The sequence below is a fragment of the Aeromicrobium sp. CF3.5 genome (genome assembly GCF_051262695.1).
Classification (GTDB): domain Bacteria; phylum Actinomycetota; class Actinomycetes; order Propionibacteriales; family Nocardioidaceae; genus Aeromicrobium.
Map to the genome: position 1 here is coordinate 1 of NZ_JBIMEZ010000004.1, position 55,308 is coordinate 55,308.

At 67.2% G+C, this 55,308-nt stretch carries 54 protein-coding genes (1 of these 54 only partly in view); 23 read left to right on the plus strand and 31 right to left on the minus strand.

The genetic code is table 11. The features are described from left to right. Positions 1–261 precede the first annotated feature (261 nt). On the minus strand, positions 262–1,362 hold the full coding sequence (locus tag ACHAA3_RS08915) for a PQQ-dependent sugar dehydrogenase (protein WP_435708642.1): 1,101 nt from the start codon (positions 1,360–1,362) through the stop codon (positions 262–264). Between the two features lie 286 nt (positions 1,363–1,648). Then, complete coding sequence (locus tag ACHAA3_RS08920) at positions 1,649–3,634, minus strand: DUF7669 domain-containing protein (protein WP_435708643.1); 1,986 nt, start codon at positions 3,632–3,634, stop codon at positions 1,649–1,651. Positions 3,635–3,822: 188 nt separating this feature from the next. On the opposite strand from ACHAA3_RS08920, the gene trxA reads away from it, so the two are divergent. Next, the gene (trxA, locus tag ACHAA3_RS08925; protein ID WP_435708644.1) at positions 3,823–4,212 is read left to right on the plus strand and encodes a thioredoxin; all 390 of its coding nucleotides are present in this window, start codon (positions 3,823–3,825) and stop codon (positions 4,210–4,212) included. Positions 4,213–4,244: 32 nt separating this feature from the next. On the opposite strand, the gene ACHAA3_RS08930 is transcribed toward trxA, so the two are convergent. From ACHAA3_RS08930 to ACHAA3_RS08940, 3 genes are read right to left on the minus strand one after another with little or no spacing between them, the layout of a single operon-like run. After that, positions 4,245–5,063, minus strand: a complete 819-nt coding sequence (locus ACHAA3_RS08930; protein WP_435708645.1) for a dioxygenase family protein — start codon at positions 5,061–5,063, stop codon at positions 4,245–4,247. A gap of 42 nt (positions 5,064–5,105) precedes the next feature. Continuing rightward, entirely contained in the window at positions 5,106–5,519 is a 414-nt protein-coding gene (locus ACHAA3_RS08935) for a hypothetical protein (protein WP_435708646.1), read from the minus strand. Positions 5,520–5,559: 40 nt separating this feature from the next. After that, positions 5,560–6,723 (minus strand): serine hydrolase domain-containing protein, encoded by a 1,164-nt coding sequence (locus ACHAA3_RS08940; RefSeq protein ID WP_435708647.1) that lies wholly within the window; start codon positions 6,721–6,723, stop codon positions 5,560–5,562. 143 nt (positions 6,724–6,866) lie between these two features. Between ACHAA3_RS08940 and ACHAA3_RS08945 the strand changes: the two genes are divergently transcribed. Both ACHAA3_RS08945 and ACHAA3_RS08950 read left to right on the plus strand, forming a co-directional pair. Further along, positions 6,867–9,467 (plus strand): DEAD/DEAH box helicase, encoded by a 2,601-nt coding sequence (locus tag ACHAA3_RS08945; RefSeq protein ID WP_435708648.1) that lies wholly within the window; start codon positions 6,867–6,869, stop codon positions 9,465–9,467. 22 nt (positions 9,468–9,489) lie between these two features. Next, entirely contained in the window at positions 9,490–10,173 is a 684-nt protein-coding gene (locus tag ACHAA3_RS08950) for a DedA family protein (RefSeq protein WP_435708649.1), read from the plus strand. A 6-nt stretch (positions 10,174–10,179) separates the two neighbouring features. Here ACHAA3_RS08950 and ACHAA3_RS08955 read toward each other — a convergent pair whose 3' ends face one another. Then, positions 10,180–11,076, minus strand: a complete 897-nt coding sequence (locus ACHAA3_RS08955) for an alpha/beta hydrolase (protein ID WP_435708650.1) — start codon at positions 11,074–11,076, stop codon at positions 10,180–10,182. A gap of 198 nt (positions 11,077–11,274) precedes the next feature. Between ACHAA3_RS08955 and ACHAA3_RS08960 the strand changes: the two genes are divergently transcribed. The 4 genes from ACHAA3_RS08960 (at position 11,275) to ACHAA3_RS08975 (ending at position 13,774) form a co-directional block, all read left to right on the plus strand. Further along, on the plus strand, positions 11,275–11,886 hold the full coding sequence (locus ACHAA3_RS08960; protein ID WP_435708651.1) for a DUF2510 domain-containing protein: 612 nt from the start codon (positions 11,275–11,277) through the stop codon (positions 11,884–11,886). A gap of 63 nt (positions 11,887–11,949) precedes the next feature. Next, positions 11,950–12,645: a 5,6-dimethylbenzimidazole synthase gene (gene bluB, locus ACHAA3_RS08965; RefSeq protein WP_435708652.1), complete on the plus strand. Its 696-nt coding sequence runs from the start codon at positions 11,950–11,952 to the stop codon at positions 12,643–12,645. A gap of 52 nt (positions 12,646–12,697) precedes the next feature. Continuing rightward, the gene (locus ACHAA3_RS08970) at positions 12,698–13,225 is read left to right on the plus strand and encodes a hypothetical protein (protein WP_435708654.1); all 528 of its coding nucleotides are present in this window, start codon (positions 12,698–12,700) and stop codon (positions 13,223–13,225) included. A gap of 90 nt (positions 13,226–13,315) precedes the next feature. After that, on the plus strand, positions 13,316–13,774 hold the full coding sequence (locus ACHAA3_RS08975; protein WP_435708655.1) for a hypothetical protein: 459 nt from the start codon (positions 13,316–13,318) through the stop codon (positions 13,772–13,774). A 6-nt stretch (positions 13,775–13,780) separates the two neighbouring features. Here ACHAA3_RS08975 and ACHAA3_RS08980 read toward each other — a convergent pair whose 3' ends face one another. Continuing rightward, positions 13,781–14,428, minus strand: coding sequence for a hypothetical protein (locus ACHAA3_RS08980; protein WP_435708656.1), 648 nt, complete (start codon positions 14,426–14,428; stop codon positions 13,781–13,783). Between the two features lie 127 nt (positions 14,429–14,555). On the opposite strand from ACHAA3_RS08980, the gene ACHAA3_RS08985 reads away from it, so the two are divergent. After that, positions 14,556–15,137, plus strand: a complete 582-nt coding sequence (locus ACHAA3_RS08985; protein ID WP_435708657.1) for a hypothetical protein — start codon at positions 14,556–14,558, stop codon at positions 15,135–15,137. Positions 15,138–15,152: 15 nt separating this feature from the next. Here ACHAA3_RS08985 and ACHAA3_RS08990 read toward each other — a convergent pair whose 3' ends face one another. Beyond that, complete coding sequence (locus ACHAA3_RS08990; protein WP_435708658.1) at positions 15,153–16,472, minus strand: dicarboxylate/amino acid:cation symporter; 1,320 nt, start codon at positions 16,470–16,472, stop codon at positions 15,153–15,155. A 129-nt stretch (positions 16,473–16,601) separates the two neighbouring features. Between ACHAA3_RS08990 and ACHAA3_RS08995 the strand changes: the two genes are divergently transcribed. After that, the gene (locus ACHAA3_RS08995; RefSeq protein ID WP_435708659.1) at positions 16,602–16,943 is read left to right on the plus strand and encodes a nucleotide pyrophosphohydrolase; all 342 of its coding nucleotides are present in this window, start codon (positions 16,602–16,604) and stop codon (positions 16,941–16,943) included. Further along, positions 16,930–18,795: a DNA/RNA helicase domain-containing protein gene (locus tag ACHAA3_RS09000; RefSeq protein WP_435708911.1), complete on the plus strand. Its 1,866-nt coding sequence runs from the start codon at positions 16,930–16,932 to the stop codon at positions 18,793–18,795. Before ACHAA3_RS08995 ends, ACHAA3_RS09000 begins: the two co-directional genes overlap by 14 nt. A 67-nt stretch (positions 18,796–18,862) precedes the next feature. Here ACHAA3_RS09000 and ACHAA3_RS09005 read toward each other — a convergent pair whose 3' ends face one another. Beyond that, positions 18,863–19,285 (minus strand): (deoxy)nucleoside triphosphate pyrophosphohydrolase, encoded by a 423-nt coding sequence (locus ACHAA3_RS09005; protein WP_435708660.1) that lies wholly within the window; start codon positions 19,283–19,285, stop codon positions 18,863–18,865. A gap of 66 nt (positions 19,286–19,351) precedes the next feature. Between ACHAA3_RS09005 and ACHAA3_RS09010 the strand changes: the two genes are divergently transcribed. Next, positions 19,352–22,438 (plus strand): DUF3427 domain-containing protein, encoded by a 3,087-nt coding sequence (locus tag ACHAA3_RS09010; protein ID WP_435708661.1) that lies wholly within the window; start codon positions 19,352–19,354, stop codon positions 22,436–22,438. Here the strand turns inward: ACHAA3_RS09010 and ACHAA3_RS09015 are convergent. The 4 genes from ACHAA3_RS09015 to ACHAA3_RS09030 form a co-directional block, all read right to left on the minus strand. Next, on the minus strand, positions 22,411–23,223 hold the full coding sequence (locus ACHAA3_RS09015; RefSeq protein ID WP_435708662.1) for a nuclease-related domain-containing protein: 813 nt from the start codon (positions 23,221–23,223) through the stop codon (positions 22,411–22,413). The two genes, ACHAA3_RS09010 and ACHAA3_RS09015, sit on opposite strands and share 28 nt — an antisense overlap. Positions 23,224–23,338: 115 nt before the next feature. Then, a complete protein-coding gene (locus ACHAA3_RS09020; protein WP_435708663.1) occupies positions 23,339–26,236 on the minus strand; it encodes a vitamin B12-dependent ribonucleotide reductase in 2,898 nt (965 codons plus the stop codon). Then, entirely contained in the window at positions 26,233–26,772 is a 540-nt protein-coding gene (gene nrdR / locus ACHAA3_RS09025) for a transcriptional regulator NrdR (protein ID WP_435708664.1), read from the minus strand. The genes ACHAA3_RS09020 and nrdR overlap by 4 nt, the downstream gene beginning before the upstream one ends. 320 nt (positions 26,773–27,092) lie before the next feature. After that, complete coding sequence (locus tag ACHAA3_RS09030; protein ID WP_435708665.1) at positions 27,093–27,356, minus strand: GlsB/YeaQ/YmgE family stress response membrane protein; 264 nt, start codon at positions 27,354–27,356, stop codon at positions 27,093–27,095. 173 nt (positions 27,357–27,529) lie between these two features. On the opposite strand from ACHAA3_RS09030, the gene ACHAA3_RS09035 reads away from it, so the two are divergent. Further along, the gene (locus tag ACHAA3_RS09035; RefSeq protein ID WP_435708666.1) at positions 27,530–28,102 is read left to right on the plus strand and encodes a Dps family protein; all 573 of its coding nucleotides are present in this window, start codon (positions 27,530–27,532) and stop codon (positions 28,100–28,102) included. Between the two features lie 121 nt (positions 28,103–28,223). Here the strand turns inward: ACHAA3_RS09035 and ACHAA3_RS09040 are convergent, their stop codons facing one another. The 3 genes from ACHAA3_RS09040 to ACHAA3_RS09050 all read right to left on the minus strand — a co-directional run bounded on the left by ACHAA3_RS09040 (position 28,224) and on the right by ACHAA3_RS09050 (position 31,045). Then, a complete protein-coding gene (locus tag ACHAA3_RS09040) occupies positions 28,224–28,910 on the minus strand; it encodes a type 1 glutamine amidotransferase (RefSeq protein WP_435708667.1) in 687 nt (228 codons plus the stop codon). Between the two features lie 38 nt (positions 28,911–28,948). Beyond that, the gene (locus tag ACHAA3_RS09045; RefSeq protein WP_435708668.1) at positions 28,949–30,574 is read right to left on the minus strand and encodes a hypothetical protein; all 1,626 of its coding nucleotides are present in this window, start codon (positions 30,572–30,574) and stop codon (positions 28,949–28,951) included. Positions 30,575–30,700: 126 nt separating this feature from the next. Next, positions 30,701–31,045 (minus strand): LysM peptidoglycan-binding domain-containing protein, encoded by a 345-nt coding sequence (locus ACHAA3_RS09050; protein ID WP_435708669.1) that lies wholly within the window; start codon positions 31,043–31,045, stop codon positions 30,701–30,703. 270 nt (positions 31,046–31,315) lie between these two features. On the opposite strand from ACHAA3_RS09050, the gene ACHAA3_RS09055 reads away from it, so the two are divergent. Beyond that, positions 31,316–32,170, plus strand: coding sequence for a YihY/virulence factor BrkB family protein (locus ACHAA3_RS09055; protein ID WP_435708670.1), 855 nt, complete (start codon positions 31,316–31,318; stop codon positions 32,168–32,170). Positions 32,171–32,172: 2 nt separating this feature from the next. Here the strand turns inward: ACHAA3_RS09055 and ACHAA3_RS09060 are convergent, their stop codons facing one another. After that, the gene (locus tag ACHAA3_RS09060) at positions 32,173–32,478 is read right to left on the minus strand and encodes a hypothetical protein (RefSeq protein WP_435708671.1); all 306 of its coding nucleotides are present in this window, start codon (positions 32,476–32,478) and stop codon (positions 32,173–32,175) included. 94 nt (positions 32,479–32,572) lie between these two features. On the opposite strand from ACHAA3_RS09060, the gene lexA reads away from it, so the two are divergent. Then, entirely contained in the window at positions 32,573–33,325 is a 753-nt protein-coding gene (gene lexA, locus ACHAA3_RS09065; protein WP_435708672.1) for a transcriptional repressor LexA, read from the plus strand. A gap of 28 nt (positions 33,326–33,353) precedes the next feature. Then, the gene (gene galE / locus ACHAA3_RS09070) at positions 33,354–34,316 is read left to right on the plus strand and encodes a UDP-glucose 4-epimerase GalE (RefSeq protein WP_435708673.1); all 963 of its coding nucleotides are present in this window, start codon (positions 33,354–33,356) and stop codon (positions 34,314–34,316) included. Between the two features lie 15 nt (positions 34,317–34,331). Here the strand turns inward: galE and ACHAA3_RS09075 are convergent, their stop codons facing one another. The 4 genes from ACHAA3_RS09075 to miaA all read right to left on the minus strand — a co-directional run bounded on the left by ACHAA3_RS09075 (position 34,332) and on the right by miaA (position 39,526). After that, a complete protein-coding gene (locus ACHAA3_RS09075) occupies positions 34,332–36,278 on the minus strand; it encodes an ATP-dependent DNA helicase (protein ID WP_435708674.1) in 1,947 nt (648 codons plus the stop codon). Positions 36,279–36,360: 82 nt separating this feature from the next. Further along, positions 36,361–37,734, minus strand: coding sequence for a GTPase HflX (gene hflX, locus ACHAA3_RS09080; RefSeq protein WP_435708675.1), 1,374 nt, complete (start codon positions 37,732–37,734; stop codon positions 36,361–36,363). Then, positions 37,731–38,549 (minus strand): diaminopimelate epimerase, encoded by an 819-nt coding sequence (gene dapF / locus ACHAA3_RS09085; RefSeq protein ID WP_435708676.1) that lies wholly within the window; start codon positions 38,547–38,549, stop codon positions 37,731–37,733. The genes hflX and dapF overlap by 4 nt, the downstream gene beginning before the upstream one ends. Before the next feature lie 104 nt (positions 38,550–38,653). Next, a complete protein-coding gene (gene miaA / locus ACHAA3_RS09090) occupies positions 38,654–39,526 on the minus strand; it encodes a tRNA (adenosine(37)-N6)-dimethylallyltransferase MiaA (protein ID WP_435708677.1) in 873 nt (290 codons plus the stop codon). Positions 39,527–39,601: 75 nt separating this feature from the next. On the opposite strand from miaA, the gene ACHAA3_RS09095 reads away from it, so the two are divergent. Beyond that, positions 39,602–40,177, plus strand: a complete 576-nt coding sequence (locus ACHAA3_RS09095) for a hypothetical protein (protein WP_435708678.1) — start codon at positions 39,602–39,604, stop codon at positions 40,175–40,177. Between the two features lie 67 nt (positions 40,178–40,244). After that, complete coding sequence (locus ACHAA3_RS09100; RefSeq protein ID WP_435708679.1) at positions 40,245–40,568, plus strand: putative quinol monooxygenase; 324 nt, start codon at positions 40,245–40,247, stop codon at positions 40,566–40,568. Between the two features lie 6 nt (positions 40,569–40,574). On the opposite strand, the gene ACHAA3_RS09105 is transcribed toward ACHAA3_RS09100, so the two are convergent. From ACHAA3_RS09105 to miaB, 3 genes are read right to left on the minus strand one after another with little or no spacing between them, the layout of a single operon-like run. Beyond that, positions 40,575–41,147, minus strand: a complete 573-nt coding sequence (locus ACHAA3_RS09105) for an HhH-GPD-type base excision DNA repair protein (RefSeq protein WP_435708680.1) — start codon at positions 41,145–41,147, stop codon at positions 40,575–40,577. A 42-nt stretch (positions 41,148–41,189) separates the two neighbouring features. Then, positions 41,190–41,633, minus strand: a complete 444-nt coding sequence (locus ACHAA3_RS09110) for a hypothetical protein (protein ID WP_435708681.1) — start codon at positions 41,631–41,633, stop codon at positions 41,190–41,192. Positions 41,634–41,681: 48 nt separating this feature from the next. After that, on the minus strand, positions 41,682–43,157 hold the full coding sequence (miaB, locus tag ACHAA3_RS09115; RefSeq protein ID WP_435708682.1) for a tRNA (N6-isopentenyl adenosine(37)-C2)-methylthiotransferase MiaB: 1,476 nt from the start codon (positions 43,155–43,157) through the stop codon (positions 41,682–41,684). Between the two features lie 83 nt (positions 43,158–43,240). Here miaB and ACHAA3_RS09120 point away from each other — a divergent pair, with 83 nt between their 5' ends. Further along, entirely contained in the window at positions 43,241–44,290 is a 1,050-nt protein-coding gene (locus tag ACHAA3_RS09120) for a zinc-dependent alcohol dehydrogenase (protein WP_435708683.1), read from the plus strand. A gap of 44 nt (positions 44,291–44,334) precedes the next feature. Further along, positions 44,335–45,930, plus strand: coding sequence for a protein kinase domain-containing protein (locus tag ACHAA3_RS09125; RefSeq protein WP_435708684.1), 1,596 nt, complete (start codon positions 44,335–44,337; stop codon positions 45,928–45,930). Here ACHAA3_RS09125 and ACHAA3_RS09130 read toward each other — a convergent pair whose 3' ends face one another. Next, the gene (locus ACHAA3_RS09130; RefSeq protein ID WP_435708685.1) at positions 45,931–46,131 is read right to left on the minus strand and encodes a DUF6458 family protein; all 201 of its coding nucleotides are present in this window, start codon (positions 46,129–46,131) and stop codon (positions 45,931–45,933) included. 178 nt (positions 46,132–46,309) lie between these two features. Between ACHAA3_RS09130 and ACHAA3_RS09135 the strand changes: the two genes are divergently transcribed. The 4 genes from ACHAA3_RS09135 to ACHAA3_RS09150 all read left to right on the plus strand — a co-directional run bounded on the left by ACHAA3_RS09135 (position 46,310) and on the right by ACHAA3_RS09150 (position 49,528). Beyond that, complete coding sequence (locus ACHAA3_RS09135) at positions 46,310–47,038, plus strand: amino acid ABC transporter ATP-binding protein (RefSeq protein WP_435708912.1); 729 nt, start codon at positions 46,310–46,312, stop codon at positions 47,036–47,038. A 46-nt stretch (positions 47,039–47,084) separates the two neighbouring features. Further along, positions 47,085–47,963: a glutamate ABC transporter substrate-binding protein gene (locus ACHAA3_RS09140; RefSeq protein WP_435708686.1), complete on the plus strand. Its 879-nt coding sequence runs from the start codon at positions 47,085–47,087 to the stop codon at positions 47,961–47,963. 78 nt (positions 47,964–48,041) lie between these two features. Continuing rightward, complete coding sequence (locus ACHAA3_RS09145) at positions 48,042–48,686, plus strand: amino acid ABC transporter permease (protein ID WP_435708687.1); 645 nt, start codon at positions 48,042–48,044, stop codon at positions 48,684–48,686. After that, complete coding sequence (locus ACHAA3_RS09150; RefSeq protein ID WP_435708688.1) at positions 48,686–49,528, plus strand: amino acid ABC transporter permease; 843 nt, start codon at positions 48,686–48,688, stop codon at positions 49,526–49,528. The genes ACHAA3_RS09145 and ACHAA3_RS09150 overlap by 1 nt, the downstream gene beginning before the upstream one ends. Positions 49,529–49,531: 3 nt before the next feature. On the opposite strand, the gene ACHAA3_RS09155 is transcribed toward ACHAA3_RS09150, so the two are convergent. The 6 genes from ACHAA3_RS09155 to recA all read right to left on the minus strand — a co-directional run. After that, the gene (locus ACHAA3_RS09155) at positions 49,532–49,990 is read right to left on the minus strand and encodes a hotdog fold domain-containing protein (protein WP_435708689.1); all 459 of its coding nucleotides are present in this window, start codon (positions 49,988–49,990) and stop codon (positions 49,532–49,534) included. A 9-nt stretch (positions 49,991–49,999) separates the two neighbouring features. After that, positions 50,000–51,421 carry an FGGY-family carbohydrate kinase gene (locus ACHAA3_RS09160; protein WP_435708690.1) on the minus strand — a complete coding sequence of 474 codons (1,422 nt, stop codon included), beginning with the start codon at positions 51,419–51,421 and terminating at the stop codon, positions 50,000–50,002. Further along, entirely contained in the window at positions 51,418–52,908 is a 1,491-nt protein-coding gene (locus tag ACHAA3_RS09165) for an FAD-binding oxidoreductase (RefSeq protein ID WP_435708691.1), read from the minus strand. Before ACHAA3_RS09165 ends, ACHAA3_RS09160 begins: the two co-directional genes overlap by 4 nt. A gap of 33 nt (positions 52,909–52,941) precedes the next feature. Further along, the gene (locus ACHAA3_RS09170) at positions 52,942–53,718 is read right to left on the minus strand and encodes an SDR family oxidoreductase (protein WP_435708692.1); all 777 of its coding nucleotides are present in this window, start codon (positions 53,716–53,718) and stop codon (positions 52,942–52,944) included. A gap of 193 nt (positions 53,719–53,911) precedes the next feature. After that, the gene (locus ACHAA3_RS09175) at positions 53,912–54,439 is read right to left on the minus strand and encodes a regulatory protein RecX (protein WP_435708693.1); all 528 of its coding nucleotides are present in this window, start codon (positions 54,437–54,439) and stop codon (positions 53,912–53,914) included. A gap of 12 nt (positions 54,440–54,451) precedes the next feature. Continuing rightward, a protein-coding gene (recA, locus tag ACHAA3_RS09180; protein ID WP_435708694.1) for a recombinase RecA crosses the window boundary here: on the minus strand, positions 54,452–55,308 show its 3' portion. It continues 283 nt past the right edge of the window; the window shows 857 of its 1,140 coding nt (coding positions 284–1,140); the start codon falls outside the window, past its right edge — the gene reads right to left on this strand; its stop codon occupies positions 54,452–54,454.

Sequence of the window (55,308 nt, forward strand, 5' to 3'; positions counted from 1 at the left end):
TGGCCGGCTTCGTCCCAGGCATGGCGGCCGAACTCGGCCGACGGTGCGGCCAGACAACTGAGGTCGGCACGTGGTCGTGGCGCGCGACGGGTGGGCCGCCTGAGGGGAAATCGGTGCGAGGCCTCGCCCAGCTGGGCCGGGTCGACGTTGAACGCGTTCTCGTCCATGGGGTCCTCCTGAGTCGCCTGCAGCGCGAAACTGCCGATGACATGAGGATATCCTCACGTTTGCCAGGAGTGAAGGTCTACCGATCGGTAGTCTTCACACGGTGACGCGCAGGATGCGGTCGTCGTCCTCGGCCGGGTCGTTGCGTCCATCGGTGTTGCTGGTGGTGACCCACAGCGACCCGTCGGGTGCCGCGAACACGTTGCGGATCCGGCCGTACTCCCCCGCGAAGTACTCGATCGGGTCACCTGCACTCTCCCCGTCCAGGGGAACAGCGAACACCGACTGACCCTGCAGGGCCGCGACGAACGCCGTCGACTGCGCGATCGCGACACCCGCCGGAGAGCACTCGTCGGTGCCCCACGTGACCAGGGGATCGATCTCACCCTCGCCCCCGCCCGTGCCCTCGACCTGGGGCCATCCGTAGTTGCCGCCGCGCTCGATCAGGTTCAGCTCGTCGGCCTCCTTCTCGCCGAACTCGGTGGCCCACAACCGGCCGTCTGCGTCGAACGCGAGGCCCTCGATGTTGCGGTGTCCGTAGGACCACGTGCGGTTGCCGAAGGGGTTGTCAGGCGCGGCATCGCCATCGGTGGTGATGCGCAGAATCTTGCCGTTCAGCGCATCGCGATCCTGGGCCGTCTCGCCGCGCCCTGCATCGCCCGTGGAGACGAACAGCATGCCGTCGGCATCGAAGAGAAGTCGGCCACCGTGGTGTCGCGAACCGATCGGGATGCCGGTCAGGATCGCGGTGACATCGCTGATGGAGTCGTCTGCAATCGACATGCGCAGCACACGGTCATCTGATGCCGTGGTGGTGAAGGCGAACAGGACGCTCGGGTCGTCGGGGTCGAGCGCGATGCCCAGCAGCCCGGCCTCGCCGCCCGGCGTCACGTCTGGGACGGAGCCGAGCTCGGTCACCTCGCCGGACGTGCTGATCCGGACGATGGTCGCGTCATCGCGCTGGGAGACCAAGGCGTCACCCTCGGGCAGGAAGGCCAGACCCCACGGAACGTTCAGTCCGGTCGCGATGGTGCCGGCCACCGCAAGGTCGACCGCCTCCGGGCCGGGAGTGGTCGTCGGGGTCGTGGGGGTGGGGGGCGTGGCGTCGGGTGTGGTCGGCGTGTCGTCTCTGCTGCACCCGACGAGCGCGGTCGCTCCCACACCAGCGAGGCCGATCAGCAAGGTTCTACGGTCCATAGGTCGATTCTGCCGCCTGGTGCATGACGGCGCGCATCGATCTCGACTGCAGATCACGATCCTGCTCCACCAGTGCGCGTCCAGCGGCGCTCGTCCTCGCGATCGAGCGCCACCGGCACAGCACCACCACCGATCCCTCGGAGATCGAACGTGCCCACGGGGCACCGGTTCGATCCTCGGGGCTCCCTCCCCGGGACCAGTGTCTGCCCATGATGCGCCACGGACAGTCCGTCACGCACCGGTACGCAGGCATTCTCCCGGTATGTTCTGGCCAGGTCGTTCTCGATCAGCTGCGGCGTGCGCTCAGCTCGGCCAGCCGGCGGCGATACTCCCGCGCGCCGACGTGATCGAGATTCAGGGGCGGACGCAGGACACCGATGACCGAGCTGGTCAGCTCGGTGAGCTCGTCGACGTCCTCGGTCGGCCAGACCGTGACGCTCAGGTGCTGCAGCATCCACTGCAGGAGATCGGGATCATCCATGGAGCGCAGCGCCAGAGGCGCGGCGAGCGTCGTGGCCAGGGTCATCTTGAAGGTCGAGGATCGCGCCCGCCCGTGCAGCTGCACGCGGACGAGCTGGTCGCCGAGGCTGAAGCCGGCTTCGCCTGCACCGACGCGGCCCACGAAGATCACCCCGGCGCGCACCGGCAGCATCAGGGCTCGATTGAGGACACGTGCTCCGTCGTGGTCCACCGACCACGCGTAGAGGCCGGGCCGATCCGGGAGGGTGGCGGCGTCGGACGCATGGTGCACGTCACCCAGGTACTCAGCGACCGACCGGGCCGCGGCGAACCGATGATCCGGACCCGGGCCCGTCGCATCGGGAGCGGCGCTCGCGTCCTCCACCGCGCTGCCGAAAGCACTCGAGACGGCGGGCGCAAGGGCGCGCACGGGCCCCGTGGTGGCGGCTGCACCCGCATCGAGCAGGGCGCTGATGACCGGCAGACCCATCTCGTCGGGAGCCTCGACCTGGATGACGAGGTCCTCGAGCGTGCCGACCAGCGCCTCGAGCCGGGCGACCACCCACGTGGCCCACGCGGCTCGATGGCGAGGCTGCGACGACACGTCGAAGGTGTCCTCCGGAGACATCCAGTCGGTCGGTTCGAGGAGACCGTGATCGGCGGAGAGCACGAACCAGCGGGCGCCACTGACCTCGGCGGCGCGTCGAGAGCGCCTGAAATCCAGGTCCCGGAACGCGTCCCGAGCAGGCGCCGGCACACCGAGACGATCGTCCAGAATTCCCAGACTGCCCAGCACGATCGCATCGGCAGCCTCCGCTTCGCCGAGGTCGCGCCCGCGCGACCACGTGGTCGATCCCGCGTCACGTTCTTCGGATGCATCGGCGGGGGTCGCACGCGGGCCGTCGGCACGCTGCGGGGCGCGGACGATCACAATTCCGCCCGGGCTGTCGGGGGGGTCCGGCTGCTCGTCCTCACCGGTCTCGTGATCGGGGGCGACGCGCTCCTGCCCGCGTGGGGCGTCCCACAGGGGATGCAGCGTCCTGCGCAGCTGCCGCTCCTCACGTTCGAGCTGCTCTCGTTCCGCATCATCGCGCTCACGGTGCTGCTGCGCAGTCGCCTCGAAGGCCAAGCGGTTGCGCTCTGCCCGGTCGAACTCTTGCCGGTCAGGGTCGATCTCGGTCGGTTGCTCCGGCGAGGGGAGGTCGCCCTCGCTCTCGCTCTCGGCGGGCGCATCTCGACCGTGGGCCGATGGCAACGAGCGTGCCGGTGGCTCATCGCTCAGGCGCTCAGGGTCTCGGTCACCGTCGACCGTCTCCGTGGCGCCGAGGGGGTACGGCCAGAAGTCCGCCGCCGCGCGCGGGCCCGCCAGCGGTTCGCCGCGCTCTCGGGCCGAGTCTGCGGTGACGTTGGCCTCGGTGGCCCGCCCCTTGCTCGTGCGTGCCGGACCCGTCGCGGGAGGCTCGGCCGGTTCGACGGCAGTCCCGGTCGGGGTGCTGCCTGCAGCCTGGAACCGCACCGCGGACGGAGCCGGAGGATCATCGTCGTCGTCATCGGGTGACTCGCCACGCTCGGCGAGTGGGATGGGCGCATACTCGCCGCGCGCGACGCGGCGGAAGATCGGTGAACGTCGACGGAACTGCGAGTGCTTGGTGCCGCCCTCCGTTAGCCCGACCACGTGGGCACGCAGGGTCGCATCGCCCACCTCGGGAAAGTTTCGGGCGAACCACGCCCTCACGTCGTCATAGCGAAAGACCTCGGGCATCGCATCCGCGCAGGCGTGCATCAGCTGCCACACCGGTCGGTCGTACTTCACCGCTCTGATCTCCCATCAGCCCCGCGTGGTGCCCCGACAGCGGGACACCAGCTCCTCACCGAGGATGAGCATTCACTGCGCGGTTCATGACGGGACTGCCCGAATGTGATGCGACTGACGCTGCCCGCAGCACGTCGACTCGGGACCAGAGCTGGAATGGATCGGGCAGGCGGACCGTTGACACCACCATGAGCACAGTTGAACTCACAGCCCAGACTCTCGACGACACCCTCGACGGCACCGGAATCACGCTGATCGACTGGTGGGCGGAATGGTGCGGACCCTGCAAGCAGTTCGCCCCCGTCTACGAGGAGGCCAGCGAGCGCTACGACGACATCACGTTCGCCAAGATCGACACCGAGGCCGAGCAGCAGCTCTCCGCAGCGGTCGGCATCTCCTCGATCCCCACCCTGATGGCGTTCCGTGACGGCGTCATGGTCTTCCAGCAGGCCGGCGCACTGCCCGGCAAGGCACTCGACGAGCTGATCACCGCAGTGCGGGACCTGGACATGGACGAGGTCCACGCCAAGGTCGCCGCCCAGCAGGCCGCCGAGGCCGACACCTCCGCGCCTGAGTGACGCCGCAGCCGATGGTCTTCATCACCGCCTGATCAGGCGGTGATGAAGGACCTCATGCCGATCGACCCCATGTCGATCGCCTCGTTGAAGAACGACAGCTCCTCGCCCGGTGAGAGCAGCCCCAGCGCCGCGACCATCGGACGGTAGTGATCGTCGGTCGGGACGGCCAGTGCTGCGTGCGACCACGTCTCGAACGGCCGCACCAGCTGGTCGACCCGGCCTTCGATGAGTGCCGCGGCGGTGTCGTGGTCGAACTGCTCGGCCCACTCGTAGGCTCCTCCGCCGTCCCAGCGGGCCCGCCCCAGCGCGTGCACGATGTTGCCGCTGCCGATGAACAGCACGCCCCGACGTCGCAGTGCGTGCAACCGCGTGTAGAGCTCGTGAAGTGCTGGTAGCGGCATGGTCTCGTCGAGACTGATCTGCAGCACCGGAACTGTGGGGTGGGGCTGCAGATGACGCAGCACGCTCCACGTGCCGTGATCGAGCCCCCACTGGGAGTCCAGACTGGCCTCGTACTCAGCCAGATGATGCGCCAGCAGCGCCGCGATGCGCGGATCGCCCGTGGTCTCGTACTGCACGCGGTACAGCTCGTCGGGGAATCCGCCGAAGTCGTGGATGACCCGGTTGGTGGGCGCATCGGTGATGTGGGTCTGTCCCGGCGTGAGCCAGTGGGCGCTGATGACCACCACGGCTTGCGCCGCGGGCAGTCCTGCGCCGACGCGTCCCCACGTGCGGGTGAACTCGTTGTCGTCGATGGCGTGCATGGGGTTGCCGTGACCGACGAACAGCACCGGCATCAGGTCACTGGGACGTAGCCGGTTCTCGAGGTCCGCGATGGAGTAGCTGGTCATGCCCTCCATGGTAGTTGATGCTTCAACCTTCTTGGGTCGGTATCAATGATCGTGGAGGAGACGGCGTGGGATGCGACGTGCCCACGGGTCGTCGGGACGCTGCTCGGCGCGGGCCTGCACACCTGCCCGGGCTGCCAGCACCTCCTGCCGAGCGTGCTCCAGCACATCCGGCCCTCCGCCCGCGGCTGCAGCGACCTCGACCAGCCGTGCCACCGTGCCGACGTGCGCCCGAGCGGCCGAGGTCGACCGCGGCAGGTTGGCCTCGAGGACCAGCATGGACGCGCAGTCGATGAACAGGTCGGGCGTCAGCGTGGCGCCCGGCTGGTCGTCCTCGATCAACGCCGCCAATCGCAGACGCGTGGATCCGAGCCTGCGGCGCAGCGCCGCTGACCTCTCGTGCGACCACTGCTCGAAGGCGGCGTCGAACCAGGGTGCGATCGGCTCGTCGGGATCCATGCTGTCGACCCTGCCAGCGGCCTCCGACAGAACTGGCAGGTCAGGTTGGTTCGAGCGCCTGCAGGACTCCGGCGCTGAAGGTGTCGAAGGTGACCTGGTCGGGCGTTGCCGGGCGCCGTCCGAGCCGTACCGCGACGAGATTCTCGCTGGGTACGACGGCGATGTACTGGTTGCCGTAGCCGAACGCCCAGAAGGCGTCCGCCGGCACGTTCGGCGCCAGGCGGCCCTCGTAGGGCGCCGCGTCGGTGTCGAATCCAGCCTGCCGGCGTGCCTCGACGATGCGACCCGCCGCATTGGTCCACCACAGCAACCCGTAGGCCGCGTTGGACTCGGTGGCTGGCGTGGTGGCCTCGGTGACCATCGGCGACGACACCAGCTGGCCCCCGTCCCACTGCCCGTCCGAGGCCATCAGGTGTCCGACCCGCGCGAGGTCGCGGCAGGTCGAGGTGACACCGGAGTAGGTCGTCGCGTGGCCGGCGCCGTCACGCGCCCAGCTCGTGTCGTCCATGCCCAACGGGTCCAGGAGCCGCTCTTGGGCGAGGTCGACGACGTCGCCGCCCGGGGTCATGGACTCGGCCAGCACGCGCTCCAGCACCTGGGAGCCGGCGTTGTCGTAGACCCACTCCCCCGGTTCGCGGGCCTGCGCGAGGCCCACGGCGAACCCGGTCTGGTCCGTGACGTCGCGGATCAGCTGCCGATCGATCGCCTCGTTCCACTGCCGCCCCGACACCTGGGCGAGCAGGTCACGCACCGTGACATCGGCCGACGGGCCACCTCGCCACTGATCGACCTGTTCGGACGCCGGGTCGTCGAGCGCGATCGCCCCCTCATCGACACCCATCGCGACCAGGAGCGAGGTCAGCGACTTGGTGATCGAGTAGGTGCGCACCGGCACGTCGGGTCCACCACCGTTCCAGTAGTTCTCGTGCACCAGCTCACCGTCCTGGACGACCGCGACGCAGGAGGAGCCGGCTGCGGCGAGGTCGGCGTCGAGACCGCCCCAGTCGCCACGCGGCGACTCCGTCCACTCCGTGCCGGGAAAGACGACTGCCGGTTCTTCTGACGTGGCAGGTGCGGTCGGGGTCGACCGAGGAGTGGCCGGCGGGGACGGAGTCGGCACTGGATCCTCGTCCGAGCAGCCGGTGAGCCCGAGAGCCAGCACGGCCATGACCGCAGCGGCTCGCCGCACTCGAGACGCGTCCATCACCCGATCATGACATCTGACCCGGCCCACCACCTCGCTGCGCGATGAATAACCCCTGCAATGGCAGCAGGCGAGCGGATGATGTGCATCACCCGCAGGGGACCTCCCGTGCGCCGAGAGCTCTGATGCGAGAGAATACGATGATGCCCTCTTCCCTCGACCTGCGTGCACTCCTGCGCCATCGGGTCACCTTCGAGGTCGGCCCCACGCCGGCGGAGTCGCGGTTCGTGTTCCACGGCCCGGACGGGGACGAGCGAGCCACGGCGAACGAGTCGATCGGCGCCCTCAGCCAGGGCATCCGGGTCATGTACGCGGACTCGACCGCGCGGGCGTGGGCCAATCCCGCGATCCTCGCGCTGCGCCTGATGGCACGCGGCGGCCTCGGCTCCCCCACCGACGGCGAGCTCGCCCAGCTGCAGACCGCGTCACAGACCATTCCCACGGTCGACGGCAAGTCCGGTCTGGCGCAGGTGCAGGGATTCCTGGCCTCATTGGCCGTCGACGCGCCGGCCGCCGCGTCCACGCCCCAGCGCGGCGCACCACAGGGGTCGACCCATGGATCCGGCCAAGCCGCGCCCGGCCGTGACCAGACACCCCGCCAACCCGTCACGTACTCGTTCACGTTCGTCATCTCGTTCCTGAGCGAACCGACCGAGGCCGAGGCGGCCGTGGTCCGCATCCGGGTCCGGCCCCAACCGGGCGCCACGTTCGAGATGACCGACCTGCTCGACAACGACCGCCATCCGCGGGTCACGGCCCGCGAGCCGGTGCGCGATATGTTGCAGCAGCTGCAGGAACGGTGGGAACCCGCCGAACGGCTGGGCCGTCCCCACGCTCGCGGCGCGACCACGGTCAGCACCGAGGAGCTCGCGCAGCTCGGATCGGGCCGACTCACCACCGTGCTGATGGCGCGGCGAGTCGACGTGAGCTGGCCGCCCGAGCTGGTGCGCGAGCTCGACACGTCGGTGGTCGTGCAGCGCGACGAGCGACTGCCCGCTGACCGGCCGTCCTCGTTCACCCAGGCCCAGCTGTTCCGCTTCGACTGGCAGATCGCCGTCGGGGGCCAGACCCTCAGCGCTGCCGAGGTCGAGGAGCTCGCCGCGTCGCACCACGGCCTGCTGCGGGTGCGTGATCAGTGGATCTTCGTGGAGAAGAGCCGCATCGAGCGAGCCCTGCACCGCACATCGGGCCAGATCAGTGCGATCGAGGCCCTGCGCGCCGCCGTCACCGGCGAGATGCACATCGACGGCGAGGTCACCGAGGTCGACACGGTCGGGTGGCTCGACGACGTGCGCCGACGACTCGCGACCCGCGACCCTGACCTGGCCCCCGCCGAGCAGCCGGCCGCTCTCGCGGGCCACCTGCGCGAGTACCAGCTGCAGGGGCTCCGGTGGATGTCGCAGCTGACCGATCTGGGTCTCGGCGGCATCCTCGCCGACGACATGGGCCTGGGCAAGACCGTCATGCTGATCGCGCTGCACCTGGCACGTGATCACGACGCACCCACGCTGGTCGTCTGCCCGGCGTCGGTCCTGGGCAACTGGGAGCGCGAGATCAAGCGATTCGCACCCGGCATCCCGGTGCACCGCTACCACGGGCCGCGCCGCTGGATCGAAGACGCCGAGTCCGGGTTCGTGGTCACGACCTATGCCACGATGCGCGCCGACTCCGACCTGCTGGCCAAGCACGCGCCCGGATGGGGCCTGGTCGTGGCCGACGAGGCCCAGAACGTCAAGAATCCGCACTCGCGCGGCGCGCAGGCGCTGCGCGACATCCCGTCGGACGCCCGCATCGCCATGACCGGCACACCGGTCGAGAACAACTTGTCCGAGCTCTGGGCGATCCTGGACTGGAGCACGCCGGGCCTGCTCGGCACCCACGACCAGTTCCGCGCCCAGTGGTCCCGCAAGATCGAGTCGGGCCGCGACGACGACGCCGCTGGCGGCCTGTCGACGCTGATCCGCCCCTTCGTGCTGCGCCGCCGCAAGAGCGACCCGGGCATCGCACCGGAGCTGCCTCCCAAGATCGAGACCGACCACACCACCAACCTGACCCGCGAGCAGGTCGGGCTCTACGAGGCCGTCGTGCGTCAGACGATGAGCCAGATCGAGCAGTCGTCGGGCATCCAGCGTCGCGGCCTGGTGGTCAAGCTGCTCACCCAGCTCAAGCAGATCTGCAATCACCCGGCCCAGTTCCTGCGCGAGACCGAGGGACGCCTCGGCGGACGGTCGGGCAAGCTGGGGGTCTTCGACGACCTGGTCAGCGAGATCGTGGCCGAGGACGGCGGCGTGCTGGTCTTCACGCAGTACGCCCAGATGGGCCGTCTGCTCACTCGTCACCTGACCCACAAGCGCGTCGGCCACCAGTTCCTGCACGGCGGAACAGCGGTATCGGCCCGTGAACAGATGGTGCGCCGGTTCCAGGACGGCGAGGTGCCGGTGTTCGTGCTGTCGCTGAAGGCTGCCGGCACCGGCCTGAACCTGACCCGCGCCGACCACGTGCTGCACTACGACCGGTGGTGGAATCCTGCGGTCGAGGACCAGGCCACCGACCGGGCGCACCGCATCGGGCAGACCCGGTCGGTGCAGGTGCACCGCCTGATCAGCGAGGGCACCATCGAGGAGTCGATCAGCGAGCTGATCGCAAGCAAGCGGTCGCTGGCCGATGCGGTCGTCAACGGCGGCGAGGGTGCTCTGACCGAGTTGTCCGACGCCGAACTGGCGCGGCTGGTGACGTTGCGATAGGTCTGCCCGGTAGCGTGATCTCGTGCTCCTGCCGATCGTCCAGCCCGTCACCCTCGGTCCCAGCTTCATGGACCCCAACTGGTTGCTCGACCAGTTCGGCGGATCACTGATCTGGATCAGCCTGATCATCATCTTCATCGAGTGCGGGCTGTTCTTTCCGTTCTTGCCCGGCGACTCGCTGCTGTTCGCCCTGGGCCTGTTCATCGCAGGCTCGCAGATCGAGGTGCTCGGCATCGGCACCCAGGGGGTCGAGCTGGTGGTCGCCATGATCATGCTGGGCATCGCGGGGTTCGCTGGCAACGTGGTCGGCTACGAGATAGGCCGCAAGATCGGCCCTCCGTTGTACGAGCGCGAGGGCCGGATCCTCAAGCGCAAGTACTTCGACAGCACCACCGTCTTCTTCGACAAGCACGGCAACAAGGCGCTGGTGCTCGGGCGGTTCGTGCCCTTCGTGCGCACCTACATCACCGTGGTCGCCGGCGTCACGCAGATGGAGCGGGCCCGGTTCTTCCGCTGGAGTGCGATCGGTGCGGTGCTCTGGGTCGCCAGCATCACGATGCTCGGATACTTCCTCGGGCAGGCCTTCCCCGCGCTGGGCGAGAACATCGACCTGGCCATCATCGTGATCATCGTGTTCACGCTTCTGCCGCTGGTCTACGAGGCGGTCAAGCACCGTCGCAAGCCGAGCGCGGCCCCCGAGGCCTGACCGGCCTCAGAGAGTTCGGATGAACTCGACCTGGGCGTCGCTGGACCGGTCGAAGACCTCGCCGGTGTAGATGTCGAAGTGACCGACGTCGAACCGCTCGACCTGCACGCGTCCGCGCACCTGCTTGGCGACCTTCTCGACCGCTTGCACCGGCGCGATGCTGTCGTGCGCCGCGACTACCAGCATCACGGGCATCTTGAGCTTCTTGGCGCTGGTGACGGGTCGATTCACCATGATGGGCAGGATGCCGCGTGCGCGCATCTCGTTGCGGAACGTCGGCCCCATGATGGTCTGGTAGCCCGCCTCGCCGTCGGGTGAGCTGATCGTCGCGGTGGAGCCGGGAGGGCCCACGATGGGGATCATGTGGGGGCTCTGGCGGGTCACCATCCGACCGACGTCGCGCAGGGCGTGACCGGTGAGCTTGAGCAGCTGCCCGGGTCCGCCGTACCCGAGGATCAGCAGCACGGCGCGCAGGCCGTCCATCGCGGCTCCCTGGGAGATGACGCCGGCGATGCGTGGGTCGTCGCCGGCCACGGCGATCACGTGACCGCCGGAGTACGAGCTGCCCCACAGGATGATCCGGTCCGGGTCGACGCCGTCGAGCTGACGGGCGAACTCGACGGCCGAGACGTAGTCGGCGCGGTGCGCTCGGTGGTCGACGCTCTGGCGCTTGGGGCCCGTCGAGGTGCCGAAGCCGCGGTAGTCGAAGATCAGCACCTCGGCTCCGGCGGCCGCGAACTTTTCCGCGAACGGGGACAGGCCCGCGTCACGGGTGGCGCCGAACCCGTGACCCATGACGATGCAGGGTCTTCCGGCCGGGCCGGCGAGATCGTCGCTCTCGGCGGCGTAGTGCCAGGCGCCGAGGCGCTCGCCATGACTGGGGATCTCGACATCGGTCTGCATGACCTGATCGTGCCATCGGCGATCTTGGCACGCTGAGTGGGGCGGCAGGACACAGCGCTGGACGGGGGCGACCGCTCGGACGGATGGGCCCGATGGTTCGTCCGAACCAGTGCTCCCCGTTTGGGCCCGCTCAGAGGCTCAATCGTGAGAGCGTCTTGGCGCGGGCGACAGGCAGTCGCCCACGACGAGGGGAAACGCATGTCCGACCAGCACCAGCCCACCGGTCCCACGACTCCCGCCGGGTTCTATCCCGACAACACAGGAGCGATGCGCTTCTGGGACGGCGCCCAGTGGACCGAGCACCTCCAGAGCGGCGGCGCTCCGCCTGCTGCGGCAGCCGCGCCCGCCAAGAAGAGCCACACGCTGCGCAACATCATCCTGGTCCTGATCGCGGTGTTCGTGCTGTTCATCGGCGGCTGCATCGCCCTGATCGGCGGCGCCGCCAACGAGATCGACAACGCGATCGACGAGTCCGAGTCCGCCGATGCCGAGCCCGGCGGACCCGACAACCCGCTGGAGATCACCGAGGGCGAGGCCTTCAGCGTGTCCGGCTTCGACTACGCAGCGGGCTGGTCCATCGGTTCAGAGTTCGAACTCGTGACCCTCAGCGATCTGAAGGTCACGAACAATCGTGACGAAGCCGACTCGGCCTTGATCGATGTCCGGCTCATGCAAGGCACCGAAGTGCTTGCCGTGGTCAACTGCACCACCGAGGAGATCCCCGCAGGCCAGACCACGACGCTCGACTGCTTCAGCGGCGATGAGCTCCCGTCCGACTACGACACTCTGACGATCCGCGACACGTTCTGATCCTCCGCGCAGAGGCACTCGGCTCTGCTGCGAGGTCGCCGAGTGGCGTACAGTCCCCGTCTCGTGAGCACGGAACAGGCATCGACCAACTTCAGATACACAGACCCCGAGCGTGACGCGGTCTACCGCGCCATCGGTGAACGCCGCGACATGCGGCACTTCACGTCGGATCCGGTGGCGCCGGAGGTTCTGCAGCGACTGCTGATCGCGGCGCACCAGGCACCCAGCGTCGGGTACATGCAGCCGTGGCGGTTCATCCGGGCCATCGATCCTGAGTTGCGGCAACGCATCCACGCCACCGTCGACGACGAACGACGACGGACCGGCGAGGCTCTGGGCGAGCGGCACGAGGAGTTCATGCGACTCAAGGTCGAGGGCATTCGAGAGTGTGGCGAGCTGCTGGTCGTGTGCCTCACGCAGGGTCGGGAGGAGTACGTGTTCGGCCGGCGAACCATGCCCGAGATGGACCTGGCCTCGGCCGCCTGCGCGATCCAGAACATGTGGTTGGCGGCGAGGGCCGAGGGTCTCGGCATGGGGTGGGTCTCGATGTTCGACCCCGACGAGCTGGCTGGCGTGCTCGGCCTGCCGGCGGGAGCGCTACCGGTGGCCGTGCTGTGCCTGGGGCACGTCCCCGCGTTCTACGACGAGCCCATGCTGGCGCAGGAGGGCTGGGCCGAGCGGCTCGACCTCGACTCGCTGGTCGGCGTCGACCGCTGGCCCGAGGGCGCCGAGAGCTCCCCCGGAGCGGGGACATCCTGATGCGTCAGTCGACGATTCGTTGCCTGCGACGGCGTGGCCGTAACCTTCAGAGGTGACCACCAAAACAGAACAGCTGATGAAGACCTGGACTCCCCTCGCCTACGACCTGCTGCGCGACACTGCCGGCACCTACGGCGGTGTGGTCACCTATCTCGAGCTCAGTGAGCACGTGCAGTCGGCTTCCGGCCAGCGCACCACCATGTTGCTGATGAACTGGGTCGGCCCGGTGCTGGACATGATCGCCAAGCAGGCGCATCGCGCCGAGGATCCCCCGCTCGCCGCGCTGTGCGTCAAGTCCGACGGCGCTGTCGGTGACGGCTACCTCAAGTCCATCGAGGCGACCACTGGCGGCCCGGTCGAGGACCTGCAGCAGCGTGCCGCTGAGGACCGCCTCACCTGCTACCAGAAGTTCGCCAGCGACCTGCCGGCCGACGGCGGCACCGCGATGCTCACCAAGCAGGCGCGCGCCAAGAAGGAACGCGTCGTCCGCAAGCCGGTGGCCGAAAAGCTGCAGGGCGACATCTGCCCGACCTGCTTCATGCAGAAGTCGTTGACCGGGCTGTGCAACAACTGCGACTGACGCAGCCTTCCGGAAGGTGTCGGTCTGTCGCTATAGCCTTCAGACCCCTTAGGCTCGCAGCACCGCCCACTCGATCGTAGGGACATCAGCATGCGCGCAGCTCGCCAGGAAACCACCTCCCTCTCGGCTTCACCCGACGCGGTTTTCGATGCCGTGCTCGGCGTGACACAGCACAACAAGAACGCGAAGATCCTCGCCGTCCACAACGAAGGGCGAAAGCTCGTGGCGCGCGAGAAGGCGAAGCTGTCCAACCCGAAGTTCCACCAGATCGTGGTGGAGGGTGCCGGCGAGCAGTCCCAGCTGGTCGTCGTGGTCGGCTCGGACCCGCGCTCACAGAAGGCGCTGATGGACGGCAAGGCCAACGACAAGTCGCTGAAGAAGCTCGTCGAGAGTGTTCAGGCGGCTCTCGACGGCAGCGAGCCGGCTCCGTCGACTCCCGTCGCCAATCACTACCTGCAGAAGAAGACCGAGGTTCCGTGGACGGACCCGGCTCAGGATCCGGAGATCGACCTCGACGGCAACTTCGTCGCCGTCATGTTCAACCTGTAGGAGCGTTCAGCGGTACAGCCAGAGGTCTCCACGTTCCGGGTCGACCCACGCCTCGATGGCCGCATCCAGGCTGGCGTGCCGCCCCTCCTCGACGCTGTCGAGCATCCGGTCCAGGGTCACTCGGGTGACCTGGAAGGTCGAGGCGACGGTGAGGACGTCGCCGGTGTCTGCCATGTCCTCGCTGTAATGGCCGTAGTCGCGCGACCGTGCCGTGCGCACCGCGCGTCGCACCCGGCGCAGGTCGTCGCGCACGGGGCCGACATCCCCGAGATGTCGGCGCAGGTGGGTCACGAGCTGGTCGACGACGGTGCGGTGGGAGCGGCGTTGGCCTCCAGCCGGTGGCAGCCACGGGTCGTCCAGGAAGTCCGGCAGGAGTCGGATCATCGAGACGACACCGAGCGTGGGCAGGAAGGCGCCGGGGCCGAGGCGGGCTCGTGCCGTCTCGAGGTGACGGGCGATCTCCGTGCCGAGGCGCGGCTCCACGTCCACGGTGTCGAGGAACTCGAACAGCGCATTCACCACCACGGCGTACCGCTCGACGGTCGCCATGGACAGGGCGACCGACTGCTCGGCGACGAAGGCGCGGATCGACGCCTCGCTCACGACGACTGTGACGGGCTGGGCCGGGATCGGGGTCAGGTTCGTGTGGGTCATCTCCAGGACGCTAGGGACTCCGAGCGGTGTCGTGAAGCGTCGGTCGCGCGCCTGTGGAGATCGATGGGCCCACCCGTCGATGGGGACAACCCGTAGAACCCCCAGATCGCTTTGAAACACTCACCCCATGGACTTTGACGAGGCATGCGACGACATCGACCGCATCATCGAGACGGACGAGGTGAATGAGCGCATCGAGCAGTTCCGGCGCCGCAGCGAGGCGTTGCGCGTCGGCGAGGACGGTCGCGCCGAGTACCTGACCTCGTTGGCCAGCGAGCTGCAGCTGATCGGCGACCTCGACGGGGCGCGCACCACGTACGAGTGGGCGATCGCGGACGGCGGCCGGACGGTCCTGGAGCCGCGCTGCGGGTTGCTCGGCGTCGAGATCGAGGCCGGTCAGGAGGACCGGGTCACCGAGATGCTCAAGGACTTCCTGCTGCGGGCGCGGGCCGGCGACCTGACGATCACCGAGTGCGAGTGGATCGGTGACACGCTCGAGGACGCCAAGCGGTACCGCGAGGCCCACCGGTGGTTCACGATCCCGCTGCGCGACATCGACCCCTTGGACATCGACGACCTCCCGCGCGGCGCTCTGCACGGCCGCTGGCGAGTGCGACGCGAGCTCGAGCTGCCGAACGACGCCTATGACGACGCCGCGCAGCTGTTGCAGCGCACTGGTGCAGGACTCGGGGAGCCGCCGACGCCGTGAGTGCGCCGGCGCGGCTCAGACCTTGGCGAGATCCCCGATCGGGTCGGCCGCCCGCTCGCCGTCGTAGGCGTCGCGGTCCAGCAGGCCCTCGCGCTTGGCCACGATGGTCGGCACCAGCGCCTGGCCAGCGACGTTCGTCATGGTGCGCATCATGTCGAGGATCGGGTCGATGGCCAGCAGCAGTCCGACGCCCTCGAGCGGCAGGCCGAGCGTCGTGAGGGTCAGCGTCAGCATGACCACCGCGCCGGTGAGACCGGCGGTGGCCGCCGATCCGACGACGGAGACGAACGCGATCAGCAGGTAGTCGGTCAGGCCGAGCTCGATGCCGAAGAACTGCGCGACGAAGATCGCCGACAGCGCCGGGTAGATGGCGGCGCACCCGTCCATCTTGGTGGTGGCGCCGAGCGGCACCGCGAACGACGCGTAGTCGCGCGAGACTCCGAGGTTGCGGATGGTGACGTACTGCGTGACCGGCATTGTGCCGACCGAGCTGCGCGACACGAACGCCAGCTGGAGGGCGGGCCAGGCGCCCGAGAAGAACTTGACCGGGCTCAGGCCGTGCAGTCGCAGGATGACCGGGTAGACCACCAGCATCACCAGTGCGCAGCCCACGTAGACGTCGACGGTGAACACAGCCAGCGGACCGACGAGGTCCCAGCCGTAGTTGGCGACCGCGGCCCCGATGAGGCCAAGCGTGCCGATGGGCGACAGGCGGATGATCCACCAGAGCACGGTCTGGATCACGGCGAGGAACGACTCCGCGAAGGCCAGGAAGGGTGCGGCCTTGTCGCCGGTCTTGAGCACGGCAGCGCCGACGAGCAGCGCGATGACCACGATCTGCAGCACGTTGAAATCGATACCGATCGTGCCGTCGCCGTTGTCGCTGCCGGACAGGCCGAGGATGTTGCTGGGCACGATGCCCTGCAGGAAGTCGGTCCACGAGGCGGACGCCCCGACGTCGCTGGCGGCACTTGCATCGACGCTGGTGCGCAGACCCGGATCGGTCAGCAGACCGATGGAGATGCCGATGGCGACCGAGATCGCCGCCGTGATCGCGAACCACAGCAGCGTCTGCACCGCCAAGCGGGCCGCGTTGGTGACCTCGCGCAGGCGGGCGATGCTGACGACGATCGCCAGGAAAACCAGCGGCACCACGATCGTGCGCAGCAGCGAGACGAAGCTGGTGCCGATGATGTCGAGCGTCTCGTTCAACCAGCCAACGTCGTACTGGCGCGCCACCCACCCCAGTAGCACGCCGAGACCGAGGCCGGCGAAGATCTGGGCCCAGAACGGGAACCGCTGAGAAAAGGTCTTGGACTTGGTTGCATCACTCACCCATGCACCCCATCACCCGGCGATCAAGCCGAAGCGTTTGTCTCACCTGGTGAGATTCCGCGTTCGGTTCAACGTCCTGGGCCCGGGAGTTGCTCAAAGCGAAGGCTCGAAAGTTAGCCTGAGCAGATCATGATGAAACCGGAAGACAACCCAACTTCTTCACGCGTCATTCCTGCCCTGCGTGCATTCGTCGCTGAGCGCGAATGGGCTCAGTTCCATTCCCCCGAGAATCTCGCCAAGAGCATCGCCATCGAGGCCGGCGAGCTGCTCGAGCGGTTCCAGTGGGGCGGTAATTACGACACGTACGGCGTTCAGGAAGAGCTCGCCGATGTCTTGACCTACTGCCACTTGATGGCCGACAGGCTGGGGCTCGACGCCGATCAGATTGTGCTCGACAAGCTCGCCGTTACTCAGACCAAGTACCCAGCGGAGAAGGCGCGAGGCCGAAGTGACAGGTATGACCAGCTCTAGGATCCACCGCGTCCCATTCGAGCGAGGTGCTCTTGCTTCGTGGGCGGCGACCGACCCACGCAGCGCCAACTGGCCCGTCGTCTACACGATCGATGGCGCCAAGCACGTCTATGTCGGGGAGACCATCCATGCGCTCAGTCGGATGCGCCAACATCTGGCCCGAGCCGATCGCGCACACCTCACCTCGGTACGGATCCTGGTCGACGAGATGTTCAACAAGTCTGTGTGCCTGGATTTGGAGTCCTTCCTGATCAAACGATTCTCCGGAGACGGTAAGTACGAGGTCGTCAATGCCAACGCAGGCATGACCGGCTCGGACTACTACCAGCGAGAGACGTACCGCGAGCAGTTCGAGCAGGTCTTCGAGCAACTGCGCGCCGAGGGCTTGTTCGACCAATCCGCGATCGACATCGAGAACAGTGACATGTTCAAGCTTTCGCCCTACAAGGAGCTGAACTACGACCAGCGCACGGCCATCCTCGCGATTCTGGAGCAGCTGTTTGACGATCTTCGCGGGGGTGAACCGAGCACTGCCGTCGTCGAGGGCCAGCCCGGAACCGGCAAGACAATTGTCGGCATCTATCTGATCAAGCTCCTGAGCGACATCAAGCTGAACACGTCGCTGATCGATGCCGACTCGGATGCCATCTTCGCGGGATTCTTTACACAGGAGAACGCCGATCTGCTCGCGGGATTCAAGATGGCGCTGGTCATTCCGCAGCAGTCCTTGCGCAAGACGGTCGAGAAGGTCTTCACCAAGACGTCCGGCCTCACGAAGGAGATGGTGCTCTCGCCATTCCAGGTCGGCAACCTCGGCGAGGAGTACGACCTGCTCATCGTCGACGAGGCTCACCGTCTGCAGCAGCTGTCCGCGACGATGCCAACGCTAATCACCAAGTTCAAAGCGACCAACCGTCGCCTGTTCGACGGCGATGAGGCCGGAGGCAACCAGTTGGACTGGGTCCGGCGGATGAGCCAGCACCGCATCTTTCTCCTCGATCCCGAGCAGAGCATCCGCCCGGCCTCCGACCTCCCACCCCATGTTGTGCGCACTCTTGCCGAGGAAGCCAGCACTACTGGTCGCTCCTTCGCGCTGACGTCCCAGATGAGGGTACGAGCGGGACAGGACTACGTCGCCTACGTGCGATCCATGTTGTCGGCGACACCGCCCACCCCTACGACATTCGGCGACTACGAGTTGGCGCTCTTCGACGATCTCGGCGACATGCGAGACGCCATCTTGGCGCGTGAGAGGCAGGTTGGACTGTCGCGCTTGGTAGCCGGCTACGCCTGGAAGTGGCGCAGTAAGACGGACAAGGGTCTGTCGGACATCGAGATCGACGGCCTGGAGCTGCAGTGGAACAACACGGCGACTGACTGGATCAGCTCACCGACATCGATTAACGAGGTCGGCTCGGTACACACCACCCAGGGCTACGACCTGAACTACGCCGGCGTGATCATCGGCCCCGACTTGAGGTACGACCCCGTCGCCAAGCGACTCCGTATCGACCGGGATTCGTATTACGACGGCAAGGGCAAGGCGAACAACAAAATGTTGGGGTTCGATTACACCGACGATGACTTGCTGGTCTATATCCGCAACATCTACGCGGTGCTGCTGACGCGCGGCATCCGCGGTACTTACGTGTACGTGTGCGACCCGGACCTGCGCGAGTATCTCTCGTTGTTCCTCGAAGCAGACCTTCCCAGCAACGACGATTTAGCGCCCGGGGTCCCAAGTTTCCCCGTTCCTGACATCTTGCACGATACGACCCGCGCATCGCCGAGTGAGGCTGCCTTCGATGTCGAGCTTGGAACGAGAGCATCGACCACTGATCAACCACGGTGAGTCTCGGCACCCTCCTTAGGCGTCGTCACCGGCAGCGGAACTCGCTGGCGGCGAAAGTGTCCATCATTCAAATCGTCAATAAGCTCTCCGAAATCTTCCCGAGCGCCGCTCGGTCTGATGGGAGCCAGTCCATCGAAGCGAGTAATTCGGCCTCCACCCATCGGAGGTCATCATGGGCCTGACCCAGTCGTGGCTTACCCTCGACCACTCCGGCAAAATAGAGCCGCATTGCATAGCGGTCCGAGATCGGCCAGGTCCCACCGTCTGGCGGCGAAAGCTCAGCGCCTACAACGATTCTTGCGGAAAGCTCTTCGCGAATCTCGCGAACAAGACCGGCTTCGGGCGTTTCACCGTCCTCCACCTTGCCGCCTGGAAACTCCCACATGCCGGCCAACTCAGGTGGGCTGGTCCGGCGGGCGGCGAGCACCTTGGTGGGGGCTTCGAGTGAGTCCACGATAATCGCGCCTACGACGAGGCGAGGGGAGGTCATGCACCTCAGAGTGCCAGCCGCTCAATTCGGCCGTCGGGCGACACCCGGCTGTGAAAAGCTGGCCATATGCCAGACCCGCTCCCCGAAGGCCTGTACGAACTCGCTGCCACCGCGGAGCTCGCCCAGCGAATCGCAGACGAGGGCGACGCCATCGCGGAGTTCGCGGAGTTAACCGAATCGTCCATTGATTCGGCACTCACTACGCACGTCGCAGCGTCGTTTCAAGCTCAGCTCGCCACACTCAGCGACTCTGATGACAAGGTCCGCCTCGCTAATCAGGTCCTCGGTGAACTTAGCTCCTCCGGCATACTGCTGAGTTCGCAGGGCCGTGAGCTTCGATCGATTCACCGCAGTCCCGATCGCATCAGCGGACTCCCCCGGCCGACTGGCCGCATCTCTGAAACGGCCTTGCTCACCAATGCACGCGGTGATGCGTCCATTGGCGCCGAAGTCGGTGCCGAACTACGCACGGCAGATTCAGTCGATCTCATCTGCGCCTTCATTCGCTGGACGGGACTCCGGACCATCGCCGATGCCCTCACAGAAGCCAAGCGTCGAGGGACGCCACTGCGGGTCCTGACCACGACCTACATGGGTGCGACCGAGCGCAAAGCGATCGACCGCCTTGTGCGCGACTACGGAGCAGAGGTCCGCATTAGCTACGAGACCCAGTCGACCAGGCTGCACGCCAAGGCCTGGCTCTTTCACAGACACACAGGATTTGGCACTGCGTACATCGGGAGTTCTAACCTCTCGCAAGCCGCCATGCTCGACGGCCTTGAGTGGAACGTCCGCGTCTCGAATCACCGTGATCCCCACGTGATCCAGAAGTTCGCCACGACGTACGAGAGCTACTGGGAATCCGGTGCGTTCTTGCCGTATGACCCAGACTCGGATGCCGAGGCACTCGATGAAGCGCTGCGACTCGCGGGCGCGTCAGCCAACAGTTCCGCTAGCGCCCAGCTTCTGAGTGGACTCGAAGTGACACCCCGGCCCCACCAGGTCCGAATCCTCGACGCGCTGACTCGCGAACGAGTCGTCAATAACCACCATCGAAACCTAGTTGTTGCAGCGACCGGTACTGGCAAGACGATCGTCGCTGGCCTTGATTACCAGCGTCTTCGGGCAACCCTGCCGTCCTCGACTCTGCTTTTCGTGGCCCACCGCAAAGAGATCTTGGAACAGGCGCGCCGTAGCTTCCGTGAGATCCTCGGTGATCCCGCTTTCGGCGAGCTCTACGTCGACGGATCACGCCCCCGGAAGTGGCAGCGCGTCTTCGCCAGTATCCAAGGCCTCAACTCCTTCGGTATCGATTCCCTGGCTCCTGAGCAGTTTGACGTCGTTGTGATCGATGAGTTCCATCACGCTGAAGCTGCCTCGTATCAGCGAGTACTGACTCACTTCAAGCCGCGAGAACTTGTTGGCTTAACCGCCACTCCGGAGCGCGCAGACGGTGTCAACGTCAGCAAGTTCTTCGACGGACGAGTCGCGGCCGAGCTGCGGCTCTGGGACGCACTCGACGAAGACCTCCTCGTCCCCTTTCACTACTTCGGCGTCTCAGATGGAACTGACCTCTCGGGCATCGAATGGAAGCGCGGCGGCTACGACCTTGAAGGACTCGCTGCGGTCTACACCGGCAATGACGCACGCGCTAACGCCGTTCTTCGCGAACTGCGAGACAAAGTCGTCGACATCGACCGTATGCGGGCGTTGGGTTTCTGCGTTTCGGTAGCCCACGCCGAGTACATGGCGCGCTACTTCACAGACAAAGGCATTGCGTCGGTGGCCCTCCATGCCAGTTCTGCTCGCGCAGACAGGGACGCGGCAGGGCGACAACTCATCGATCGCGAGGTCGCGTGCATCTTCACCGTCGACCTATTCAACGAGGGTGTCGACATCCCCGAGGTCGATACCGTACTTTTCCTACGGCCAACCGAGAGCTCTACGGTCTTCCTTCAACAGCTCGGGCGAGGGTTGCGCCGGTGTGAAGGCAAGTCCGTGCTGACTGTTCTGGACTACGTCGGTCAGCAAAACGCAAAATTCCGCTTCGACCTGAAACTCCGAGCGCTGACGCACGCATCCCGCCGCGAACTCGAGAAGCAGATCGAGAACGGCTTCCCGTTCCTTCCGTCCGGCTGCCGCATCTCACTTGATCGCGTCGCCCAGAAGATCATCTTGGACAACGTCAAGTCTCAGATCTCATTCTCCAAGAAGCAGCTAATCGCCGATATCGCGTCCCACCGAGAGCGCCGACTCGCCGAGTACCTGTCGAGTTCAGGACGAGAGCTCGTGGACATCTACCGGTCGTCATCCTGGACTGATCTTGTCTACGCATCCGGACTGACGGTCGAGTACACGGGCGAAGGCGAGACCGGTCTCCTCAAGCGAGCGCGAGCCTTCGTGCACGTCAATGACCCTGAACGCGCGTCTACATACCGAAGACTGCTCCAAAGCAATAGCCCGACTTACGACGATCTGTCGACGCGCGACCAGACCTACGCCCGGATGATGACGTTCACGGTCTGGTCTGACCTTGGCGGCCACTCGACCTTTGGCGAGGCACTCAATGCTCTTCGCGCCAGCCCGGCTTTCTGCGATGAGCTCGATCAGATCCTCGCTTTGGGAGAGGCCACTTCCGAAGTCATCCCCCAAGCTCTTGGGAGCGACCTCATCGGCGTGCCGCTCTACTCCCACGCCCATTACAAGCGCGAGGAGATCCTCGCGGCACTGAACTGGGCCTCGCTCGACCGGCGCGTCAAGGGCGCCGTCACCGGTGTCCAGTGGTGTGAGGATGTCGCCACCGACGTGTTCTTCGTCAACCTGCACAAAACAGACAGCCACTTCTCGGACACCACGATGTACAAGGATTACGCAATGGGTCCGCAACTATTCCACTGGGAATCGCAAGGAGCTACGGCCACCGAATCAGCGACGGGACGTCGCTACATCGAGCACCGATCGGCCGGGACGAATGTCTTGCTCTTCACCAGGGATACTCCCGAGAACGAATTCGGTGCAGGCGCGCCCTTCACCTGTCTCGGTCTCGTCGACTACGTCAGCCACACCGGCTCGCGGCCGATCGCGTTCACCTGGCGGCTTCGGCGAGAAATGCCAGCCGATGTGTATCAGTCAGCCGCCGCAGTCGTCGTCTGAGTTTTGCTTGACCGTTGTTGCGCTCCAACTCGTGCTGATTCGCGGAATCCCTCGATGAGCCGAATCAGCTCGTGACCCGAACGTTTGTCAACGTCGTGGCCTGACCGTGTCGCCAGCCAATGCACCAGGCGCTTGCCCGCCACGAACTCGATGCCCTCGATTCGTGCGTTGTCGGGCAGATCTGCCTGGCTGGCTCCCCAGAGCACGACCACTGGTGTCACTGTGACGGGACTTCCGTCGGCACGATGTGCTCCGCGCTCTCGGCGAGTCAGTGTCTGAACGAGCGCGTTGGCACGGAGCGCCACCTTGCGGGCGGATCGCACCATCGACTCCTGGTCGTGGGCGTCGGCACGATTGCGCCACTTGGAATCGATCGCAATGATCCCGCCCGAACGGGAAACAACCAGGTGGTCAATGTCCCCCGCTTGGAGACCAACGCTGTCGACCCAGCCCCAAATCGACCTTTTGCGCTCTGCGCGCCGCAGTTCGTTACGCGTGTTTTCCTCTCCCCAAGCTCCACGAAGATGATGAATGGCAGAGCCGTCAAGGGCAAGGAACATCGAATAGAACAACCACGCGACAACGCCTGGCATAGCAGCGTGAACAATTCCAAGTGCGTACCACCGAAGTGGTCCAGCGGGCATCAGCACGAGAATCAGAATGGTTTCAATGATGATCAGAACTAATGCTGCGAGCACCACATTGAGCAGGGCGCGTCGACGCTGAACTGCCCACACTCGAAACCGAGTACGAATTTGTTCGCGAGAGTATGGCCTGTACTTCATCTAGATATTGAACCGCGCGAATGGCTCAATCTCTGAAAGTTCGCTGTATCCAGACATGATCAGACGCCGATTGGCCCCCGACCAGTGGTCGGGGGCCAATCCGGTTACAACTTGATCAGCTGCAGCCGCTGGTGCTGCCGCAGCCTTCGCAGACGTGGCAGGAGCCGGCGGGGCGCATCTTGGTGCCGCAGGTCATGCAGAGCGGGGAGTCGACCGCGGAGCCGGTGAGGGCTTCGAGGAGCTCGGCGCTCGTGTGAGCCTGGGCCGGTGCCGCCTTGGCTGCCTCGGCGACGACTCCGGCCGAAGCCTTGTCGACGTCGGACTCGGCGACCAACTCGGTGACGGCCTCAGACGGCGTCTCGGCGGGTGCCTCGACGAGCTCGGCGGCGGTGGTGCCGCCGGCCTGCAGGGGCTCGTAGGAGCCCGTGTCGAGGTAGCGCTGACGCTCGCTGGCCGAGTAGATGCCCAAGGCTGCGCGGGTGTCGTAGTCCAGGTAGTCCAGGGCCAGGCGACGGAACGTGTAGTCCATGATCGACTGGCTCATGCGGACGTCCGGGTCGTCGGTCAGACCGGCCGGCTCGAACTTCATGTTGGTGAACTTGGACACGAACGTCTCCAGCGGCACGCCGTACTGCAGCGAGATGCTGATCGCGATCGAGAAGGCGTCCATCATGCCGGCGAGGGTCGAGCCCTGCTTGCCCAGCTTCATGAAGATCTCGCCGAGCGAGCCGTCGTCGTGCGCACCGGAGGTCATGTAGCCCTCGGCGCCACCGACGCTGAACGACGTGGTGATCGACTGACGCGACTTGGGCAGACGGCGACGGATCGGCTTCTCGACGATGACCGTCTTGATCTCGGCCTCGGGGGCCTCCTTGGTCTTCGCCTTGGCATCGGACAGCGGCTGTCCGACCTTGCAGTTGTCGCGGTAGACCGCGAGCGCCTTGAGGCCGAGCTTCCAACCCTGGAAGTAGACGTCCTCGATCTCATCGACCGTGGCGTTCTCGGGCAGGTTGACCGTCTTGGAGATGGCACCGGACAGGAACGGCTGGCAGGCAGCCATCATCCGCACGTGGCCCATGGGCTTGATGGAACGCTCACCCATGGCGGTGTCGAAGATCTCGTAGTGATCGGTCTTGAGGCCGGGCGCACCGACGACGTGGCCGTTCTCGGCGATGAACTCGACGATGGCCTCGATGGTCTCGTCGGTGTACTTCAGCTTGGCCAGCGCGGCGGGGATCGTCTGGTTGACGATCTGCATGGAGCCGCCGCCGACGAGCTTCTTGAACTTGACCAGCGAGAAGTCCGGCTCGATGCCGGTGGTGTCGCAGTCCATCATGAAGCCGATGGTTCCGGTGGGTGCCAGCACCGAGGCCTGGCTGTTGCGCCAACCGTTGTCCTGGCCGATCTTGAGGTTCTCAGCCCACTGCTTGGCGGCCTCGCGGTGCACCGCGATGTCCATCGCGTGGATGGTGCGGACCTCGTCGTTGGCGGCCTGGTGCTTGCGCATGACCCGCTCGTGCGCCGACGCGTTCTGCGCGAAGCCGTCGTACGGGCCGACGACGCCGGCCAGCTCGGCCGAGCGACGGTAGGAGGTACCGGTCATCAGCGACGTGATGGAACCGGCCAGCGCGCGGCCACCATCGGAGTCGTATGCCAGGCCCGAGGCCATCAGCAGGGCGCCCAGGTTGGCGAAGCCGATGCCCAGCTGGCGGTAGGCACGCGTGGTGTCGCCGATCGCCTCGGTCGGGAAGTCGGCGAAGCAGATGCTGATGTCCATCGCAGTGATGATCAGCTCGACGGACTTGACGAATGTCGCGGTGTCGAACGAACCATCGGCGTTGAGGAACTTCAACAGGTTGAGGCTGGCGAGGTTGCACGAGGAGTTGTCGAGGTGCATGTACTCGCTGCACGGGTTGGACGCCGTGATGCGGCCAGCCTCGGGCGAGGTGTGCCAGTCGTTGATGGTGCCGTCGTACTGGATGCCCGGATCGGCGCACGCCCAGGCAGCCTGGGCGATGTCCTTCCAGAGCCGGTTGGCGTCGACGGTCTCGATGACCTCACCGTTGGTGCGGGCGCGCAGCCCGAACTCGGCGTTCTCCTCGACGGCACGCATGAACTCGTCGTTGACGCGGATCGAGTTGTTGGCGTTCTGGTACTGCACCGAGGTGATGTCCGAGCCACCGAGGTCCATGTCGTAGCCGGCGTCACGCAGGACGCGGATCTTGTCCTCTTCCTTGGCCTTGGTCTCGACGAACTCGACGATGTCGGGGTGGTCGACGTCCAGCACGACCATCTTGGCCGCACGACGCGTGGCGCCGCCGGACTTGATGGTTCCGGCGGACGCGTCGGCGCCGCGCATGAACGACACGGGGCCCGAGGCGGTGCCACCGGAGGACTTGAGCAGCTCCTTGGACGAGCGGATACGGCTGAGGTTGAGGCCGGCACCCGAGCCGCCCTTGAAGATCAGGCCCTCTTCCTTGTACCAGTTCAGGATCGAGTCCATCGAGTCGTCGACGGCCAGGATGAAGCAGGCGCTGACCTGCTGCGGGCTGGAGGTGCCCACGTTGAACCACACGGGGCTGTTGAAGCTGAACACCTGGTGCAGCAGCATGTGGGTGAGCTCGTGCTCGAAGATCTCGGCGTCCGCGTCGGTCGCGAAGTAACCGTGCTCCTTGCCGGCCGCCGCATAGGTCAGCACCACGCGGTCGAGCAGCTGCTTGAGGCTCTGCTCGCGCTCGGCCGATCCGACGGCGCCGCGGAAGTACTTGGTGGTCACGATCGTGGAGGCGTTGACGCTCCAGAAGTCAGGGAACTCCACCGCGCGCTGCTCGAAGACGGTCTCGCCGGTCTTCCAGTTGGTCTGCACGACGTCGCGACGCTCCCAGGTTACCTCGTCGTAGGGGTGCACGCCCTGCGTGGTGAAGACACGCTCCATCGACATGCCCGTGCGGGGCGTGCGCTTGGTCGAACCCGTGGACTCGGATCCCTTGGGGCCGTTGACCGTTTCCGTCATGACTGGTGCTCCTGATCTTGGTGTGCTGGATGTCGGGGGGTGCTGATGTCGGTGGTGGTGCGGGCGCTCTCCTCGGCGAGCTCACCGTCGGCCGAGGCCGACATCATGGTGGCGATCTCGACGACGAAGTCGTCGGCGGACTCGAACGAGCGGTAGACGCTCGCGAACCGCAGGTAGGCGACCTCGTCGAGACTGCGCAACGGCTCGAGGATGGCCATGCCCACGTCGTGGGCCTTGATCTCCGCGGCGCCGGACTCGCGCAACGTGTCCTCGACCTGCTGGCCCAGGCGCGCGAGATCGTCCGGGGAGACCGGGCGCCCCTTGCAGGCCTTGGCCACACCGGCGACGGCCTTGTCGCGGGTGAACGGCTCGGTGGCACCGCTGCGCTTGAGGACCGTGAGCTGCATGGTCTCGATGGTGGTGAAGCGCTTCTCGCACGACGCACAGCTGCGACGACGACGAATGGCGCCGCCCTCGTCGGCGACCCGACTGTCGAGCACCTTGGTGTCGGTGTTCTTGCAGAATGGACAGTGCATGGATGCCCCCTTCGAGAAGCTGTGCTGTGGACTGGCTGTGTGGATCGGGCTGGGGATCCGGTGTGGACAACCGCCAGATTCGGTGGGTAAGTACGTTCGACCTGTTAACAAGATGTGGAGAACTACACCCGTGTAACTACTAGATGTAGTGCCACTGTACGTCTGGTGGTCCAACAGTGCAAACAGTTTCGCGTGCGGGTCGGACAATTTTTTTGGTGCTTCGCTGGTGCCGCGGTGTCGCTGCAGGTCACAGGGCCGGGGGCACGAAAGAACGCCCCCTCGACCGAGGTCGAGAGGGCGTTCGGGGTGGTGAAGGTCGATCAGCGGATCTTCTTCTTGCGACCCGTGATCGCGTTGTACGCGATCAGCGCGATGATGGTGCCGATGATCGAGCCGATGATGCCCGAGGCGCTGAATTCCAGGCCGTCGCCGAACAGCAGCGAGCCGAGCAGACCGCCGACGAACGACCCGACCATGCCCAGCACGATGGTGCCGATGATGCCGAAGTCGTCCTTGCCCGGCACGACGGCGCGGGCGATGAATCCGGCGATCAGGCCGACGATGATGAATCCGATGATGCCCATGGGGTTCCTCCCTTTGACCGCACTTACCCCCTTCGCCTGGGTCGTAATCGGCTGCGGGGGGCGCATCCGATCGGACGCTGTGCGGTGAACAACAGCGTAATCACACGCGAGATGCGTTGCACAAATCCGTCGCAGGAGGTGTGAGGACTCCCCCGACCGGGTACACATGAGGCATGGCTACTTCAACTCCGAAATTCACCATTCCCGGCCTGACGCCCGAGCAGGGCGCCAATCTCGCCGGAATCCTCCAGAGCCGCCTGAACGCCCTGATCGACCTGCACCTGACCCTCAAGCACGTGCACTGGAACGTCGTCGGCCCCCACTTCATCGCGGTCCACGAGATGATCGACCCGCACGTCGACGAGGTCATCGCCATGGTCGATGAGACCGCTGAGCGCATCGCGACCCTCGGCGCCTCCCCCATGGGCACCCCCGGCGCCGTCGTCGGCGGCCGCGACTGGGACGACTACTCCCTGGGTCGCGCGACGACCAACGAGCACCTCGGAGCGCTCGACGAGGTCTACATCAACCTGTTGGAGGACCACCGCAAGGCGCAGGCCGCCGTTGCGGACCTCGACCCGGTGACCGAGGACATGATCATCGCCCAGCAGGGCAAGCTCGAGCTGTTCCACTGGTTCGTCCGGGCCCACCTGGAGAGCACCGGCGGTCAGCTCTCGACCGACGGCACCGGCTCGGAGACCGCTGCAGCGGACGCCGCCGGCGGCGCTGCCGACGTCACCAGCTGACACCGCTCCCGCCCCAGCGGAACGAACTCGTAGCCCCGATCGGTCACGCACCGATCGGGGCTACGTGCTGTCAGACGACCTGGACCTCGCAGATGTCCGCAGCAGCGCGGGCGAGTCGACGTCATCGCGGGGTGGAGACGCCGAGGTGATTCAGCGCCGCATCCACCAGGTCATGGGCCCGGTTGCGGCTGGCGGCGGCGTTGACCCGCGCCTGCTCGAGCAGCTCCTTGTCACTGATCCCGCTGTCGCCGTGATAGCCGGCGTCGACCCATCGGGCGTAGGTCTGGGGCGTCACCTCCGGGTGGAACTGCCACGCGATCGCGCGGGCGCCGTAGGTGTCGTCGATGAAGCACTGGGGTCCGCGCCACGACGTGCCAAGGACCTTGGACGTGGGTCCGGGCGCGAACACGTCGCTGTGCATCTGGCCCCAGGGGCCCTCAGGGCACAGCACCGGGTCGATCGTGTCGATGCGCTGCCACCCGATCTCGGGCTGGTCGGCGCGCCACGACGTGCCACCGAAGGCGCGGGCCATCACCTGGGCGCCGTAACAGATGCCCATGACCGGAACGCCGACCGCGAGCGCGACGCGCACCAAGGTCGACTCCGCATCGACGATCTCAGCCTCCTGCGGATCGTGCGCCGCGCGCTTCGACCCGAGCAGGAGAACCACGTCGGGCCGCTCCACCTCACTGAAGGCCGGCAAATCGTCGCGGTCCAGCGGGACCAGCTCGGCGCCGAGCTCGATCAGTCGCTCGGTGAAGTGGCCGCCCTCGCGGTCGGTGTCGTCAGCCACCACGTGTACGCGCATGGGATCAGTGTGGCAGGACGACCGCTCCGAGAGAACGGTCAGGAGTCGGGGATGGTGACCATGCCGATGGGGTACGCGCCGTCGGTGCGCCCCTCCTGGGCCAGGGCCATGGGGGCGTACTCGACGGTCCGGATGGCGTCCAGCTTGTGCTCGTCCCACTCCACGATCACCGACACGGTGTAGGTACCGGGTTCGAGATCGGTGTCGAAGCTGACCCGCTCCGTGGCCGTCGACAGAGTCGGCGAGCCGCGTCCCGAGTCCTGTGCGGTGTCGATGTCGCGCAGGTCGATGCCCGACTCAGCCTCGGCGACGACGGCCCCGGACTCATCGCGCAGCTGGTACCCGATGCGCCACTGCTCGTGCACCGAGCTGACACCGAAGTTCTTCCACCGGGCCGGCCCCGCCACTCCCCCGTCTCGCGCAATCAGCTCTGCACTCGCCACGTAGCGGTAGCCGGCATACACGTTTGCCAGGCGCCACAGCTCGTACAGCTCGGAGTCCATCGGCGCCTCGCTGAACTGGTCGGGGAACCCACTGCTGGACGTCATCGAGACCTGCTGGTCGATGACGTCGCGCAGACCCCGCTCGTAGTAGTCGCGAGGATCCTCATCACCGATCTGACACCACTCGGTGAGGACGGGCGCTTCGCTGAGACGCTGAGTCAGCACCCCGATGATGGGGTCCTGGCGTTCGACGTAGACCGAGAACTCGTCGATCGCCCACGTCGGCAGCACCGGGTCGATACCCAGGCAGTCCGAACGCACTCCCACCGGATGCACCAGGTCATCGACCGCATCGTTGTCACGCATCAGCTGCTTGATGATCTCGGGGTTGCCCGGTGCCGCGACCATCTGCGTGCGCGGGAACGCCTCGAGGTTGGCCGTGACCAGCCGTTCCACCGACTCGGCGGTGATGAACTGGTCCTCGTACTGGCTGTAGTAGCCCAGCTGCGCCTCGCTGTCCTCCTCGGGGGGACCAGGAACGCCGAGCTCGTCGCGCGACACCGACAGCACGTTCTCACCGAAATCGCCGTAGCCGGACATCTCGAAGATCGCGAGGCGCTCGTCCCCGTCGTAGCGACGCCCGAGAGCGGCGAGCAGCTCGGTGACGTTGTCGAGGTAGGCGTCGCTGTTCCAGTCCGGGATGACCTGGGTGACGCCGTCACGGTCGAGCTCGTCGACAACTCCCGGCAGCTGCGCGAACCAGTCCGGGACGCCGATGTTGACATCGCCCGGCGACAGCTGCCGACAGCACGAGTCGTAGGTGGAGATGCGCAGGTCGAGTCGCTGATCGCGCTCCGCGTAGGTCTGTAACGCCCGGTCGATGGCCGTGAAGTCGAACCGGTCCTCGTCGGTGGCGTCGTCGGGAAGGGTGGACGGATCCACCGGCTGCAGCGATCGCCAGGTGAGCCGGATCGCCGCGTCTCGCGTGCCCGGCCAGTCTGCTAGCGAGTCCTGAGCGTCGCTGGACTGCGGAAACAATCCGGTGAGGATGTTGTCGAACTGTCCGCGCATCGGATTGACGACGTCGGGCGCCGTGTAGGGCAGCCCGTCGGTGGCAGGCGCGGGGAAGCCGTCGTCGCTGCGGTCGACCACAGCCACCACCACGCCGGTGACCACCAGGACAGCGAGCAGGACACCCCCGATGACCGTCTTCACCCGCATGGATCAAGTCTCGCAGGCCGGGGTTCACCGGCCGGGTGTGACGGCTGGATGTGATGGCAGAGCGAACATGACGACGCCCGCGACGACTCCTTCCCCAAGGTGCGTCGCGGGCGTCGGCAGGGTGACTCAGTAGATCGGAACTGCGATCTGCGAGCCCAGCTGCAGCGCCGAGGCACTGGGCAGCGAGTTCAGGCGGACGATCTCGTCGACCGTGGTGCGGATGTCGCCTGAGGGATTGGCCTCGGCGGCGATCTGCCACAGCGTCTGACCGGCGGTGACCTGCACCGTGCGGGTGGGCTCGGCCGGGCCGTCCTCGCCGGAGGCGAAGCTGGCCGAACCGAGCGCGATGACCAGCACGGCCAGCAGCAGCGTCGCCACCGTGAGCACGGCGGCCTGGCCACGGCGGGTGAGCCGCAGCTGGGGCGCGGGCCGCGACGTGGACGTGGGTCCTGCGAGAGCGATGGTGCTCATGGTGTCCTCCATGGGGGAAGTGAGGTGGAGTGTGGTGTGCCGACCGACGCTGTTCGTGTCATCCGAACCGGGTAGTGGCCTGGCGAACAGACGTTCGATCGAACACATGTACGACACTAGGGCCTGCCACCGACAAAAGCACGCCTCGTTCGAACATTTCTTCGAACGTGATCCCTGAAAGCGACATCCGAACTGCAATGACGGGCACAAAAATCTTGACGAGCTCCACACTGTCCGGCAAGTCCGGCAGACTTCGATACCGTCAAGACCATGAAGTCGATCATCGGGACGCTCAAGGCGGCGTGGGCGCATCTGTCCGAACGCAATGGTCCGCTCCTGGCGGCCGGGGTCGCGTTCTACGCCTTTCTCGCGATCTTCCCGGCGATGATCGCCGCCGTCCTCAGCTACGGCCTCATCGCCTCACCGGAGACCGTGTCGCGTCAGTCCCGACAGATCACCAACGCACTGCCGTCGGACGCCGCCTCCCTCATCACGGGCCAGATGGACACCTTGACCCAGACCTCCAGCGGCTCGCTGGGCGTGGGCCTGCTGCTGTCCGTCACGTTGGCCATCTACAGCGCGTCAGGCGGGATCGGAAACCTCCTCACGGCCCTGACTGCCATGTTCGAGGGCACCAGCGACCGCAACTTCGTCAAGGCCAAGCTGCAGGCCGTCCGCCTGACGGCCGGCGCCGTGCTGTTCGCGATCGTCGCGATCTCACTGGTCGCCGCCGCGCCGGCTCTGTTCAACTTCCTCGACCTGCCCGGCTTCGTGCGGGCTGGACTCGAGGTCGTTCGCTGGCTGATCCTGCTGGGAGCGATCGTCCTGGCGATCACGGCCCTGTTCCGCAACGCCGACCACGTGACCGACGACAAGCCGGGCGACGACCGCCACATGCGGGTCGGCGTCCTGGTGGCCGCCGGAATGTGGCTCGTGGCATCGCTCGGCTTCAGCCTCTACGTCGACAACTTCGGCAGCTACGGCGAGACCTACGGCGCACTGGCAGGCGTCGTGGCGCTTCTGCTCTGGCTGTGGATCAGCATGCTGGCACTGCTCCTGGGCGCCAGCGTCGAGTTCGTCACCGAGGCGAAGGATCCGGACTCCGCGGTGCCCGCAGACGTCTGAGGTCAGATCAGACGGCCCAGGACGAACGCCAGGGCGCCGAACACGACCAGCAGCGCGATGAGCCCCGCGACGATCTCGCGATGGGGCCGCGAGTCCCCGGGTACGCCATGGGTGTTGAGGTCGACCTCGAAGTCGGGGAGCAACAGCTGCAGGTCGGCGGTCGCGGCATCGGCGTGACCCTCGGCAACGAGCAGGGCCCGCGCAGCCGACTCGACTCCCGCCAGCTCCGTCGCACTGGTGCGACCGATCCCCTGCACCTCCACCGCCCAGGCAGATCCGGCACGGGTTCCGACCACGAGATAGCTCATGGGCGAAATCGTACGGCAGACGGAGCACGCTCCCGCGACACGCCGATCGAACATATGTTTGATCGCGTCGGTGCTCGGACCTATGATCGAACGCATGAGCGAAGAGACTCCGGCGACCGGCGCCCCCAGCGACATCAGTTCCAGCACCGACAGCGTGGCCGAGCTGCCTGACGGTCCGGCTGACGAGACCGGTCTGACCGCGCGCCAGCAGCGGGTGCTGATGTTCTTGCGCACCGAGATCGAACGCCGTGGCTACCCGCCCAGCATGCGCGAGATCGGCGCGGCCGTGGGTCTGACCAGCACCTCCTCGGTGGCGCACCAGCTGCGCACCCTCGAGGGTCTGGGGTACGTCAAGCGCGATCCGCACCGCCCACGCGCACTCGAGATCTTCCTGCCCGACGTGCTGGCCGCCCGCCGCTCCATGAGTGGCGCCGACGAGGTCGATGAGACCGGCATCAACGACGCCGCACCGGCGCCGGTCAACATCCCGATGGTCGGCCGCATCGCCGCGGGCGGCCCGATCCTCGCCGAGGAACACGTCGAGGAGATCTTCCCGATGCCCAAGTCGCTGGTCGGCGACGGCACCCTGTTCATGCTCGAGGTCTCCGGCGACTCGATGATCGACGCTGCCATCTGCAGCGGCGACTACGTCGTGATCCGCCAGCAGCCCACCGCCGAGAACGGCGAGATCGTCGCGGCGATGCTCGACGGAGAGGCCACAGTCAAGACGTTCCAGCGCAAGAACGGGCAGGTGTGGTTGCTGCCGCACAACGACGACTACTCCCCCATCGACGGCACTCACGCCACCATCCTGGGCAAGGTCACTGCGGTGTTGCGTCGAGTCTGAGACGGGTCGGGGCTGACATGCTGGCCCCATGAGCATCTTGGTCACCGGCGGCGCCGGGTACATCGGTTCACACGTGGTGCGTGCCTTCCGGCTAGCTGGCCTGGACTGCGTCGTCGTGGACGACTTCTCCAGCGGACACCGCGAATTCATCCCGTCTGACGTCGAGATCGTGGATCGCTCGATCCTCGACACGACGCACGTGGCCAAGGCGATGACCGAGAACGCGGTCGAGGCCGTGGTGCACCTGGCGGGCTTCAAGTACGCCGGCGTCTCGGTGCAGCGCCCCCTGCACACGTACGAACAGAACGTGCAGGGCACCGTCAGCCTGCTTGCCGCCATGAAGGAGGCCGACGTCGAATCGATCGTCTTCAGCTCCAGCGCCGCCACCTATGGCACGCCCGACGTCGACATCGTCACCGAGCGGACGCCCACCACCCCGGAATCGCCCTATGGCGAGACCAAGCTGATCGGCGAGTGGCTGCTGCGCGACGCCGGCCGCGCCCACGGGCTGCGACACACGTCCCTGCGCTACTTCAACGTGGTCGGATCGGCCGTCGCGGACCTGTACGACACCAGCCCGCACAACCTGTTCCCGCTGGTGCTCGATGCTCTGGTGGAGGGCCGGACGCCGCGCATCAACGGCACCGACTACCCCACGCCCGACGGCACCTGCGTGCGTGACTACATCCACGTCGCTGACCTCGCCGACGCGCACGTCGTGGCCGCCCAGAAGCTGCTGGCCGGCGAGTCCCTGGAGCCGGTCTACAACCTCGGCAGCGGCGACGGTGTCTCGGTACGCCAGATCATGACCGCCATGGCCACTGCCACCGGCATCGACTTCGAGCCCGAGGTCACCGACCGGCGTCCGGGAGACCCGGCCCGCATCGTGGCGGCCGGCGACCTCGCGGCGCGTGACCTGGGCTGGACCATGCGGCACTCCATCGACCAGATGGTGGCCAGCGCGTGGGAGGCTCGCCAGGCCCACGCCTGACCGCTGCTCGAGGAGTCAGTCGGTGGCGGCGGCGTCGAGTCGACGCAGCGATGCGGTGACCACGTCGCGATCGGTGGTGCGCCACATGGGTGGCAGCGATGCGGCCAGGAAGCTGCCGTAACGAGCCGTCGCGAGTCGCGGATCGAGGATCGCCACGACGCCGCGATCGCTGGCTCGTCGAATCAGGCGGCCCGAGCCCTGCGCCAGCAGGAGCGCTGCGTGCTGTGCGGCGACCGTCATGAAGCCGTTGCCGCCGTGCTTCTCGACGAGTCGCTGGCGTGCGCTCATCAGCGGGTCGTCGGGGCGCGGGAACGGGATGCGATCGATGATGACCAGCTGGCAGGTGTCGCCGGGCAGGTCGACGCCCTGCCACAGGCTGAGGGTGCCGAACAGGCAGGTGGAGGGGGTCTCGGCGAACCGGCGCGCCAGCTCCGGCAGCTGGGCGTCTCCCTGACACCAGATGTCGAGGTGGGGCAGCCGCTCGCGGACGGCCTCGGCAGCGGTCTCGGCGCCCCGGCGCGACGAGAACAGACCCAGCGTGCGGCCGCCGGCGGCCTCGATCAGCCCCGCGATCTCCTCGATCTGCGCGTCGACGAGCCCATCGCGGCCCGGCGGCGGTAGGTGCTTGGCGACGTACAACATGCCCTGCTTGCCGTAGTCGAACGGTGAACCGACGTCGAGGCCTGTCCACCCGTCGCTGTTCGGCGGCAGTCCCAGCGAGGCCGCCACCGGGTCGAAGCCGCCGCCGAGCATCAAGGTCGCACTGGTCAGCACCACGGTCTTGGTGCCGAAGAGCTTCTCGCGCAGCGCCGCCGACACGTCGATCGGGGCGATGTGCAGCTGCTTGTTGCCCCGGAAGTCGCTGAGCCACACCACCTCGGTCTCGGACGCCGACGCCATCCGCTCGGCGATGACGCGCACGTCCTCGACCATGGCCTGGGCCTGCTGTCGTCCCGCGTCCGGCTCGCCCCCCTTGGACTCCCCCGGCTTGGCCTTCATCGCGCTGAAGCAGGCACGCGCTGCATCGCGCACCAGGGCCAGCGCGTCGAGCAGCGGCTGGCTCAGGACGTCGATGCGGCCTTCTTCGGTGCGCGTGAGCACGTCGACCAGGGCGTCGGAGGCGTCCGAGAGGTCGTCGACGCTGTGATCGTCGGTGGCGTGGGTGCGGGCGCGCCGGGCCACACGATCGACCATCTCCGCGCTCAGCTCGGCCGTGGCCGCCTGGGTGACGCGGGCGGCCAGCTCGTGCGCCTCGTCGACGATGACGGCGTCGTACTCGGGCAGCATCGGCACACCATCGATCGCATCGATCGCCAGCAGCGCGTGGTTGGTCACCACGACCTGCGCGTCCTGGGCGTCCTCGCGGGCCAGCTCGGCGAAGCACTCGGCAGCATGGGCGCATCGCGAGGCGCCGAGACACTCGCGATGGTTGACGCTGATCTGACGCCATGCCTGCTCCGAGTGCGCCGGGGCGGAGTCACGGTCGCCGATGTGGCCGTCGGTGGCCTGCTCCTCGGCCCACTCGCGAAGCATCACGACCTCGCCGCCCAGCGTGCCCTCGGGCACCTCGATGAGCGTGCCCTGGTCGTTCGGGGCGCCTTCGCGTACCCGGTGCAGGCAGGCGTAGTTGCCGCGGCCCTTGACGACGGCGTGGTGCGGCACGGAGTCCAGGGTCGCGCGGGCGGCGTCCTTCATGGCCGGGATGTCACGCTGGACCAGCTGGTGCTGCAGATTCAGCGTGGCCGTGGCGACGACGACCCGCTGGCCGTGCAACAGGCTGGGGACCAGGTAACCCAGCGACTTTCCGGTGCCGGTGCCGGCCTGGACCAGCAGGTGCTTGTCGTTGGCCAGCGCGTCACGCACGGCTTCGGCCATCTGGATCTGCCCGGGCCGATCCTCACCGCCGACCGCCTCGACCGCCGCGTGCAGGACGTCGCGGACATCGGCGGTCTGTTCAGGCATGCGGCGAGGTTATCCGGCGCCGACGCGCCTTCGACTCGCGCGTCCACACGCCCCGCGCCGACCACACGTCCAGGTGTGGTGTCTAGGAGGAGGCGAAGGCAGCGAGGTCGTGGGCGAGGGCTCCGTCGACGAGGGCGACGACGTGGGTGCCGTCGGCCTCGTGGTCGAGCGTCTCGATCTCGCCGCGCAGGTGGATCTGGTTGAGCAGGTCACCGCGCTCGTAGGGCAGCACGATCTCGATACGAGAAGCAGGCCGCGGTAGATCGGCCTCGATCGCGTTCAGCAGCTCATCGAAGCCCTCGCCGGTGCGGGCGCTGACGACCACGGCGTGCGGTTCTGCGGCCAGCAACTGCTTGATGGCGACCGGATCAGCGGCGTCGACCTTGTTGATGACGATGATCTCCGGCACGCCGAGCGCGTCGACGTCGGCCAGCACCTCGCGCACTGCGGAGATCTGGCCAGCGGGGTCGGGGTGCGATCCGTCGACCACGTGCAGCAGCAGGTCGGAGTCGGCGACCTCTTCCAGCGTGGACCGGAACGCCTCGATCAGCTGGTGCGGCAGGTGTCGGACGAACCCCACGGTGTCGCTCAGGGTGTAGACGCGACCATCGGCGGTCTGGGTGCGCCGGGTGGTCGGATCCAGGGTCGCGAACAGCGCGTTCTCGACGAGCACGCCGGCATCGGTGAGCCGGTTCAGGATGCTGGACTTGCCCGCGTTGGTGTACCCCGCGATCGAGACCGACGGGACATCATGACGACGTCGATCAGCCTTCTTGGTGTCGCGGGTGACGCTGAGCGCGGCGAGCTCGCGGCGCAGCTTGGCGATCTTGGCCTGGATGCGGCGGCGATCGGTCTCGAGCTTGGTCTCACCGGGGCCACGACCACCGATGCCCTCGCCGCCCGCGGCACGTCCACCGGCCTGGCGCGACAGGTTCCCGCCCCAGCCGCGCAGTCGCTGGGTCTGGTAGGTGAGCTGGGCGAGCTCGACCTGCGCCTTGCCCTCCTTGCTCTTGGCGTGTTGGGCGAAGATGTCCAGGATCAGCGCGGTGCGGTCGACGACCTTGACCTTGCAGCGGTCCTCGAGGTTGCGCAGCTGGCTGGGTGCGAGCTCACCGTCGCAGATGATCGTGTCGGCGCCCGTGGCCTCGACCGACGCCTTGAGCTCCTCGACCTTGCCGCTGCCGATGTAGGTGGCAGGGTCGGGCTTCTGGCGACGTTGGATCAGCGCGTCGAGGACCTCCGATCCCGCGGTCTCGGCCAGGAGCTTGAGCTCGGCCAGCGAGTTCTCGGCGTCCTCGACCGAGCCATCGGTCCACACACCGACCAGCACGACGCGCTCGAGGCGCAGCTGGCGGTACTCGACCTCGGTGATGTCCTCGAGCTCGGTGCGCAGGCTCGCGACCCGGCGCATCGAGTTGCGCTCCTCGAGCTCGAGCCCTTCCATGTCCGACGTCATGCCAGCCACTCCATCTGCCCGCGGGCGACGATCTGTGCAGGTCCGGCGAGCAACAACCGGTCGTTCTCGGTCCAGGTGACGTGCACCGTGCCACCGGGCACGTCGACCCGGCAGGTGACCGGGCGTTCGGCCTGATCGGTCGTGGCTGCGGCGACCGCCACGGCGCAGGCGCCCGTGCCGCAGGACCGGGTCTCGCCCGATCCACGCTCGTGCACACGCATCGCGACGTGCTCGGCGTTGTGACGGACGACGAACTCGAAGTTGACGCCATCGGGATAGATCGCGTGGTCGTAGTCGGGCTCGGTCGTCAGCGTGCCGGCGTCGGCCAGTCGGTCGACGAAGGCGACGGCGTGGGGGTTGCCCGTGTGGATCTCGTGCGCCTCCCAGGTGCGTCCGTCCGCCGTGATCTTGGACGTGTCGCCACGCGTGAAGGTGCCCATGTCGACGGTGTACGTGTCGCCGTCGACGGTCACGGTCTTGTCGCCATCGCGGGTACCGATGACGATGGGGCTCGAGGCGTCGACCAGACCCTCGGTCACCAGGTGGAGGGCGAACACGCGCACGCCGTTGCCGCACATCTCACTGACGCTGCCGTCGGAATTGCGGTAGTCCATGAACCACTCGCCGGCCGACTGCTCACCGAGGGCCGAGGCGCGCACGACCCGCATGACGCCGTCCGCTCCGAGGCCGCGGCGCCGGTCGCAGAGCGCAGCCACGAACGACGGGGCGAGGTCGCCGTGGACCGACCCGTCGTGATCGGGCAGCAGCACGAAGTCGTTCTCCGTGCCATGTCCCTTGAGCCACGCGAATGCCATTCACTCACTCTACGGCGCATGCCTCGTTCCTCGGCACTCCGACGGCTCGTACCTCACCGTCGCCGGGCTTCGCCCGGGCGCCCAGCCTCGCTTCGCTCGGCCCTTCACGGCGAGTCCGGTTGACTCCGCACCCAGTGAACTCGGGGATCGGCGTGGAAGAGGCGGTCCTGGCGGCGGGCGAACTTCTTGGTGACCCGCACGGTGTCTGCCTTTGCGTCGGCTTCGGTCATGGCGCCGTCGAGCTGGGCGATGGCCTGGCTGTAGCCGATCGCCCTGCTGGCGGTCGGTCCGTCGTCGAGGCCGACCTGACGCAGTGCTCGCACCTCATCGAGCAGACCGGCGGCCCACATCTGCTCCACCCGGTCGGCCAGGCGCTTGTCGAGATCAGGGCGGGGCACCTGGAGGCCGATCATGGTCAGGTGCGGGTAGATCGACTCGTGCGGCGGCATCGTCGCCACGAACGGCTGGCCCGTCAGCTCGATGACCTCCAGCGCGCGCACGATGCGTCGTCCGTTGCTCGACAAGATCTGCTCGGCGGCCGCCGGATCACGCCTGGCCAGCTCGGCGTGCAAGGCCTCCGTGCCGACTCGATCAAGCTCGGCCACCCACCTCGCTCGCACGTCGGGATCGGTGCCGGGAAACTCCAGCTGGTCCAGGACCGCCCGCACGTACAGCGAGGATCCGCCGGTGAGCACCGGGGTCACGCCCCGGTCGTGACAGTCCGCGATGGCGGTCCGGGCGGCGCGCTGGAAGGCCGCCACGCTGGCCGGCTCGGTCACGTCAAGCACGTCGATCAGGTGGTGCGGCACTCCCCCCCGTTCGCTTGGCGTGGCCTTGGCCGTGCCGATGTCCATGCCCCGGTACAGCTGCATCGCATCGGCGTTGACGACCTCGCCGCCCATGCCCCCTGCGATGTCGACCGCGAGGGCGGACTTGCCCGAAGCCGTGGGCCCGACGATCACCACGACACTGGTCATGGGCAGCAGTCTGGCAGGGCAAACGCGGCGGGCGTCGTGAGGCCGACCTCACCCCGCCCATGGCAAGATGACGGCGTGTCCACCGAGCCCACGCCGCTGCCGCCGTATCCGCCGCAGCGGGTGTGGACCTTCCCGCCACCGCCGGTCCGTCGCGGCTGGTTCTGGGCCGCCATAGCGGCGATGGTGACCTCGGCGCTGCTCGGGATCGCGCTGATCGTCACGACCGTGGTCGTCGAGTCCCAGGACTCCCCCGGCCTCATTGACGACTCGGGCCTGCTGGCGATCATCGACGAGGAGTGTGCCGACATGACCGACCGTGTCGAGTCCGTCGATCGCTCCGACGTCATCGATGCCATCCAGGAACAGAATCTCGCAGTCCTCAACATGGTCGAGCTGATCGATGTCCGAGCCGGACCGCTGATCGAAGAGGACGTGCCTGCCGCCGCGTGGCTCGACGACTGGGTCGCCCTGGTCGAGGCTCGCGACGGCTACATCAACGGACTGAACCTGCAGGGCGACAACCGACTCGAGATCCCCCGTGACCCGGACGGCTCGCTGATCATCGATCGCATGAACGACGCGCTCATCGACGGATCCTGCGAGGTACCGGCGGTGCTGGTCGACCCGCGCTCCGGCGGCCAGTCCATCTGACGTCCAGTCCATCTGAGGTCCAGCCACGGGAGAAAAAGTGTCCGACGGCGGCCGTAGCGTCCCGACCATGAGCCACGCCCTGTTCCTGCGCCACCGTGCGCTACCCGGCCGACGCGACGAGCTGATGACCGTGTGGCAACGCCACATGCCCGCCGCCATCGCGGCCAACGCCGATCATGAGGCGTACGTCTACACCACGGTCGACGACGATCCTGACGCCCTGGCGGTGTTCCAGCAGTACCGCGACGCTGCGGCTGCAGCCGCCTTTCTCCACGACCCCAGGTACCTGCAGTACCTCCAGGAGTCCAAGCATCTGCTCGCCGGTCCGCCCGAGGTCTCCGCCTGCACCCCGCTCTGGTCCAAGGCCGTGGGCCCAGGCCCCTGCGGGTGAGGTTGCTCAGTCGGTGCTGGCCTTCTTGGCAGCGGCCTTTGCGGCCTTCTTGAAGTCGCGCACCTTGGTCAGGGAGTCGGCGTCGACGACGTCGGCCACCGATCGGAAACCCTTCTTGCCGTAGTCACCGACGACGGTGGTCCAGCCGCGCGGCTTCACGTCCAGCTGCTTGGCCAGCAGAGCCGTGAAGATCTTGGCCTTCTGCTCGCCGAAGCCGGGCAGTGCCCTGACCCGCGCGAACAGTGCATCGCCGGTCTTGGCCTCGGTCCACAAGCGAGTGACGTCGCCGTCGTACTCCTCGACGATGTGGCGGGCCAGCTCCTGCATGCGTCCGGCCATCGAGCGGCCGTAGCGGTGCACCGCGGGCGGCGTCGCGCACAGGTCGGCGAAGGCCTCGGGATCGGCGCCGGCGATCGCCGCCGGATCGAGCGTGCCGAACCGTTCCAGCACCTTGGCCGGGCCGCGGAACGCGTGTTCCATGGGGTACTGCTGGTCGAGCATCATGCCGACGAGCAGGGCGAACGGATCGGAGTTCAGCACCTCGTCGGCCTGAGGGTCTTGGGCGATCTGGATGGCCATGCGAACCAGTGTCCCATCACGTCGGAACGTGCGAGTTGTCGCTCAGGGCGACCGGGGGGTCCCCGCTGGACACTCGACCACGATCGAGCGGGCACTACGCGTCACGTCGTAGCTGCGGCAGACCAGCCCCCACGCAGCCTCGCCCTGGTCGGGCGGGAGGAGGGAGCCGGACTCCCACCGTCGGTAGATATCGACGCGGATCGTGGTCGCGTCGCGACCGCGCACGACCCACACGACGCCGCCCTGGCCGTCCATGATCGGGGCCTCGGGGTCGGTCAGCAACGTCTCGGCGGTAACCAACCGCTCCGAGCCGTTCTTCGCATCCACCTCGGCGATCGCCGCGTCGATGGCCGCTGGGAGCACCTGGTCGGCGATCCGAGCCGCCTCGTCGTCAGCCTCGCGCTGGATGGTGCTGCATCCTGCCAGAGCAGCGAGGGCAAGACCCACGACCACCACGTGCCTCAGGGCGCCGGCAGACCTCGACATGCGGACAGCATCTCACCCGCGGGCGACGGTGCACCACGGCCGTTCGAGTCAGATCGCACAGGACGGCGCCGGCGGCAGCGGCGCAGGCGCTCCGAGCGACGGCATCCCGAGGGTGACCGCTCCGGGGGTGCCCACCTCGGTGCGACCCTCGCGAGACTCCCAGGCGTCGCCCGCCGGCGTGCGGCGGTACGAGACCGGAGCGTCGTCGCTGACCAGGTGATGCGGGGCCGCATGGGTGATGACGACCTCGACGACATCGCCGGGGCGCACCGGGTGATCACCGGGCACGAAGTGCACGAGCCGGTTGTCGCGGGCCCGCCCGGTCATGCGGTGGGTGGCGCCGTCCTTCTTGCCCTCGTGATCGGCCACCAGCAGCTCGACCGTGCGTCCCAGCTGTAGCTGGGCCTGGGCCGTGCCGACCTCGTCGAGCACCTCGATCAGGCGTTCGTAGCGCTCCTGCACCACGGCCTTGGGGATCTGGTCGGGCAGATCGACCGCCGGGGTGCCCGGGCGCTGCGAGTACTGGAAGGTGAAGGCACTGGTGAACCTGGCCCGTCGCACCACGTCGATCGTGTCGAGGAAGTCCTTCTCGGTCTCGCCGGGAAACCCCACGATGATGTCGGTGGTGATCGCCGCGTCGGGCATGGCATCGCGCACGCGGTCGATGATGCCGAGGAACTTGGTCTGCCGGTAGGAGCGACGCATCGCCTTGAGCACCCGGTCCGAGCCCGACTGCAGCGGCATGTGCAGCTGCGGCATGACGTTGGGTGTCTCGGCCATCGCAGCGATGACGTCGTCGGTAAAGTCCTTGGGGTGCGGGCTGGTGAACCGCACGCGCTCGAGGCCCCCGATCTGCCCGCAGGCGCGCAGCAGCTTGGCGAAGGCCTGCTTGTCGCCGAACTCGACGCCGTAGGCATTGACGTTCTGGCCCAGCAGGGTCACCTCGACCACGCCATCGGCGACCAACGCCTCGATCTCGGCCAGGATGTCGCCGGGGCGACGGTCCTTCTCCTTGCCGCGCAGTGCCGGCACGATGCAGAACGTGCAGGTGTTGTTGCACCCCACGCTGATGGACACCCAGGCGGCGAACACCGAGTCGCGCTTGGTCGGCAGCGTCGAGGGGAACACGTCGAGGGACTCGAGGATCTCGACCTGCGCCTCCTCGGCGATGCGGGCGCGCTCCAGCAGCACCGGCAAGGACCCGATGTTGTGCGTGCCGAACACGACGTCGACGTACGGGGCCTTCTCGGTGATGGTGTCGCGGTCCTTCTGGGCCAGGCAGCCGCCCACGGCGATCTGCATGCCGGGGTTCACGGCCTTGATGCTCGCGATACGTCCGAGGTTGCCGTAGAGCTTGTTGTCGGCGTTCTCGCGCACGGCGCACGTGTTGAACACGACCAGGTCGGGCGTCTGCTCCTGCGTGGCTGCGACGTAACCGTCGGTCTCCAGCAGGCCGGACAGCCGCTCGCTGTCGTGCACGTTCATCTGGCAGCCGTAGGTGCGCACTTCGTAGGTCTTGGTCATGACTGGTCAATGGTACGTGCCGGTTCATCGATGCAGAATCGGCTGATGGTTGATTGTTCAACCAGACTTGTTACCGTCGACGCATGAGCACCTTTGCCCGCATCGACGCCGTCAGCTCCCTGGTCCTCGACGAGGAGACGCTCCCCGACGAGCTCGGCCCCGACCAGGTGCAGGTCGACATCACCTACTGCGGCATCTGCGCCACTGACACGCACAACTACACCTCCGGCGGCCAGATCCCGCCGGCCACCTTCGGACACGAGTGGACCGGCACGATCAGCCGGGTCGGAGCATCGGTGTCGAGCGTGCGAGACGGCGACCGCGTCATCGCTGCGGTCGGCCCGGCCTGCGGCACGTGCGCCATGTGCCGCGCCGGCCACGCCGATCACTGCGACCTCTCCTTCGCCGAGGCCAACGGGGTGACCCTCGACGCCCCCGCGCACGGTGGATTCGCGTCCACCCTGGTGGTCTCCGAACGTCGTGTGGTGCCGGTCATCGACGGCGTCTCCGACGTCGAGGCCGCCCTGGTCGAGCCCACTGCCGTGACCTTCCACGCGGTGCGGCGCGCACGCCAGAGCCTCGGAGCGGTCGTGGTCGTGCAGGGCGCCGGCCCCATCGGGCTCCTGACGGCCCAGCACGCCCGCCACGCCGGCGCGGGGCGCCTCCTGGTGATCGAGCCGAACGCAGACCGCCGGGCCGCCGCCACCGCGCTGGAGTTCTCCGACGTGGTGGCCCCCGGCGACACGGCCAGCGCGTGGATCGACGAGGTCACCTCCGGCCTCGGCGCCGACGTGCTCTACGAGTGCACCGGCGCGGCGACACTGCTCAAGTCGTCGTCGGAGATGGTGCGTCGCGGCGGCACGCTCGCCCTCCTCGGGTTCCCGATGACCGACTCGCAGATCAGCTATGGCGACTGGCAGGTGCGCGAGCTGACGGTGATCGGATCCCTCGCCTACACCCACGACGACTTCCTGGGCGCCATGCGAGCGATCGCCGATGGCTCCGTGCAGGTCGAGTCCCTGCACACCGCGACCATCGGACTGAGCGAGCTCGCGGCGATGCTCGACGAGCTCGATTCGGGAGACACGTCGCAGACCAAGGTCCTGCTCGACCCCCCGAGATCGGGCGAGTGATCAGGCGAGTGGCAATTCGTCACAGTCGCACTAAAGTTCATCCGGTGGAACGAACGCTGAACGACCGGTACGAGCTGCAGGACCAGCTCGGCTCCGGCGGCATGGGCGAGGTCTGGCGAGCCCACGACCGCCGCCTCGACCGATCCGTCGCCATCAAGGTGATGCGTCACGGTCCCCTGGCCGACGCCACCTCGCGGTCCCGCATGCGCAGCGAAGCGCTCCTCGCCGCCTCGATCCATCACCCGGGGGTCGCCGGGGTCTACGACTTCGACGAGGCCGGTCCGACCGGTGACGGCGACTCGTACATCGTGATGCAGCTCATCGAGGGGCACTCCCTGGCCGAGGTTCTCCGAGAGAAGGGAGCCATGGCGTCCGAGCAGGTGATGTCGATCCTGGTGCAGGTGGCCTCCGGCCTGCAGGCCGCTCACGACGCGGGCATCGTCCACCGCGACATCAAACCGGCGAACATCATGCTGACTCCGGCTGGCAAGGCGGTGCTGGTCGACTTCGGACTCGCCCGCACCGAGTCCAGCGAACCCCTGACCGACACCGGCACCATCCTCGGCACGGCCCAGTACTCCAGCCCCGAGCAGTCCGCCGGGCGGTCAGCGACCCCGCAGTCGGACCTGTACTCCTTGGGGGTCGTCGCGCACCACTGCCTGACGGGGACGTCGCCCTTCCGCCGCGACACCCCGATGGCGACGGCGCTGGCGCACCTGAATGACGACATCCCGCCGCTCAGCGGCGAGGTCCCGGGCCCGGCCCGCGACCTGATCGGCTCGCTGACCGCCAAGGATCCGTCGGCACGACCCAGCTCCGCCGCGGCCGTGGCCGAGGCCGCTGCGGCGATCGGTGCCGACGAGACGATCGACCTACCGCCCACGCTGGCGTCCACGACGGCCGCCCCGCCGCCCACGTCCGACGGCGACACCGCAGTGGCGGCACCGGTTGCCGACGACGGCACTCGACGCCGTCGCGGGCCACGAATCCTGGCTCTGGTCGCAGCGGCCATCGCTGTCATCGCCCTGGCCGTGGGCGGCTTCATGTGGCTCCCGGCTGATCGCGCGACGGTGCCTGACGTCGTCGGCATGTCGGTCGACGAGGCGGAGGCGGCGCTGCGCGACGCCGGAATGACCGCACGCCTCGAATCGGTCGACGCCGCCGGCGTGGATGCAGGGGACGTCGTCGAGCAGGACCCTGCGGGCTCGGCGACCGAGCCAGAGGATGCCCTCGTGACGCTGCAGGTCGCGTCCGGCGAGGTCGTGGTCTCGGCCGACGATCTCATCGGCCTGTCCTATGCCGAGGCAGCCGCGCTGCTGGAGGACCTCGGGCTCAGCGCGGCTCGCACCGACGTGCAGCGCACGACCGGGGCCGGCCAGGTGGTGGCCCTGGACCGCGCCGGCCGGCTCGCCGTCGGGTCGACCGTGACCCTGGCCGTTGCCGTCGCTCCCCCCGTGGTGGCGGACAGCGACGACACGGTCACCCCCGCGCCGACACCAGATGAGCCGACGAGCGAGGCCCCGAAGGAGAAGCCCAACCCGGGAAACTCGGGCAACTCGGGCAACTCGGGTCAGGGCAACTCCGGTCAGGGCAACTCCGGTCAGGGCAACTCCGGCAAGGGCAACTCCGGCAAGGGGTGATCAGCGCAGCGGCGGCTCGCGGTCCTCGATCGCCCGGCTGCGCCGGCCGTTGATGATGAGGCTCAGCACGATGCCGAGCGCTCCGGCTGCCATCAGGATATAGCCGGTCGTCACGAGGTCGACGCCGCTGAGGGAGTCGCGGACCGCGAAGGACATGATGGCGCCGACTGCGAGCAGGAAGATTGATCCGCCAATGTACATGTGGTTCTCCTCTGGTGGTGGTTGACACGACCGTAGGCCACGGTCGACCACATCGCCCGTGGGCGGGTGCCGTGGCGGCCGTGCGGTTACATTTCGATGTCAGAGCCTCGCAGAAGGCCGGCAATGTTTCACCTCGGCCCCTCGCGGCACTAGGTTTCTTCGCATGGCTGACACACCCATGGTGTCCATGCACCAGGTCCAGAAGCACTTCGGCGCGCTCCACGTCCTCAAGGACATCGATCTGACGGTCGCTCCCGGCGAAGTGGTCGTGGTCATCGGCCCGTCCGGGTCGGGCAAGTCCACGCTGTGTCGCGCCATCAACCGGCTCGAGACGATCGACGAAGGCGCCATCGAGATCGATGGCCAGCCTCTGGCCGCAGAGGGCAAGGAGCTGGCCCGCCTGCGCGCCGACGTCGGCATGGTGTTCCAGGCGTTCAACCTGTTCGCCCACAAGACGATCCTCGAGAACGTCACGCTCGGACCGATGAAGGTGCGGGGCATGAAGTCCGCCGACGCCGAGGAGAAGGCGATGGCCCTGCTCAAGCGCGTCGGCATCGACTCCCAGGCCTCGAAGTACCCCGCCCAGCTCTCGGGCGGTCAGCAGCAGCGCGTCGCGATCGCCCGAGCCCTGGCCATGGAACCCAAGGTGATGCTCTTCGACGAGCCCACCTCAGCTCTCGACCCCGAGATGATCTCCGAGGTGCTCGACACCATGGTCGATCTCGCCCAGGGCGGCATGACCATGATCGTGGTCACCCACGAGATGGGCTTCGCGCGGACCGCTGCCGACCGGGTGTTGTTCATGGCCGACGGTCAGATCGTCGAGGAGAACACCCCCGAGGAGTTCTTCACCAACCCGCAGTCCGAGCGCGCCAAGGACTTCCTCGGCAAGATCCTCAGGCACTGATCCCCATCCACCGCACGACAGCACGACCAACAGAGAGGCAACACACATGAAGCGCACTCGCCTGGCCGTCATGGCGGCCGCCGTGGCACTGACCCTGGGAGCCTGCGGCAACGCTGGCGAGGAAGACACCGACCCGGTCGAGAACGACGTCGCGGCCGACGCCGCGTCGCAGTTCGAGGACGGCACCCGCATGAAGGAGATCGCCGAGGCCGGCACCGTCAAGATCGGCGTCAAGTTCGACCAGCCCGGCCTCGGCTTCAAGGCCGCCGGCCAGGATCAGCCCACCGGCTTCGACGTCGAGATGGCCAAGATCGCTGCCGCCAAGCTCGGCATCGCCGCCGAGGACATCGAGTGGGTCGAGACCATCTCGGACAACCGCGAGCCGTTCCTGCAGCAGGGCACCGTCGACTTCGTCTTCGCGTCCTACTCCATCACCGACGAGCGCCGCACGATCGTGGGCCAGGCCGGCCCCTACTTCCTCACCGGCCAGCAGCTGCTGGTCACGAAGGACAGCGACATCGCCGACATCGACGACGTCCAGGGCGAGGAGGTCTGCTCGGTGACCGGGTCGACGTCGCTGTCGAACGTCGAGGAGGCCGGCGCCATCGGCCGCGGGTTCGAGACCTACTCGCAGTGCCGCGACCAGGTGCTCGACGGGGCCATCGACTCGATGACCACCGACGGCTCGATCCTGCTGGGCTATGCCGCCGAGAATCCCGACGAGCTCGAGGTCGTGGGTGAGCCGTTCTCCGAGGAGCGCATCGGCATGGGCTTCAGCCAGGACAGCCCCGAGCTGTGCCAGTTCCTGACCGACTCCGTCACCGAGGCCCAGGACGACGGCCGTTGGGCCGACGCCTTCCAGGCGACGCTCGGCGCGTCGGGTGCCGAAACTCCCGACCCGCCGGCCATGGACCCCTGCGCCTGAGCTGAACCACAGCCGGGGCCGCTGCGTAGCGGCCCCGGCTCCCCTTGTCCCTCTCCACCCCGAGGACGGTGATCACCGGTGCAGGTACTGATCGACAACTTCGACCGGCTGCTGGACGCGTTCTGGTACACCCTTCGACTGACCCTGGTCGCCGGCGGACTGTCTCTGCTGTTCGGCACCGTGCTCGCTGGAATGCGCGTCGGTCCCGTGGCCGTGCTCAGCAAGGCCGCAGCCACGTACGTCACGGTGTTCCGCAACACCCCGCTCCTGGTGATCCTGCTGCTCGTCGTCTTCGGCTTCCCCAAGCTCGACATCCAGTTCGGCTTCTTCTGGCTGAACATCCTTGCCCTGACCCTCTACACCTCGACCTTCGTGTGCGAGGCGCTGCGCTCCGGCGTCAACTCGATCTCCCTGGGTCAGGCCGAGGCTGCCCGATCCGTGGGGCTCGGCTTCACCCAGACGATGCAGCACGTGGTTCTTCCGCAGGCGTTCCGGGCCGTCGTCCCCCCGCTCGCCAACGTCATGATCGCCCTGACGAAGAACACGTCACTGTGCTCGATCTTCGGCATTGCCGAAGGCACCGCACTGGGCAAGGCGTTGCTCAACGACAACGCCTCGCAGCTGTGGTGGATCTTCTTCGGCGTGGCGCTGGGCTACGTCGTGATCGTGGAGCTGATCTCCGCGATCTCCGCATCGTTCGAACGACGTTGGAGGATTGCCTGATGCCCGCTTCGGTCCTGTTCGATGCGCCCGGTCCCAAGACGGCCGCACGACACCGTCTCTACACCGTCATTGCCTCGATCGGTCTGCTGCTCGTGGTGGCGGCCGTCATCGCCCAGCTGGCCCGCAAGGGGCAGTTCGCCTACGACCTGTGGGAACCGTTCGTCACTCCCAACATCATGGTGCTGATCTTGGAGGCGACCTTCGACACCTTGCGTGCGGCGTTGTTCGCGGTCCTCGGTGCCCTGGTGCTCGGGGTGCTCCTGGGGGTGGGCAAGCTGTCCGACCACATCGTCATGCGGTGGCCCTCATGGCTCTTCGTGGAGTTCTTCCGGGCCGTCCCCCTGCTGCTGATCATCATCGCCACCTGGTACGCCATCGGCGCTCAGTCCGGTCTGAACGGATTCCTCGCCGTGGTCATCGGCCTGGTCCTGTACAACGGCGCGGTGTTCGCGGAGATCTTCCGGGCCGGCATCAATGCGGTGCCGCGCGGCCAGTCCGAGGCTGCCTACGCCATCGGCATGCGCAAGACCATGGTCACGCGCATCGTCCTGATCCCCCAGGCCGTCAAGATCATGCTGCCGTCACTGATCAGCCAGGCCATCGTCGCGCTCAAGGACACCAGCCTCGGCTACGCCGTGCTCGCCCCGGGCCTGACGTACACGACCCGCGAGATCTCGCGCACCTTCAACAACACGATCCAGACCGCGTTCGTGATCGCCGCCATCTACATCGTGCTCAACCTGATCCTCACGTGGCTGGCCACCGTGGCGCAGAAGAAGTTCGTGGGCGAGAAGACCTCGTCGGACCCGCTGGCTGCGGGCGTCGGCGTGAGCGCGCTGTAGCTGCTACGTCCTGGGCACGACCCACAAATTGATGGTGCCCCGCACCGTGACGGTTCCGTCCGCGGTGACCGCCTTGACCGACACCGGCACCTCAGGTGCTGCGGCCCAGTTGGCGGCCGAGGTCTCGGCGGTGCAGGTCAGGTCGGTGTCGGACTTGGCCAGGTACTGGACCTCCATGCCCTTGGGCAACCAGCGCATGTCAGGCGGGCAGGTGGCTTCGGCGAGCAGACCCATCGCCGCCTCGAGCCCGTTGCAGGCCGCGATCGCGTGCACCGTCCCGATGTGGTTCTTGGTCGAACGACGCTTGGGGACGATGACCTGCCCGCGGTGCTTGCGCATCTCGGTGACCTGGATGTGGGCCGAGGCGAAGTAGGGCGCCTTCTGGGCGTACAGGACCGAGAAAAGCCGCTTGCCCTGAGGCATCGCGGTGACCTTCTTGTACAGATCGAGAGTCGATGGCATGCCGCGAGATTAGCCGACCGTCAGGTCCGGTAGATCCGCGAGCGCCCCGTACACCGGGTCGGTGGCGCTTCGGATGGCGTCGAAGACCGGGCGAATCCGCTCGTACCCCGCTGCGACCGCAGGCCGAGGGGTCCACGTCGCTCCGTCGGTGACCATCACGGCGACGGCCCGCTCGAAGCTCTCGTGCAGGCCCACCCCGACGGCGGCACAGATCGCAGCGCCCAGTCCCGCCGCGTCGGCAACGCCGGCACGGCGCGCGGGACGGCCGAACACATCGGCGACGATCTGCATCATCAGGTCGGACGTGGACCCTCCACCTGCGACGACCAGCTCACGCGGTGGGCCACCGAGCGCCTCCTCCATCGCTTCGACGTGGGCGCACATCGTCAGGACCAGTCCCTCGAGCACCGCGCGGTACAGGTGACCCTCCCCGTGTCGCGCGTCCAGGCCGATGATCGAACCTCTCCGGTCAGGATGACTCGCCGGTGCCAGCCAGTCCGGCACGATGAACAGACCTTCCGATCCGGCAGGGACCTCGACGGCGAGCGCCTCGAGCGCCGCGTGCGACGCCTGCTTCGACGGCGTCGACGGCGTCGAGGAGTCGAGCAGGTCACGCATCCAGGTGACGGTCGACATCCCGCGACGGATGCCACCGCTCTCGATCAACCGTTTCCCCGGCACGCACGCCGCGTTGCTCCAGACCCGGGAGTCGTCAGGGGCGTCGCTGGCGACCGTCATGGCTGCGACGTACGTGCCCAGCGACAGCAAGACCGGCCCGGGCTGGAGGAGTCCGGCGCCAAGCGCCTCGACGGCCTTGTCGTTGGCGGTGGCGATCACCGGGCACCCCACCGGCAGACCGGTCAGCTCGGCCACCTCGGGCAGCACCGCGCCGAGCAGGTCGCCGGGGTCGACCAGCTCCGGCAACATGTCCACGCTCATGCCGGCGGCGGCACGCACCGCCGGGTCGGTCGACCACCGCATGGTCTGCGGGTCGAGCGGCCACCGGCCGGCGTACGAGGCGGAGCTGTCGCGACGTTGGCCGGTGAGCCGCAGCGTCAGATAGCCGCCCGCGCTGGTCACCAGGGACACCGAGTCGTCGGCGAGCGGCTCGGAGACCCGGTCATCCATCCAGCTGAGGACAGGTTCGATCAGGCGGTCGTCGTCGCCGACCATGGCCCGGCAGAAACGGATGCCGCACAACCCGACGCCGACGATGTCCGTACGACTCCCGTCGAACTTCCGCATCACCTCACGAATGGCCTGCACCAGCGTGTCCCACAAGTCGTCGCCGGGGTGGACCGCGACGCCGCCCGGAGCAAGACGATAGGGCCGCAACGGCACCCGGGCCGCGGCGAGCACCGACCCCTGCGCGTCGATGATCGAGACCTTGGTGCTCTGCGAGCCACCGTCGATCGCCAGCAGGTGGGTCACGACAGTCCCTCGAGCAGCTCCCCGCGGTCATCGATCGCGAACACGGTGCCCGGGTTCATGATGTTGTCCGGATCGAACGCGCGCTTGAGACCCAGCAGCAGGGTGTACGCGCTGCCGTGCTCTTCACGCACCCACGGCGTGCGGTACTTGCCCACCCCATGGTGGTGCACCATCGACCCGCCCACCCGGAGCGCCTCCTCGACGATGATCGCGTTGAGTGGGCGGTGGTAGACGTCGATCTCCTCGCGCGGCTCACACGTGATGTCGTAGTCGTAGACGAAGTACAGGTTCGTACCTGTCTGGTACGAGTGCGATGAGTGGGCGCCCAGCAGGCCCAGGTCGTCGAACCGGTCGAACTCGTTCTCGATGCGTTGCATCACCCGGTCGTACAGCTCGGCCGTTCGAGACCAGTCGACCGAGATCTCCGTGGTGTATCCCAGGTGCGCTGTCGTCAGCATCGACTGCTTCTCGGCCTCGATCTTGTCCGGACCCCAGTTGAGGTTCTCGAACCAGTCGCGGATCGTCTGCTCGGGCACTCGGTCGTGCTCGACGCCCTGGATCGCCGCCTCGATCGCGGTCAGGGTGGCCTCGACCAGTGGCTCCGGGCCCTCCGCGGCCAGCACCACCAGGTGCTGGGTCGAGGGATGGTCCGCGAAGTGCTGTGCCGCGTCCTGCGGCGAGTAGACCCGTGCGACCGACGGACGGTAACCATCGACCACCACCTCACGAAGCACTCCGATCGCGGCGCCGAAGTCACTGACCCGGGCCCCGACGTACCGCGCCGTGTCACCGTGGTGACGAAACACCTTGACCGTCACCTCGGTCACGAAGGCCAGCGCACCCTCGTTGCCGATCACGACGTGTCGGATGTCGGGACCGGCAGCGCGCCGGGGCACGTTCTTGACCCGCACCACCTCACCCCCGGCCAGCACGGCCTCGAGCCCGACGACCATGTCCTCGATGCCGCCGTACAGGGTGGAGAACTGGCCGATGGAACGGGTCGACACGAGACCGCCGTACTGTGCGATCGGCTTCGACTGCGGGGAGTGTCCGGTGGTGAGACCCAGCGCACGCAGCTGGTCCTCGAGGACCTGCAACGGAACCCCGCACTGGACGGTGGCCATCATGTCGCCCTCGTCGATGCTGACGATCTCGGCCATGCGTGAACCGTCCACCACCACGGTGTCGGCCACCACGGTCTCCAGACCTCCCTCGGTGCTGGTGCCACCCGTCCTCGGCACCACGGCGATGCGGTGACGGGCGGCCAGCTCGAGCAGCAGCGAGACCTCCGCGGTCGAGGCCGGATACACGATCGCGGCCGGAATGGGACCGTCGAAGATGCCGTGGACGGCGGTGTACTTGCGAAAACGGTCGACGCTGGCGGCACGCAGCACGTCGTCGCGGGTCTCGACCTGCTCAGAGGTGAGGACGGCGGAGACGGCGGAGACGATCTCCTCGCGCGACAGGGAGGAGCGAGATGGAATCATGGAAGTCCTTCGACAAGGGTTCGGATGGAGTGGTCAGCGGACGAGATATCCACCGTCGACGACCAGGACGTGTCCCGAGACGTAGGCGGCGGCGGGCGAGGCGAGGAAGACGACAGCGCCCATCAGGTCAGCGGGGTCGCCCCACCGGCCTGCAGGAATGTGCTCGATGATCCGACGGTTCATCTCGGGGTCCGCGCGGGTCGCCTCGGTGAGATCGGTGTCGATGTACCCCGGGGCGATCGCGTTGACGGTGATGTTCTTGGTCCCGAGCTCATCGCAGTACGCCTTGGTGAAACCGACGATCCCGGCCTTCGAGGCTGCATAGGCCGGCGATCCCTGACCGCCGAGGAAGGAGAACAACGACGCGATGTTGATGATCTTGCCGCCACCGTGCTCGGCCATGTGGATGCTCGCGTGGTGGGCCAGCTCGAAGGCCGCCGTCAGGTTCACCGCGACCGTCGGATCCCACGCAGATCGATCGAAGTGCTCCACGTCGCGCACGACGCAGATCCCGGCGGAGTTGATCACGATGTCGAGCCCGCCGAGGCTTTCCACGCAGGCGTCCACCGCCGCCCGTGGGGCGCCGTCTGCGGTCAGGTCGAGCGTGCGCTGGGCGAATCGGCTCCCGCATGCGCGTACAGCCTCGCCGGTGGCGCCCTCGTCGTCGTCCAGGCCCACCACACACACGTCGGCTCCGGCGCGGGCGAGAGCGACCGAGAACGCGGTGCCGAGACCGGTGTTGCCACCGGTGACGAGGGCCCGAAGGCCCCGTAGAGAGAATGCGTCAAGGCTGAAGTCGTCGAGATGCACGAGCGTTCCTCTGAAGGAGTTCAGGACGGCTCCACTATGCCCGGTCGGGCACGCTGCGAGGCAACCGCCCCGACCCCGACGAGGACGGGGACTTCGCACTGGGGCCGAAAGCCTCGGTCACCAGAGCTCCGCCCACGTGTCGCAGCCTGGTCTCGTGGGCGCGAGAACCAAGAGTGCTGGTCGGTTGGGGGCTCTAGAGCGACTCGATGACCGGAGCCTCGGCCCCCAGCTCCTCGCGCACCACCTGAAAGGCAAGGCCAGGGCTGTACCCCTTGCGGGCGAGCATCCCGACGAGCCGGCGGGTCCGGGTGGCCTCGTCGAGCTGAGACATCGAGCGCAGCTTGCGCTGCACGAGGTCGTGCGCCGCCTGCACCTCGACGTCGGGGTCGAGCTCGGCCAGGACGTCACGCGCGACCTGGTCGTCGACGCCCTTGCCGCGCAGCTCTTGAGCCAGGGCGCGCGAGGACAGGCCCTTGTTGGCCTGACGCTGCTGGACCCAGGCGCGGGCGAACTCGACGTCGTCGACCAGACCTGACGCCTCGCACCGGTCAAGGACATCGGAGACGATCTGGGCAGGCACTCCCTTGCTGGCGAGTGCCTGCTCCAGATCGGCACGACTACGGGCCTGAGCAGCCAGACGTCCGTAGACGACCTGCTTGGCGACCGCCAAGGCCTCGACGGGATCGGTGATCTCCTCGTGCTGGCGCTGAGCCCAAGCCATCAGTGCAGCTGCCTAGAACTCGAGATCGGCCGGTGGCGTGACCGCACCGAGGGCCGGATCGTCTGCAGCCGGCTCGGCCTCGACCTGCACACCGACGCCGAGGTGCGCCTTGATCTTGCGATCGAGCTCTTCGGCGAGGTCGGGGTTGTCGCGCAGGAACTGACGCGAGTTCTCCTTGCCCTGGCCGAGCTGATCGCCCTCGTAGGTGTACCAGGCGCCAGACTTGCGCACGAAGCCCAGCTCGACTCCGACGTCGATCAGGCTGCCTTCGCGGCTGATGCCCTGGCCGTACATGATGTCGAACTCCGCGATCTTGAACGGCGGGGCCAGCTTGTTCTTGACGACCTTGACCTTGGTGCGGTTGCCGACCATGTCGGTGCCGTCCTTGAGCGTCTCGATGCGGCGCACATCGAGGCGGACCGAGGCGTAGAACTTCAGCGCCTTGCCGCCCGTGGTGGTCTCCGGCGAACCGAACATGACGCCGATCTTCTCGCGCAGCTGGTTGATGAAGACGGCCGTGGTGCCCGAGCCGTTGATGGCACCGGTCATCTTGCGCAGCGCCTGGCTCATCAGCCGGGCCTGCAGACCCACGTGACTGTCGCCCATCTCGCCGTCGATCTCGGCGCGCGGCACGAGAGCGGCCACCGAGTCGATGACCAGGATGTCCAGAGCTCCGGAGCGGATCAGCATGTCGGCGATCTCGAGTGCCTGCTCACCGCTGTCGGGCTGAGAGATGAGCAGGGCGTCGGTGTCGACGCCCAGCTTGCGGGCGTACTCGGGGTCGAGCGCGTGCTCGGCGTCGATGAAGGCCGCGACTCCGCCGGCCTTCTGCGCATTGGCGACCGCGTGCAGGGCCACCGTCGTCTTGC

Excerpts from the sequence above, each read along its gene's own strand:
- ACHAA3_RS08980 (WP_435708656.1), bottom strand. The coding sequence starts at position 14,428 with ATGACCCACACGAACCTGACCCCGATCCCGGCCCAGCCCGTCACAGTC.
- miaB (WP_435708682.1), bottom strand. The coding sequence starts at position 43,157 with ATGACCAAGACCTACGAAGTGCGCACCTACGGCTGCCAGATGAACGTG.
- ACHAA3_RS09050 (WP_435708669.1), bottom strand. The coding sequence starts at position 31,045 with ATGAGCACCATCGCTCTCGCAGGACCCACGTCCACGTCGCGGCCCGCG.
- ACHAA3_RS09165 (WP_435708691.1), bottom strand. The coding sequence starts at position 52,908 with ATGATTCCATCTCGCTCCTCCCTGTCGCGCGAGGAGATCGTCTCCGCC.
- lexA (WP_435708672.1), top strand. The coding sequence starts at position 32,573 with ATGAGCGAAGAGACTCCGGCGACCGGCGCCCCCAGCGACATCAGTTCC.
- ACHAA3_RS09075 (WP_435708674.1), bottom strand. The coding sequence starts at position 36,278 with ATGCCTGAACAGACCGCCGATGTCCGCGACGTCCTGCACGCGGCGGTC.
- trxA (WP_435708644.1), top strand. The coding sequence starts at position 3,823 with ATGAGCACAGTTGAACTCACAGCCCAGACTCTCGACGACACCCTCGAC.
- ACHAA3_RS09105 (WP_435708680.1), bottom strand. The coding sequence starts at position 41,147 with ATGGCCATCCAGATCGCCCAAGACCCTCAGGCCGACGAGGTGCTGAAC.
- ACHAA3_RS09175 (WP_435708693.1), bottom strand. The coding sequence starts at position 54,439 with ATGGCTTGGGCTCAGCGCCAGCACGAGGAGATCACCGATCCCGTCGAG.
- nrdR (WP_435708664.1), bottom strand. The coding sequence starts at position 26,772 with ATGCACTGTCCATTCTGCAAGAACACCGACACCAAGGTGCTCGACAGT.
- ACHAA3_RS09040 (WP_435708667.1), bottom strand. The coding sequence starts at position 28,910 with ATGCGCGTACACGTGGTGGCTGACGACACCGACCGCGAGGGCGGCCAC.
- hflX (WP_435708675.1), bottom strand. The coding sequence starts at position 37,734 with ATGACGTCGGACATGGAAGGGCTCGAGCTCGAGGAGCGCAACTCGATG.
- ACHAA3_RS09005 (WP_435708660.1), bottom strand. The coding sequence starts at position 19,285 with ATGACCTCCCCTCGCCTCGTCGTAGGCGCGATTATCGTGGACTCACTC.
- ACHAA3_RS08985 (WP_435708657.1), top strand. The coding sequence starts at position 14,556 with ATGGACTTTGACGAGGCATGCGACGACATCGACCGCATCATCGAGACG.
- ACHAA3_RS09140 (WP_435708686.1), top strand. The coding sequence starts at position 47,085 with ATGAAGCGCACTCGCCTGGCCGTCATGGCGGCCGCCGTGGCACTGACC.
- ACHAA3_RS09010 (WP_435708661.1), top strand. The coding sequence starts at position 19,352 with ATGCCAGACCCGCTCCCCGAAGGCCTGTACGAACTCGCTGCCACCGCG.
- ACHAA3_RS09120 (WP_435708683.1), top strand. The coding sequence starts at position 43,241 with ATGAGCACCTTTGCCCGCATCGACGCCGTCAGCTCCCTGGTCCTCGAC.
- ACHAA3_RS08995 (WP_435708659.1), top strand. The coding sequence starts at position 16,602 with ATGATGAAACCGGAAGACAACCCAACTTCTTCACGCGTCATTCCTGCC.
- ACHAA3_RS09135 (WP_435708912.1), top strand. The coding sequence starts at position 46,310 with ATGGTGTCCATGCACCAGGTCCAGAAGCACTTCGGCGCGCTCCACGTC.
- ACHAA3_RS09155 (WP_435708689.1), bottom strand. The coding sequence starts at position 49,990 with ATGCCATCGACTCTCGATCTGTACAAGAAGGTCACCGCGATGCCTCAG.
- ACHAA3_RS08945 (WP_435708648.1), top strand. The coding sequence starts at position 6,867 with ATGCCCTCTTCCCTCGACCTGCGTGCACTCCTGCGCCATCGGGTCACC.
- ACHAA3_RS09015 (WP_435708662.1), bottom strand. The coding sequence starts at position 23,223 with ATGAAGTACAGGCCATACTCTCGCGAACAAATTCGTACTCGGTTTCGA.
- miaA (WP_435708677.1), bottom strand. The coding sequence starts at position 39,526 with ATGACCAGTGTCGTGGTGATCGTCGGGCCCACGGCTTCGGGCAAGTCC.
- ACHAA3_RS09130 (WP_435708685.1), bottom strand. The coding sequence starts at position 46,131 with ATGTACATTGGCGGATCAATCTTCCTGCTCGCAGTCGGCGCCATCATG.
- ACHAA3_RS09150 (WP_435708688.1), top strand. The coding sequence starts at position 48,686 with ATGCCCGCTTCGGTCCTGTTCGATGCGCCCGGTCCCAAGACGGCCGCA.
- ACHAA3_RS08955 (WP_435708650.1), bottom strand. The coding sequence starts at position 11,076 with ATGCAGACCGATGTCGAGATCCCCAGTCATGGCGAGCGCCTCGGCGCC.
- ACHAA3_RS08915 (WP_435708642.1), bottom strand. The coding sequence starts at position 1,362 with ATGGACCGTAGAACCTTGCTGATCGGCCTCGCTGGTGTGGGAGCGACC.
- ACHAA3_RS08940 (WP_435708647.1), bottom strand. The coding sequence starts at position 6,723 with ATGGACGCGTCTCGAGTGCGGCGAGCCGCTGCGGTCATGGCCGTGCTG.
- ACHAA3_RS09000 (WP_435708911.1), top strand. The coding sequence starts at position 16,930 with ATGACCAGCTCTAGGATCCACCGCGTCCCATTCGAGCGAGGTGCTCTT.
- ACHAA3_RS08960 (WP_435708651.1), top strand. The coding sequence starts at position 11,275 with ATGTCCGACCAGCACCAGCCCACCGGTCCCACGACTCCCGCCGGGTTC.
- ACHAA3_RS09030 (WP_435708665.1), bottom strand. The coding sequence starts at position 27,356 with ATGGGCATCATCGGATTCATCATCGTCGGCCTGATCGCCGGATTCATC.
- dapF (WP_435708676.1), bottom strand. The coding sequence starts at position 38,549 with ATGGCATTCGCGTGGCTCAAGGGACATGGCACGGAGAACGACTTCGTG.
- ACHAA3_RS09055 (WP_435708670.1), top strand. The coding sequence starts at position 31,316 with ATGAAGTCGATCATCGGGACGCTCAAGGCGGCGTGGGCGCATCTGTCC.
- ACHAA3_RS08930 (WP_435708645.1), bottom strand. The coding sequence starts at position 5,063 with ATGACCAGCTACTCCATCGCGGACCTCGAGAACCGGCTACGTCCCAGT.
- ACHAA3_RS09060 (WP_435708671.1), bottom strand. The coding sequence starts at position 32,478 with ATGAGCTATCTCGTGGTCGGAACCCGTGCCGGATCTGCCTGGGCGGTG.
- ACHAA3_RS08935 (WP_435708646.1), bottom strand. The coding sequence starts at position 5,519 with ATGGATCCCGACGAGCCGATCGCACCCTGGTTCGACGCCGCCTTCGAG.
- ACHAA3_RS09100 (WP_435708679.1), top strand. The coding sequence starts at position 40,245 with ATGAGCCACGCCCTGTTCCTGCGCCACCGTGCGCTACCCGGCCGACGC.
- ACHAA3_RS09110 (WP_435708681.1), bottom strand. The coding sequence starts at position 41,633 with ATGTCGAGGTCTGCCGGCGCCCTGAGGCACGTGGTGGTCGTGGGTCTT.
- ACHAA3_RS08975 (WP_435708655.1), top strand. The coding sequence starts at position 13,316 with ATGCGCGCAGCTCGCCAGGAAACCACCTCCCTCTCGGCTTCACCCGAC.
- galE (WP_435708673.1), top strand. The coding sequence starts at position 33,354 with ATGAGCATCTTGGTCACCGGCGGCGCCGGGTACATCGGTTCACACGTG.
- ACHAA3_RS09035 (WP_435708666.1), top strand. The coding sequence starts at position 27,530 with ATGGCTACTTCAACTCCGAAATTCACCATTCCCGGCCTGACGCCCGAG.
- ACHAA3_RS09020 (WP_435708663.1), bottom strand. The coding sequence starts at position 26,236 with ATGACGGAAACGGTCAACGGCCCCAAGGGATCCGAGTCCACGGGTTCG.
- ACHAA3_RS09045 (WP_435708668.1), bottom strand. The coding sequence starts at position 30,574 with ATGCGGGTGAAGACGGTCATCGGGGGTGTCCTGCTCGCTGTCCTGGTG.